Here is a 56157-nt window from a genome sequence, read left to right as displayed (position 1 = left end):
AGTACCTGGACTGGGACTGACCCGACCGGGGAGCGGCCGCGACGGCGCTCGGAACAGGCGTCGCGCCTGAGAGGATTGTCTGATGACCGCCACCCTCGTCGCTCAGCACCTGGCCGGAGGCCACGGTCACCGCATCCTCTTCGCCGACGTCGATGTGACCGTCGCACCGGGCGATGTCATCGGCGTCGTCGGTGCGAACGGGGCGGGGAAGTCGACGCTGCTGCGGATCCTCGCCGGAGTCGACGCGCCCGCGGCCGGTACGGTGGCCCTCGCTCCCTCCGACGCCTTCATCGGCTGGCTCCCGCAGGAGCACGAGCGCGTCGAGGGGGAGACGGTCGCGCAGTACATCGGCCGTCGGACCGGGTGCGCCGAGGCGACGAGGGAGATGGATGCCGCGGCAGCAGCCCTCGGGGACCCGTCGCTCGCGCCGGGCGGCACGGACCCCGCTGACACGTACTCCCGGGCGCTCGACCGCTGGCTCGCGAGCGGCGCGGCGGATCTCGAAGAGCGCATCCCCGCCGTGCTCGCCGACCTCGGTCTGCAGACGGACGGCGGCGTCTCGGCGGACTCGCTCATGACCGGGCTCTCCGGCGGGCAGGCGGCGCGTGTCGGCGTGGCAGCCCTTCTGCTCTCGCGCTTCGACATCGTGCTGCTCGACGAGCCGACCAATGATCTCGACCTGGACGGCCTCGATCGGCTGGAGTCGTTCGTGCGCGGGCTCCGCGGGGGCGTGGTGCTCGTCAGCCACGACCGGGAGTTCCTCGCCAGGACGGTCACGCGCGTGCTGGAGCTCGACCTCGCCCAGAACACCCACAGGCTGTACGGCGGCGGATACGACGCGTTCCTCGAGGAGCGGGCGGTCGTGAAGAGACACCTGCGCGAGAAGTACGACGAGTTCGCCGACAAGAAGGCCGACCTCGTCGCCCGGGCGCGCACCCAGCGCGAATGGTCGAGCCAGGGCGTGCGCAACGCCATGAAGAAGTCTCCGGACAACGACAAGATCAAGCGCAAGGCGTCGATGGAGTCGAGTGAGAAGCAGGCGCAGAAGGTGCGGCAGATGGAGAGCCGCATCGCGCGCCTCGAGGAGGTCGAGGAGCCGCGCAAGGAGTGGCGGCTCGAGTTCACGATCGGCTCGGCGCCTCGATCGAGCTCGGTCGTCGCGACGCTGAGCTCCGCGGTCGTGCGGCAGGGGGCGTTCACCCTCGGCCCCCTGTCGCTGCAGGTCGACGCCGGCGATCGCATCGGGATAACGGGGCCGAACGGTGCCGGCAAGTCGACGCTGCTGCGGGCGCTGCTCGGTCGACAGCAGGTCGAGGAGGGGACGGCGAGTCTCGGCAGCAGCGTGCAGATCGGCGAGATCGATCAGGCGCGGTCGCTGCTCACCGGCGACGCGGCGCTGGCGGACGCGTTCGAGGTGCTCGTGCCCGAGATGTCATCGGCGGAGGTGCGGACCCTGCTCGCGAAGTTCGGGCTGAGAGCGGACCACGTCACCCGGCCCGTCGGCGGCCTGTCGCCGGGGGAGCGCACGCGCGCGGCCCTGGCGCTGCTGCAGGCGCGAGGGGTCAACCTCCTCGTGCTCGACGAGCCGACCAACCACCTCGACCTCCCGGCGATCGAGCAGCTGGAACAGGCTCTCGCGTCCTACGACGGCACTCTGCTGCTGGTGACCCACGACCGTCGGATGCTCGACGCCGTGTCGATGAACCGCCGCTGGGAGGTCGTCGACGGGCGCGTCGCCGAGCGGTGACTCAGCGGCCCTGACGCTTCTTGTAGGGCTTCGGCTGCCCCTTGACGATGGGCGCGCGGCCCTTGCCCTTGGATGCCTTCGCCTTGCCGCCGGCGGGAGGCGCGGTCTTCGGCGCCGGAGGGGGAGCGGCGGCGACCGTGGCCCGCGCCTCGACGAGGAACAGCTCGCCGACGCTCGTGAGCCGCGGGGTGCCCTCGCGCTTGATGAGGATGTGCCCCACCTCGTCCTCGAGCTTGTCGAGCGACGTGTAGAGCGACGCCAGCGGGATCTCGAGCTGCTCGGCGGCGCGCGGGAAGTGCAGCGTGTCGGCGAGCACGATGAACCGGCGCAGCAGGGCGACCTTCATGAGCGGAGGTTCCTCTCTCGGCGCACGGCGATCATGCGTCCACCACCAGCCTACGCACGACGGCTGGACGCGCGGATGCCGCGGCTCCGACGAGCCGCGGCATCCGGTGGATCGTGAGTCAGACGGCCTGCGGGAGCACCGCGAACGACACGGCTCCCTCGTCGTCCACGCCGGCGTCGAGGATCTTGTCGTCGAGTGCGGCTGCCGCGGTCTCATCGAGGAACAGGCGCGTGCCCGACACCTCGACGACCTGGTCGGCGGGATCGGGGTCGGGCGTGACCAGCACGGCCAGGCGCGCGCCGCCGTCGGGGCCCGGAGCCGGAGTCGAATGGATGCGAAGGCCCGCGTCGGACGCGTCGGTCTGACGACTGACGAGAGTGTTCACGATGGCGGTTGCGTTATCGGTGAGGGTGAGCACGAGACTCTCCTTCCGGTTGCGGACACGAGGCGGTCGCGACGTGTCCGGGCCACGATTCCGCATCCGCGCTCGGGGTTTCAACCCGACGCGCCTATTCGGAGGGGTCTCCCACCTGACGCAGAGGCTTTCTCAGGAAGACCTGCTCCGTGCCGTCTCCCTCGGGGATCCTCTGGCTCTCGCGATAGCCGCAGGCCTCGTACAGTCGGATGTTCGCCTCGCTGAGGCTGCCGGTGAAGAGCTCGGCGACGTCAGCCGACGACTGCTTCTCCGCGGCGTCGAGCAGTGTGCGACCCAATCCCTCGCCCTGCATGTCGGGCGCGATCGCGATGCGTCCGATCAGGAGCACCCCGTCATCCTCCACGTAGCGGATCGCGCCGACCAGTCGTCCGGCGATCCGTGCGGTGAGGCCGCTGCCATTCCGCAGCTCGGCCTCCACCTCCGTCAGAGTCTGCGTCAGCGGCGGCATGTCGGCGCTGCCGTAGATCTGGGCCTCCGATACGAAAGCCGCCCGCTGCAGTGTCATCACCTCGCCGGCATCCGTCTCGCCGATCGGTGCGATGACGACCTCCGGCCCGTGCTCGTCCTGTGTCATCCGTGTTCCTCCCGGACGCCACCTTCGAGCCTCGGACTCAGCAGTGTCAACCCCCTCGATCCGTCGGCACGGCGTCGATACCGTCGCGGTCAGGAGGCACACCACATGGCTGAGAACAAGAAGACGACCGCTGAGAAGAAGACCAGCTCGGGGACCCCGACCAAGCGCGGCGCGAAGACCACACGGCGTCAGAACGCGGAGAAGGGCTTCACGGCCTCTCCGACGCTCGCCGCCAATCTGCAGGCGGTGCTCGTCGATCTCGTCGAGCTGTCGTTGCAGGGCAAGCAGGCCCACTGGAACGTCGTCGGACGGAACTTCCGCGACACCCACCGCCAGCTCGATGAGATCATCGACGCGGCTCGCACCTTCAGCGACACGGTCGCCGAGCGGATGCGCGCGCTGCACGCCGTCCCCGACGGACGCACCGACACGATCGCGGAGACCACGACGCTCCCGGCCTTCCCGTCCGGCGAGGTCTCGACCACCGACACGATCGATCTCATCACCGCGCGTCTGGATGCCGTCGTCGGCACGATGCGCAGCGTGCACGACGAGGTCGACGACGAGGACCCGACGTCCGCGGACATCCTGCACGCGGTGATCGAGAGCCTCGAGCAGTTCGCCTGGATGGTCAGCGCGGAGAACCGGAATCCCGCCGGCAGCTGATCCTTCCTCGCGCGGTGGCGGTCAGGTATCGCGGCGGCTGAGCGCTCGGCGGATCATCCGCGGGAGCAGGAGCCACAGCAGCCCGACCGCCACCACGGAGGCGATGAGAGCGATCACGCCGGCCGTGCGGCCGACGGTGAAGTCGATGATGAGGGTGGTCACCCCGATGGTGAGGGCGGCGATCACCACGAGATCGATCTTCACGATCCGAGTGGCGACCTTCACGAGCTCGGGCTTGCGACGTCGGCCGAACAGCGCCCGGTGCATCCCGACCGGCGCGAGAGCGAGAATGGTCGCAAGGGCCGCGAGGGCCACCAGAACCACGTACACATCCCGTTGGAACACGTCCATGTCCTCGAAACGAGGCTGGAAGGCCACGGCGAGGAGGAATCCCGTGAGGATCTGCGTTCCCGTCTGCATGACCCGCAGCTCCTGGAGGAGCTCGTCCCAGTTGCGGTCCGCGCGCTCGTTGGGCGTCTCGTCACGGCCGTCCTCGCGATCGTCGTGCGCGACCGGCAGGGGCGGAGGTTCTTCCGGAGTCATGACGCAAGTCTCCCGGGAGCGGTTCCTCGCTGTCCAGCCGGTTGCGCGTGAGCACATCGGCACGAAGCGCCGATCCGCGGTCCCCCATGGGGGAGGGAGGCGATGACTCTGCCGCCGATCCGCGAGTGGTGGCCGGAGCTGTCCGTCGCGGCGCGCGTGGACGTGCTCGAGCATGCTCCGCATGTGGGTGACCTGGCCCGAGAGGAGATCCGCTCGCTCACGGGCGCCGTCGTCGGGATGCAGGAGACGCTGTCGCAGACCGACCTCGACTACGCTCGCGCCGATGCCGAGGCGCAGGTGGACGAGGAGTCCGCGGAGGGCTGACCGCTCGACTCAGGTGGCCGAGGAGCCGTCGGTCTCCTCGCGCAGGCGCGGGACCGTTCGCCGTTCCGGGCGGAGACCCGCCTTGTCCGCATAGAACGCCCGGATCCGGTCCATATCGGCGCCGACGTCACCGCTGAGGTCGAGCGTCGGCCCGAGGCCGGTCGTCATGGTGGTGCGATCGACGAACCCCAGGGTCACGGGCATTCCCGTCTCCCTGGCGATGCGGTAGAAGCCGGACTTCCAGTGGGTGTTGCCGCCGCGCGTGCCGTCGGGTGTGATCACGAGTCCGAAGACGCGCCCCTCGTGCACGTGAGCGACCACGTCGCCCACGACCCGTGCCGGGTCGGAGCGGTCCACCGAGATGCCTCCGAGGCGGCGCATGACGGGGCCTCGCCAGCCTCGGAACAGGCTGCTCTTGCCGAGCCAGTGCACCTCGATCCCGAGCCGCCAGGCGATCGCGAGCATCAGGACGAAGTCCCAGTTCGAGGTGTGCGGAGCGCCGATCAGGATCGTGGGTCGGGTGGGGACGCCATCAGCCGTCAGCCGCCAGCGACTGAAGAGCCAGAACAGACGGGCCAGGAGTCTCTTGAGCACACGTCCACGGTAGGGGAGAGCGCCTATCGGTCCGCTGGCCGTTGTGCCTCCGCCCCGGTTCCGGTAATGCCGATCAGCGCGGTGCTGAGCGATCGATCGAGGCCGGGCAGAGTGTCGACGGGCACGGCGAGGGCGAGAAGCGCTCGGCTGAAGTGGTTGCGGGCGGCGGCGGCCAGAGCGATGTCGACGATCTGACGGTCGCTGAACCCGGCGTCCCTGAGCTCCTGCGCGTCCTCGTCCGTCATCAGGGCCGGTGTCGTCGACAGGCGCGTCGAGAAGCGGATCACCGCCTGCTCCGCCTCGCTGAACCCGGAGTCGTCGCCCTCGGCGAAGGCGCGCAGACCCGCCTCCGTCAGCACTCCCGCGCGCAGCGACTTCCTGCCGTGAGCCAGCAGGCAATGCGGCGACCCGATCGCGCGCGCCGCTCCGAGCGTCGCGGCCTCGTACACGCGCACCCCGAGGGAGGGGATGATCGCCCGGATCAGCGCCTCGAAGGCGGCGTGCGCCTCGGGGTTGACCGCCATCGCGCGCGTGTGGCCGAACACGAAGCCGTCCTCGGCGACATCCTCGGCGAACATCTCCGCGACGTGCCCGTCTGCGGTGGAGAGATCAGGGGTGCTGATGATCATGGCTGCTCCTTCGCATGCCCGCCGGTGCGGCCGCGCTCGGCGTGCGCCGCCGCGCATCAGGCGACCCTACGCCGCGGTCAGGGCGTGCGGAAGCCCCCGCCGACGCCACTGCCCGTCATCAGGCGTACCATCGAAGGATGTCCACGACACAGGTCCCCTCGGAGCACGTCGCACCCTCGGTGCTCGAGCCGCTCCCGGGTGCATCGAACCTGCTCGACGACAGCGCGGCCGGCTACTGCAGCGGCGGCGTGTGCCACATCCCGGCGCCCAAGACGCCGTAGTCGTCGGCACCGGGCCGCAGAGCGGCTCGCCCCGTGCCCCATCGCCCGTCGGCGGCCGCCGGTCAGTGACCGGCGGGCATGCCTCCCGCCACGTCGTCGGCCGGTTTGCTGACGAAGGCGCTCAGCGCGACGGCCGCGAGCGAGATGATCGCCGCGATCAAGAACGCCATCCGCGCGCCCGGCGCTCCGGCGACGGCCGTCGACAGCCCTTCGTCCTCACCCGCGTGCAGGATGGCGGAGTAGGTGACCGTCAGCACCGCGACGCCGGCCGCGCCGCCGACCTGCTGCAGCGTGTTCAGCACGGCCGAGCCGTGGGAGTAGAGCGAGCGCTGCAGCGAGCCGAGCGACGCCGAGAACAGCGGCGTGAAGGACATCGCGAGCCCGACGGACATGGCCGCCTGGACGATGATGAGGACCCACCAGACCGTGTGCTCGCCGACCGTCGAGTAGAAGAAGAGCGAGGCCGACACGAGGACGGTGCCGGGGATCAGCAGCGGGCGCGTGCCCCGAGCGTCGTACACGCGGCCCATGACCGGACCGAGCAGACCCATCAGCACCGAGCCGGGGAGCAGGATCAGACCCGACTCGAGCGCGTTGAGACCGGCGACGTTCTGCAGGTACTGCGGCAGCAGGGTGAGGGTTCCGAACATCGACAGCGCCAGGATCGTCATGATGATGACGGAGAGCGTGAAGTTCGTGGAGCGGAACACGCGGAGGTCGAGGAGCGCGTCGTCGACGCGCTGCAGCACGAGCTGGCGCCACACGAAAAGCGCCAGCGACGCGGCGCCGACGACCAGAGAGACGATGCCCGCCGTCTCGCCCGAGCCGCCGTGGCCGCCGAACTGGCTGAGTCCGAAGACGATGCCGCCGAACCCGAGGGCGGCGAGCGGGATCGAGAGCACGTCGAGGGGGACCCTGCGGGTCTCGCCCAGGTTCGTCATCCACTTCGCGCCCATGAGGAGCGAGACGATCGCGATGGGCAGGACGATCGCGAAGAGCGCTCGCCAGTTGAGCGTCTCGAGCACTGCGCCGGCCAGCGTGGGGCCGATCGCGGGGGCGAGGGAGATGACGAGACCGACGCGACCCATCATGCGCCCGCGGGACTGCGGCGGCACGACGTTCATGATCGTCGTCATCAGCAGCGGCATCATGATGCCGGTGCCGGCGGCCTGGATGACGCGTCCGACTAGGAGCACGGCGAAGCCGGGCGCCACGAGGGCGACGAGCGTCCCCAGGGAGAAGGAGATCATCGCCGCGATGAACACCTGGCGCGTCGTGAACCGCTGCAGGATGAAGCCGGTGGTCGGGATCACCACCGCCATCGTGAGCATGAAGGCGCTCGTCAGCCACTGACCGAGCTCCGGCGGGATGCCGAGGTCCTCGTTCAGGTGCGGGATCGCGATGCCCATCGTGGTCTCGTTGAGGATCGCGACGAAGGCGGCGACGAGGAGGAGCCAGATCACCCGCATGTCGCTGCGCGAGATCTCTCCGTTCGCGGCGGGCGGCGGCGTGGTGATCGATCCGGTGTCGACGGCGGACATGCGGCCTCCTGGGCACTGAGGGAAGGGAGAGGTGCGCACGTGCGCGGGAACCATTCAGCGTAACGGCGGGGTCGGACATTTCATTCCGGATCCCCAGGAATCCGCTCTCAGCGGACGCTCAGGCTCGTCGGATCCGGGCCGTCGTGTCGGCGGGGCTGACTACGCTGGCGGGATGAGCATGGGTGGCATGGGCGGCCGCGGCGGCTTCCGCGGGATGGACGAGGACGCACAGCGCCGCATGAACGCGGAGGCGCCCCGCATCAGCGGACTCGGCGGACGTGTGATCGCCCTGTTCAGCCAGTACCGCTGGCGCATCCTCTGGACCGGTGTCCTCGTCATCGTGGGCGCCGCCATCGCCGTCGTCCCACCGCTCCTGGTGCAGCGGATCTTCGACGACGCGCTGTTCCCGGTCGACGGGGGCGGGCCGCAGATCACGCTGCTGATCCAGCTCGTCGTGGCGATGGTGGGTCTGTTCCTCTTCTCGGCCGCGCTCGGAGTCGCGCAGACCTGGCTCACCTCGACCGTCGGGAACAGCGTGACCGGCGACCTGCGCGTGCGGCTCTTCGAGCACCTGCAGGCGATGGAGCTCGGGTTCTTCACCCGCACCAAGACCGGCGTGATCCAGTCGCGTCTCCAGAACGACGTCGGCGGCGTGTCCGGGGTGCTCACGAACACGGTCACCAGCATCCTCGGCAACGTCGTCACGGTGATCGCGTCGCTCGTGGCCATGATCCTCATCGACTGGCGGCTCACTCTCATCGCGGTCGTGCTCATGCCGTTCCTGATCGTCGTGCAGCGCCGTGTGGGGCAGGTGCGCGCCCGGATCGCGGGAGAGACGCAGGAGTCCCTGTCCGAGCTCACGTCGATCACGCAGGAGACCCTGAGCGTCTCGGGGATGCTGCTGTCGAAGGCGTTCAACCGACAGCGCACCGAGTCCGAGCGCTATCAGGCGGAGAACCGCAACCAGGTGAAGCTGCAGGTCCGCAGGGCGATGAGCGGACAGGGGTTCTTCGCCGTCGTGCAGGTCCTGATGGCCAGCGTCCCCGCCGTCATCTATCTCGTCTCGGGATATCTCATCGCCGGCGGAACCGGCGCGATCACGGCGGGCACCGTGGTGGCCTTCACGACGGTGCAGGCGCGACTGCTGCAGCCGCTCATGGGGCTCATGCGCGTCTCGCTCGACCTGCAGACATCGTCCGCGCTCTTCGCGCGGATCTTCGAGTACCTCGACCTGGTGCCCGAGATCCGCGACTCCGCGACGGCGATCACCGTCGCGGAGGCCCCGGGACCGCGCGGCAGGATCGAGTTCCGCGACGTCGTCTTCCGCTATCCCGATGCCGCGCCGGACGCCCGTCCGACGCTGCAGGGCGTGTCGTTCGTCGCCGAGCCCGGACGGCACGTCGCGTTCGTCGGGCCCTCGGGCGCCGGCAAGACGACCGTGCTCTATCTCGCACCGCGTCTGTACGAGGCGCACGGGGGAGCGGTGCTGTTCGCGGGGGCGGACGTGCGCACGCTCACGCAGGAGTCGATCATCGATCAGGTGGGCATCGTGTCGCAGGAGACCTACCTGTTCCACGCCACGATCCGCGACAACCTCCTCTACGCCAAGCCCGAGGCGACCGAGGCCGAGATGTTCGCGGCGTGCACCGCCGCGAACATCCACCACATCATCGCGGGGTTCGAGGACGGCTACGACACGATCGTCGGCGAGCGGGGCTACCGTCTCTCGGGAGGGGAGAAGCAGCGCATCGCCATCGCGCGCGTGCTGCTCAAGGACCCGCCCGTGCTGCTGCTCGACGAGGCGACCTCGGCCCTCGACACGGTGTCGGAGCGCGTCGTGCAGGAGGCGCTGGACGAGGCGGCGAAGGGGCGCACGACGCTCACGATCGCGCACCGGCTGTCGACGGTGATGGGGGCCGACGTCATCCACGTCCTCGAGGCCGGGCAGATCGTGGAATCGGGCACGCACGCCGAGCTGCTCGCGCTCGACGGTCTGTATGCCGAGCTCGCCGCTCAGCAGGTCGCCGCATCGCGCGTGCTGGACACGGAGGCGGTCATCGAAGAGGCCGTCACCGGAGGTGTCGGCGCGGCGCTCGCGGATCGCCGTGCCGATCGCGCGCCGCGGGACTCCGCCGGCGAGGACGCCGTGGCCGCGCTGACCGCGGCTGTCCCTCTGCTCGGCGAGCAGCGTGCGGACGACCGGGTGTACCCCGCCGGCAGCTGAGACGACAGGACGCCGCCTCGGCATCCGTACTCCTCAGTGCACCGACAGACCGCCGTCGACGAAGAGCGACTGCCCGGTCACGTACGCCGAGCCCGGCGCGGCGAGGAACACCGCGGCGGCCGCGAAGTCGGCCGGAAGCCCGTTGCGCCCCATCATGGTGCGCGCGGCGAGGGCGGCGATCCGACCGGGGTCCTCCTGGAGCCTCGCGTTCAGCGGGGTCAGCACGAAACCAGGCACGAGGGCATTGCTCGTGATGCCTGTGCCGCCCCAGGCCTCGGCCTCGGATCGCATGAGCGATTCGACGGCGCCCTTGGAGGCGCCGTAGATCCCGCTGCCCACGAATGCCCGGTGCGCCTGCTGCGAGCTGATGTGGATCAGCCGTCCGTACCCGCGCTCCGCCATGCCCGTCGCGTAGCGCTGGCCGAGCAGGAAGGGCGCGAGGGCATTGACGGTCATCGTCGCGTCCCAGTCCTCCTCCGTGATCTCGGCGAAGGGAGGGCGGATGTTGATCCCCGCGGAGTTCACCAGGATGTCCGGCTCGCCGAACGGCTCGGTCGCCGCCTCGCCGACGGCCCGGATCCCCGAGCGGGTGCCGAGGTCTCCCGCCACCCCCGCTGCCGTGCAGCCGAGGTCCTGGAGCTCCGCGACCGTGTCGGCGATGCGCTCGGCTCCTCGGGCGACGATGACGGTCGCGGCGCCCGCGCGCGCCAGGGCGGTCGCGATGCCGCGGCCGATCCCCGAGCTCCCGCCCGTGACGACCGCCGTGCGGCCGCTGAGCGAGAAGAGATCGTCGAGGTAGCCGGTCATGGGTCTCCTGTCGGTGACGTCACCAGCCCAGTGCGGCGGTGAGGGAGGGGTCGGGCCGCGCATCGGCGTACTCGGGGAGCGCACGCAGCTCGTCCACGAAGAGCGACACCTCGGCCGCGTAGTCGGGGTCGGGGTGCGTCAGCCCGATCTCGACGAGCGGGGGGACGTCCATCGTGATGATGAGTTCGAGACGGGCGGTCACGGCCGCGTGCGCCCCGGCTTCGCGCAGCACGCGGATGCCGCCGCGCAACGCGGCGAGGTACTCGCGAAGCACGGGCAGGCGACCGCGGCCCTGGGTGATCGACGTGCCGTCCGCACGGAGCCGCCACTCCACGACCGTGTCGGGGATGACGTCGAAGGCCCGTGCCCGGGTGTACATCGTCTGCGCGACGATCTGGTCCTCGTAGGCGACGCCCTCGGGGAAGCGGAGATCCGCCCAGAGCTCGGTGCGGCTGACCTTCGACCAGGCGACGATGTTGGCGCTCGCGCGCGGGTGATCGAGGATGGTGGTCGCTCGCCGTTCGGGCGAGGTGGCGGCGGCGACCCAGGGCTGCACGCGTCCGGCGACGTACCGGGTGCCGTCGAAGCGCGAGCGCACGTACGCTCCCGCGACGAAATCGCTGCCCGTCTCGCGGAGAGTGCGGGTCAGGCGCTCGAGCGCGGTCGGGGTGAGCTCGTCGTCTCCGTCCAGGAAGCCCACGAGCGGGGTGTCCACGAGGTCGAGCGCCGCATTGCGGGCGGCGCCGAGGCCCCGGGACGCCTCGTGATCCACCACTCGGAATCGCGTGTCCGCGGCGGCGGCGTCGGCGAAGATCGCGCCGGTGTCGTCGGTGGACCCGTCGTCCACGAGGATGGCCGCCCATCGCCCCTCGGTCTGTGCGCGCAGCGAGTCGAGGGCCGCGGGGGCGAAGGCGCCGATGTCCCGGCCGGGGACGATCATGGTCACGATCGGGGCGGGAGCGGTCACCAGGCGAGTCTAGAGGCGGCGGCCCGCGCGGGTGCGGAGCTCACGCCCGGGATGGTCACGGGCCCGCGACCGCGCGCACAGACGCGGCGACGAGTGCGGCCAGCGTCGCCGCAGCACTGTCGGGCAGCGGCACGCGTCCGAACGAGAAGCGCACCGAGGTCTGGGCCACGACCGGCGCCACGCCGCAGGCGAGCAGCACGTGCGAGGGCTCGTCGCTGCCGGCGGCGCAGGCCGAGCCGCTGGACGAGATCACTCCGCGCCGCTCGAGCTCGAGCAGCACGGCCTCGCCGCTCACCCCGGCGAACGTGAAGCTCACTGTGCCGGGGAGGCGTGACAAGGGATCTCCGGTGAGAGCAGCTTCGGGCACGCTGTCGAGGACGGCCGCGATGAAACGGGACGAGAGGGCGGCGACCGCGGCGCCGTTCGCGTCCCGCTCGGCCTCGGCGAGCTCGAGCGCCGTGGCCAGGGCGACGGCCCCCGCGACGTTCTCGGTGCCGGACCGCCGACCGCGCTCCTGGCCGCCGCCGTGCAGCAGCGGCTCGAGGGGGACGCGACCGCGCACGGCGAGCGCGCCGATCCCCTTGGGCGTGCCGAGCTTGTGACCGGCGATCGCGATCGCATCCGCTCCCAGGCCGGTCAGCGCCAGCCAGCCCGCCGACTGCACCGCGTCGACGTGGAGCAGCGCCCCCGCGTCGTGGGTCGCCGCCGCCAGCGACGGGATGTCCTGGATCGTGCCGATCTCGTTGTTGGCGTGACCGAGTGCGACGAGGGCCGTGTCCTCGCGGAGCGCGGCCTGCAGCGCGGCGGGCGTGATCCGCCCGGCGCCGTCGACCTCGACAGCGGTCACCGTCACGCCGTGGAACCGTTCGAGGTACCCGGCCGACCCGAGTATCGACTCGTGTTCGATAGGCGACACCACGAGGTGGCGGCGTCCCTCGTGCAGCCGCGCGAGGACGATCCCCTTGACGGCGAGGTTGTTGGCCTCGGTCCCGCCGCCCGTGAACACGACATCGCCGGTGCGCATCCCCAGGACGGCGGCGACCCGGGCGCGCGCGTCCTCGAGTGCGCTCGCCGCGGTCTCCCCGACTCCGTGGTGGCTCGAGGGGTTGCCGAAGACGTCAGCGATGTACGGTCGCATCGCCTCCCACACCTCGGCCCGCACCGGACCGGTCGCCGCATGATCGAGGTACAGCACCCGTCAGCCGATCCGGACGTCCAGGCCGAGGTCGAGCGCAGGCGCGGAATGGGTGAGCGCGCCGACCGAGATCACGTCGACCCCTGTCGCGGCGATCCCGCCCACGGTCTCGAGGGTCACGCCTCCCGACGCCTCCACCTGCGCTCGGCCGGCGACCATCGCGACACCCGCGCGGAGGTCGTCGAGCGTGAAGTTGTCGAGGAGCACCGTGTGCGCTCCGCCGTCGAGCACCGCGGGGATCTGGTCGAGACGATCCACCTCCACGACGACATGCGTCGTGTGCGGCAGCCGGGCCAGGGCATCGCGGAGCGCGGAGGCGAGATCGGACCCCGAGCCCTGCAGCACGGCGAGGTGATTGTCCTTCGCCATGACCGCATCGGAGAGGGAGAAGCGATGGTTGTGGCCGCCTCCGGATCGCACCGCATGCCTCTCGAACGCCCGGAGGCCCGGCGTCGTCTTCCGGGTGTCGACGATGCGGGCCCTCGACCCCCGGGTCGCGCGGACGTACGCCGCGGTCAGGGTCGCGATCCCGCTCATGCGCTGCGTGAAGTTCAGCGCCACCCGCTCGGCGGTCAGGACGCCTCGCGCCGCGCCTGCGACCGAGGCGAGGACGTCGCCGGGGCCGAACTCGTCGCCGTCGCCGACGTGGAGGTCCACGACGATGGCGGGATCGGTGAGCCGGAAGGCGGTGGAGAACACGTCTCCGCCGCTGAAGACGCCGGACTCCCGGGCGACGAGGTCGGCGGTCGCACGCACGTCCTCGGGCAGCAGCGCGGTGCTGGTGAGGTCGCCCCAGGGCGCGTCCTCCTCGAGAGCCGCTCCGACGACGCGGGTGATGTGGGCGGGGGTGAGCATCAGGCGGTCTCCAGGACGGGGGCGGCGACGGTGTCGCGCTGGTGTGATCCGACGGAGTCGGTGCGGGCGAGTGCGGCGGATGCGGTCGCTCGGGCGAGCAGCAGCAGGTTGGCGTCCTCATGCTCGGCGACGGACCGCGGCGGACGGGATGCGGCGCTCCAGGCGCGGAGGGTCTCGACGGCATGCCGGAGCCCGGCGTCTGATCGCAGCAGGCCGACGTGCTCCCACATCAGCCGCTGCACGTCGCCGCGATCGAAGGGCACGGACGCGCGAGGCTCCGGAACCGACATGCCGACGGGACCGGCGCTGACGCCGCTCGGCGTGGACGCGCGGAGGAGAGTCGCGTCGGGCCCGGACGGCCAGGGAGCGCCGAGCGCCGCAGCCGCACGGACGCCGAACACCGCGCCCTCGAGCAGTGAGTTCGAGGCGAGCCGGTTCGCGCCGTGCGTGCCGGTGCAGGCGACCTCGCCCACCGCGAAGAGACCGGGCACCGAGGTGCGCCCGTCGAGATCGGTCGCCACGCCGCCCATCAGGTAGTGCGCGGCGGGGGTCACCGGGATCGGATCCGCCGACCAGTCGAAGCCGCGCTCGCGCGTCATCCGATCGATCGTCGGAAAGCGCCGCGCGAGCGCCTCGGCGCCGATCGCGGTCGCATCCAGCCGGACGGGGGAGGACTGCGCCGCCGCCTGCCGGGCGATCGCGCGGGCCACGACGTCTCGCGGCGCGAGCTCGCCGTCGGGATGAGTGTCGAACGCGAATCGACGGCCGTCGGCATCGATCAGGACCGCCCCTTCTCCTCGTACGGCCTCCGAGACGAGGAAGCCCGATCCGTCGTCGAGGACGGTGGGATGGAACTGCACGAACTCGAGATCCGCCGCCGCCGCTCCGGCGCGGAGGGCGGCCGCGATGCCGTCGCCCGTCGCGCCGCGCGGATTCGTCGTCCGCGCGTACAGCTGCCCCGCGCCACCGGTGGCCAGCACGACGGCGTCGGCGGCGATGTCCGTGACCGCGCGGTCGACGAGAAGACGGATGCCGCGCACGGCGTGGTCATCCACCACCAGGTCGACGAGGAACGCGCCCTCGACCACCACGATGTCGGCGGCGCGCACCGCCGCGGTGAGGCTCCGGGCGATGGCCGCGCCGGTCGCATCGCCGCCGGCGTGCGCGATGCGCGCACGCGAATGCGCGGCTTCGCGGCCTCGCAGGAGCGCGCCGTCCGGAGTGCGGTCGAAAGCGACGCCCCGCGCGACGAGCTCCGCGATCCGGGCTGACGCGTCGCCCACGAGCACCGCGACCGCGGTCGGGTCCGAGAGCCCGCCGCCGGCGGCGAGCGTGTCCGCCGCATGGAGATCCGCGGAGTCGTCGGCGCCGTACGCCCCCGCGACGCCGCCCTGGGCGAGCCGCGTGCAGCCGTCGCCGAGCGCACCCTTCGTGACGAGCGTGACGGCGTGGCCGGCCGCCCTCGCGTGCAGCGCGGCGGTCAGACCCGCGATCCCGGAGCCCACCACCACCACGTTCATCGCGCGCTCGCCGCCAGGGGAGGCCTCGCCGCCAGCATCCGCTCGAGCGCGATCCGAGCGGGATCCGCGACATCGGCCGACACCGTGATCCGATTCGGAGTGCGTCCGGCGACCAGCTCCTCCAGGACCCACGCGAGGTATCCGGGATGGATGCGGTACATGGTCGAGCAGGGGCACACCACGGGGTCGAGGCAGAAGATGCGGTGTTGCGGGAACTGAGCGGCGAGCCGCCGTACCAGGTTGATCTCGGTGCCGATCGCGAAGGTCGTGGGCTCGGTCGCTGCGGCGATCGCACGGCGGATGTAGTCGGTGGAGCCGGCCTCGTCCGCGGCGTCCACCACCTCCATAGGGCACTCCGGGTGCACGATGACCCGGACGCCGGGGTGCTCGGCACGCGCCTGATCGATCTGGGCGACGGAGAAACGGCGATGCACCGAGCAGAAGCCGTGCCAGAGGATCACTCGGGAATCCAGGAGCTCGGATGCCGTCGAGCCGCCGAGCGGTCGGCGCGGGTTCCACATCGGCATCTGCGAGAGCGGCACGCCCATCGCCTTGGCGGTGTTGCGTCCCAGGTGCTGGTCGGGGAAGAACAGCACGCGCCGTCCGCGCTCGAACGCCCACTCGAGGACCGTCATCGCGTTCGACGATGTGCAGACGATCCCGCCGTGCCGTCCGACGAACCCCTTGATGGCGGCGGAGGAGTTCATGTAGGTGACCGGCACGACGGGCACCCGACCGGACTCGTCCGGGGTGTCGAGGTCCCCGAGGACATCCGCGAGCTGCTCCCAGCAGTCCTCGACCTGGTCGATGTCGGCCATGTCCGCCATCGAGCAGCCGGCGGCGAGATTCGGGAGGATGACGGCCTGGTCCGGCCCGGAGAGCAGATCGGCCGTCTCCGCCATGAAGTGCACGCCGCAGAAGACGATCGCCTCGGCATCCGGGCGCCCCTTCGCCGCGGTGGCGAGCTGGAAGGAGTCGCCCACGTAGTCGGCGTGCCGCACGACCTCCTCGCGCTGGTAGAAGTGTCCGAGGATCACGGCCCGATCGCCCAGCGTCCGCTTGGCCGCGCGGATGCGCTCGTCCAGCTCCTCCTCGCTCGCCTCGCGGTACGCCAAGGGAAGCTCGCCCTGTCGGGGTGCGCCGGTCGGGATCACGTCTCCCATCGACGATCCGGGCCCGTATCCCGGTCGGATGTCGAAGTCCCACGGGCCGGCGGCGAGGTCCGTCGTGCAGGTCGCGTCGGTCGACGCACCGGAGACGATGGATCGGATGGCGTGGTCGACGGAGGCGTCGATCGACGTCGGCACGGTCGGTGTCGGTACGACGGTGATGCTCATCGGGTGCTCGTTTCTTCGGATCCCAGCGGGCCGTGATCGGCCAGCTCCACAGCGGTGTCGAGACGGTACAGGCGGGCGGGGCGGTGGCTCCCGGTGCGGAATCCCTCTGTCGCGACGAGCGTGCCGGTCGCCTCCACCTGGCGACGGAAGTTCGCGGGATCCAGATGGCGGTCGAGGATCGCCTCGTACGCCTCCCGGAGATCGGACAGGGTGAACTCCGCGGGCAGGAAACCGTGCGCGACGCGGCTGTAGCCGACCTTGTTGCGCAGGCGCCAGAGGGCGTAGTCGACGATCTTCGTGTGATCGAAGGCGAGAGGCGGAAGGTCGGCCACGTCGAACCAGCGCACGTTCTCAGGGGCGTGTCCGGATGCTCGATGCGCCGCGCTCTGGGCGTCGACGTCGTCCTGCCTCAGAAGCGCCCAGTAGACGATCGAGACGACGCGGGTGGGGGAGCGGTCCACGGCTCCGAAGGCGTAGAGCTGCTCGAGGTAGCTCGGCGAGAGGCCGGTCGTCTCGCCCAGGGTCCGGGCAGCGGCGTCCACCGGGGACTCCGTCGCGGTCAGCCATCCGCCGGGCAGCGCCCACTGACCGGCGAAGGGCTCGCGAGTGCGGAGGACGAGCGGGAGCGACAGCACGGCGGCGCCCTCGTCGCCACGCCGGAGCGTGAGGATGACGGTGGAGACGGCCACGTCGATGCTGGTTTGAGTCATATGAACCTTAACCTCCGCACACGATCTTAGTGTCATTGTGACCATTAGTGCACGTGGATGACGTCGACGACTCTGAGTCCGAAACGTTATATGCCGATGTTCTGAACTCTTGTCGCCCTGGTGGCTATTTGTTAGGTTACTGTCCTAACAAATCCCTTCGCGGGATCTGCCCGAGCTCCCGTCCGGAGCCCGCTCCATCCGGAGAAATCCCTCCTGCAGTGCAGCACCGAGAGGAAATACAGAAATGATCCGTAACGGAAGGCGCACGATCGCGCTCACCGCTGTGGCGGGGGCCTCTGTCCTCGCCCTGGGCCTGACGGCATGTGGCGCCGGCGGCGGAGACGAGGGGAGCGGCGACGGAGACCGCGCCCTCCGCGTCTGGGCCGGCAGCCAGACCCCGATCACGGCCAACTACAACCCCTTCGCGCCGACCGTGCTCCACGGCGCGCTCGGCCCGATCTACGAGCCGCTGTTCTTCTTCAACAAGACGGCGGACTCCGAACCGGTCGGGCTGATCGGCGATTCGTACGAGTACAACGAGGACGGCACGGCGATCACGGTCACGATCAAGCCCGACCTGAAGTGGAGCGACGGGGAGCCGCTCACGGCCGCCGACGTCGCCTTCTCCTTCTCCTACGAGGCCAACAACCCCGAGGGCAACGGACTCGTCTCGGCCGAGGCGACCGACGACACCACGGTCGTCCTCACCTATGCCAGCGCGCAATACACCACCGAGTTCCAGCGTCTCGGCTCGACGTACATCCTTCCCGAGCACATCTGGTCGGAGGTCTCCGATTTCGCGAACTTCGCCAACGAGGAGCCGGTCGGCTCCGGTCCGTACGTCGTCGACAAGACCACGAGCGAGTCCTACACGCTCGTCGCGAACGAGAACTTCCGCGACGCGGACGAACTCGGGGTGAAGAAGGTCCAGTACATCGCCGTCGACAACAATCAGACCGCGCAGGACCTGCTGGCCGCCGGCGAGCTCGACTGGACCGGCATGTTCATCCCGAACCCGGACGACGTCACCGGCAACGGCAAGATCGACTGGATCAACACGCCGCAGGACCCCACGGTGCTCTACACCTGCGCGAACGTCGATCTCGGCTGCACCGGGCCGCAGACGGACGTCGCCGTCCGGCAGGCGCTCAACGTCGCGATCGACCGCACCGCGATCAAGGACAAGGCGTTCGTGGGGCTGACCGGCGACATCTCGCCGACGTTCGCGCTGCTTCCGCGCGACGAGAAGTGGGTCGCCGACTCCGCGAACGAGGTCAGCCCGCAGAAGGCGGATGCCGCCGAGGCGTCGTCCATCCTCGAGGCCGCCGGCTACGTCAAGGGCGGCGACGGCTTCTACGCCAAGGACGGCGCGACGCTCGAGCTGAGCCTCATCTCCGTCGACGGCTGGACCGACTACAACGACGCGGCCAAGCTGATCGCCGAGCAGGCCGAGGCCGCCGGCATCAAGATCACGGCGTCGACCGTGCAGTGGCAGGAGTTCTCGGACGCCCGCCAGGGAGGCGACTTCCAGCTCATCGTCGGCGGCGTCGTCGGCACGTCGGTCGCCGACCCGTTCCAGATCTACCGTGACTGGTTCGGCGGCACGGCCGTCGAGTCGACCAGCCCGGTGGGCTCCGAGGTCCCGGCCGGCCGCTGGAACTTCAGCCGATACAGCAACCCGGTCGTCGACCAGGCCATCCAGTCGGCGATCAGCACCGATGACGAGGCGGAGAAGCAGGCGCTCTACGGCACGATCCAGACCGAGATCGTCCGCGACCTGCCGTATATCCCGCTCGTGATCAACGCCACCCAGACGTTCTACAACACGCAGGACTTCACGGGGTGGCCGACGGAGGACGACCTCTACGCCTTCCCGCCGTCCTGGGGTGCGATCGCGGCGGGCTACGTCCTGACGCAGCTGCAGCCGGCGAAGTAGTCGAAGAGGAGTCGGGGGAGCAGGAAGCACGGTCAGTGACATGAAATTCTATGCACGGAGAATCGGGTTCTACGCGTTCACGCTGTGGGCCGCGATCTCACTCAACTTCCTGCTTCCCCGGCTCATGCCGGGGAACCCGGCGGACATCATGATCGCCAAGATGCAGCGAGCGGGCGGCGAGGTCTCCGAGACCACGATCCGCAACATCAAGCTGCTTCTCGGCGGCGATGACTCGTCCCTCTGGGAGCAGTACATCGCCTACTGGGGTCGCATGCTCCAGGGCGACCTCGGCGTCTCGGTGACCAAGTTCCCGACCCCGGTCAGCGAGCTGATAGCCGGAGCGCTGCCCTGGACGCTCGTCCTCGTCGGGACGGTGACCGTGCTCTCGTTCATCCTCGGCGTCGTGCTCGGCGCCTGGGCAGGATGGAAGCGGGGGACCTGGGTCGATCACCTCATCCCTGCCACGACGGTCCTCCAGTCCATCCCGTACTTCTGGATGGCTCTGCTGCTCGTCTCCGTCTTCGCCGTGGGGCTCGGCTGGTTCCCGATCTTCGGCGGCTACGACGTGTTCGACTTCCCCGACGGACCGGAACCGACCTGGGCGTTCTTCTCGAACGCGCTGTCGCATGCCGTGCTCCCCGCGCTCACGATCGTCATCTCGTCGGTCGGCGGCTGGATGTTCGGCATGCGGAACATGATGGTGCAGACGATGGCAGAGGACTACGTCCTCACCGCCGAGGCGAAGGGACTGCGTCCCCGGCGCATCATGACGACGTACGCGGCACGCAACGCGGCGATCCCCTCGATCGCGGGGTTCTCGATCACGCTCGGCTTCGTCGTGGCCGGATCGATCGTGATGGAGCAGGTCTTCACGTATCCGGGCATCGGCAAGCTGATGTTCCAGGCCGTCACGAACAACGACTACGCGCTGATGCAGGGACTCTTCCTCGTCATCACGATCACGGTGCTCGCCGCCAACTTCTTCATGGACCTCGTCTATGGCTTCATCGACCCGAGGGCTCGCCAGAATGTCTGACACCGACAACACGCTGCTGATCACCAGAGATCAGCCCATGACCCAGCCCGCGAGCACGGTCTCGCTCGCGACGCAGCGGGGACGCCGCCGCCGCATCCTCCCGACCTCGTCGTCGAAGTTCATCATCGGCGCGACGCTCGTCCTCGCGATCGTCCTGTTCGCGATCATCGCGCCGATCTTCTCGCAGAACCCGCGGAGCACCGACAACGCCGCGCTGCAGCCGCCGTCCGCCGAGCACTGGCTCGGCACCACCAAGCTCGGCAACGACATGTTCGCCCAGTTGGCGATCGGCGCGCAGGGCTCCCTCCTCGTCGGCGTCGTCGCCGGCGGGATCGCCATCGTGCTGTCCCTGCTGTTCGGAGTGCTGGCCGGCTATCTCGGCGGGTGGCGCGAGGACGTGCTCGCGCTGCTCACGAACGTGATGATCGTGATCCCCGGACTGCCGCTCGTGATGGTCATCGCGTCGTTCGTGCCGCAGCGCAGCTGGCAGCTGGTCGCGTTCGTGCTCGGCATCACCTCGTGGGCGGGTGCCGCGTACGTCCTGCGCCTGCAGACCCGATCGCTCCGCACGCGCGACTACGTCTACGCATCCAAGGTGGCCGGGGAGCGCTCGTTCCGCGTCATCCTCGTCGAGATCATGCCCAACCTGCTGCCTCTCCTCACCGCGCAGTTCCTCTTCGCCATCATCTTCGCGATCCTGGGCGAGGCAGGGCTGTCGTATCTCGGCCTCGGTCCGAACTCGTCGATCACGTGGGGGACGATCCTCAACGACGCGCAGTCGGGGCAGGCGCTCGGCCGCGGCGCCTGGTGGTGGTTCGTGCCGCCGGGAGTCATGATCGCGGTGCTCGGCGCCGGGCTCGCTCTCATCAACTTCGCGATCGACGAGGTCATCAATCCCAAGCTGCGCAACGCGCCAGACGCGGCTCGGCGCGTGCGCAAGGCGGCGAAGACGAAGGGGGTCGCGGCGTGAGCGCTCCGGAGGCCGTGCTGACCGCGCGGAACGTGTCCATCGAGTACGAGGTCGACCCGCCCGTGAAGGCGGTCCGAGACGTGTCGCTGACCCTTCACCGCGGCGAGATCCTCGGGCTCGCCGGAGAGTCCGGATGCGGCAAGACCACGCTCGCATACGGGATGAACAGGCTCCTGAAGGCGCCGGCTCTGATGACCGCCGGAGAGATCGTGTTCCACGATCGCTCGGGCGTGGACATCGACGTCGTCTCGCTCGACGGCGAGGGACTGCGGGCGTTCCGCTGGGACAAGATCTCCATGGTCTTCCAGGGTGCGATGAACTCGCTGAACCCGGTGATCAGCGTGAAGGCGCAGATCTTCGACATCTTCGACACCCATCGTCCGGGCATGTCGAAGCGTGACAAGCAGGCCCGCGCGGAAGAGCTGCTCACCCTCGTCGGCGTCGACCCGTCGCGACTGAGCAGCTTCCCGCACGAGCTGTCGGGCGGCATGCGTCAGCGCATGATGATCGCGATGGCCCTCGCCCTCGACCCGCAGGTCATGATCATGGACGAGCCCACGACGGCGCTCGACGTCGTCGTGCAGCGCGGCATCATCCGGGAGATCATGCGGCTCCGGGAGAGGCTCGGCTTCGCGGTGATCTTCATCACGCACGACCTCCCGATGCTCATCGAGATCAGCGATCGGATCGCCGTGATGCTGCAGGGACAGATCGTCGAGCAGGGCACGGCGGAGCAGATCTACCGGACGCCTCAGCACGAGTACACCAAGAAGCTGCTCTCCAGCTTCCCGAGCCTCACGGGCGAGCGGGGCGACTTCGTCCGCACCGGCGCCACGGCAGGACAGCAGGAGGTCCGATGAACGCCCCGACTCTCGAAGCGCGCAACCTGGTGAAGGACTTCACGCTGCGCTCCGGCCTCAAGACCTCCGTCCTCCACGCGGTGAAGGACGTCTCCTTCACTCTGGAGGCCGGCCGGACGATCGCGCTCGTGGGCGAGTCGGGGTCCGGCAAGTCCACCATCGCGCGGATGCTGATGAAGCTGGAGACCCCGACGAGCGGAGGGATCCTGCTCGACGGCCAGATCACCGGCTCGCGCTCCCGAGCGGTGGAACGCTATCGCTCGCAGGTGCAGATGGTCTTCCAGGACCCGTTCGCCTCCCTGAATCCCTTCCACACGATCCTCCACCACCTCGAGAGGCCGATCCGGCTGCACCATCCGCAGCTCTCGGGCGCGGAGGTGCGGGCCCGCGCGCTCGAGCTCCTCGAGCGCGTGCGCCTGTCGCCCGCTGAGAGCTTCGCCGAGCGTCGACCGCACGAGCTCTCGGGCGGTCAGCGCCAGCGCGTCGCGATCGCGCGCGCGCTCGCGCCCGGCGCCCGCTTCATCGTCGCCGACGAGCCGGTGTCGATGCTCGACGTCAGCATCCGGCTCGGCGTGCTGAACCTCCTCGCCGACCTGCAGCGCGAAGACGATCTCGGGGTCCTCTACATCACGCACGATCTCGCGACCGCACGCCACTTCAGCGACGAGATCATGGTCCTCTACAAGGGCGACGTGGTCGAGCGCGGCCCTGCGGACGCGGTCATCCTCGATCCGCAGCACGAGTACACGAAGACGCTGCTGGGCGCCGCTCCCGAGCCCGAGAACCTCGGTCGTCTGCGCGACGAGGTGCGCGCCGAACTCGCGGGCGGGTGACGTCGGAATGCCGACCGGGTGGCGCGCGCGGCACACGCTAGACTGAGCGCACAACTGAAGACAGGCCGAATGACCCACGCGGGAGAGCCCCGGCGAATGCAGCCGGGCACCGAAGGAGCAAGCCTCCCCGCCAATCTCTCAGGTACGCGTACCGCGCGGTTCCGGCCACTCTGAAAAGCGATCTCCAGCGACGCGCGAGATCCGCCGACGGTGAAAGCCCAGTCTCCGGGCGAAGCTCTCAGGCCCATGACAGAGGGGGAGTTCCGAGGGGCAGTCCGCACTGCTCCGCCCGTCCACGACCGGGGAGAACTCCATGTCCGACCCTCGCTTCACCTCGCTGCGCGACCGCCATGAGGCGCTCGGCGCGTCCTTCACCGATTTCGGCGGCTGGCAGATGCCCGTCCGCTACACCTCCGACCTGGCCGAGCACCATGCCGTGCGTCAGGCGGCCGGCATCTTCGACATCTCGCACATGGCCGAGTTCACGGTGAAGGGCTCCGACGCCGGGGGGTACCTCGACGTGGCTCTCGCCGGGCGACTGTCGGCCCTCCCCGTGGGAAAGGCCAAGTACTCCCTCCTCCTCGCCGAGAGCGGCGGCATCATCGACGACGTCATCGTCTATCGCCTGCAGGAGGACGACTACCTCATCATCTCCAACGCGGGCAATCGCGACGATGTGCGCGAAGCCCTGACGGTTCGCGCCGCGTCCTTCGCGGTCGAGGTCGCCGACGTCTCCGACGACCACGCGCTGATCGCCGTGCAGGGTCCCCGCGCCGAGGAGATCCTCGCCGCGACGCCGGGAATCGCCGACGTCAGCATCCCGTGGGCCGAGCAGAGGTACTACGCGTGGGCATCGGCGACGTTCGACGGCGAGCCCCTGCTGCTCGCCCGCACCGGCTACACCGGAGAGGACGGCTTCGAGCTGCTCGTCCCGACGTCCGCCGCCCCGGCGCTGTGGGACCGGCTGCTCGAGGCCGGCGCGCCGCTCGGCCTCGTCCCCGCCGGGCTCGCCGCCCGCGACACCCTGCGACTCGAGGCGGGCATGCCGCTGTACGGACACGAGCTCGGGCTGGAGACCAAGCCGTCCCAGGCGGGGCTCGGTCGGGTCGTCGTGACCGCGAAGGAGCGCTTCGTGGGCAAGGACGCGGTGGACGCCCCCGAGGGCGCGCCCGTGCTCGTCGGGCTCGTCGCCGAGGGCAGGCGCGCGGGTCGCGCCGGCTACTCGGTCGTGACGGAGGACGGGGCCGTGCTCGGAGAGATCACGAGCGGTGCGCTCAGCCCCACGCTCGGCCACCCCATCGCGATGGCCTATCTGACCCCGTCTTCCGCTGCGGAGGGAACCGCAGTATTCCTTGATGTGCGGGGGACCAGGATCCCCGCGACCGTGACCGCCCTGCCTTTCTACCGGAGGACCAAATGACCGACCTCAACACGCTCAGCTACACCGAGGAGCACGAGTGGATCGCCGCGGACGGCACCACGGTGACCGTCGGCATCACCGACTACGCGGCAGAGAAGCTGGGTGACGTGGTTTTCGTCGAGCTCCCGGCGGTCGGCACCGAGATCGCCGCCGGCTCCGTCGTGGGCGAGATCGAGTCGACGAAGTCGGTCGGCGAGCTCTACGCGCCCGTCGCCGGCACGGTCGTCGCGATCAACGACGCCGTGGTGGACGATCCCTCCCTGGTCAACGCGGAGCCCTTCGACGGCGGGTGGCTGATCAAGGTGTCGGTCGCCGACGGCGCACTCGACGGCCTGCTCGACCGCGACGCCTACGTCGCGCTCACGGAGGGCTGATCGCCTCGTGGTCTCCTTCGCCGATCGTCATATCGGAACCACCGCCTCCGCCCGGCGGCAGATGCTCGACGCGCTCGGGGTGTCCTCCGTCACCGACGAGCGCACCGCCGACGAGCGCGCTGCCGTCGACGCTCTGATGCGGCAGGCGGTGCCGTCCTCCATCTTCACCGAGGCCGCCACGGAGTCGGTCATCCCGCGCGCCGCGAGTGAGACCGAGGCGCTCGCGGAGCTGCGCTCGCTCGCCGCGCGCAACACCGTGAATCGACCGATGATCGGCCTCGGCTACTACGGGACGATCACGCCCAGCGTCATTCAGCGGAACGTCCTCGAGAACCCGTCCTGGTACACCGCGTACACGCCGTATCAGCCGGAGATCTCGCAGGGGCGTCTCGAGGCGCTCATCAACTTCCAGACGATGGTCGCCGACCTCACCGGACTCAGCACCGCGAACGCGTCGATGCTCGACGAGTCGACCGCGGTGGTCGAGGGGATGCTGCTCGCGCGTCGCGCCTCGAAGACCGCCTCCGCCGTCTTCGCGGTCGACGCGGACGCCTTCCCGCAGACCAGGGCTCTGCTCGAGGCGCGGGCGGCTGCCGTGGGCATCGAGCTCGTGACGGTCGACTTCGCCGCGGGGGAGGAGCTGCCCTCCGAGCTGTTCGGCGTCTTCGTCCAGTATCCGGCGGCGTCCGGCCGGGTCTGGGACCCGACGGGTGTGATCGACGCCGCTCATCTCGCCGGCGGACTGGCCGTCGTCGCGGCCGACCTGCTCGCCCTGACCCTGATCGCGTCGCCCGGGTCGCTGGGAGCGGATGTGGCCGTCGGCACGACCCAGCGCTTCGGCGTGCCCCTCGGCTTCGGCGGACCCCACGCCGGCTACATGGCCGTGCGCGCGGGTCTCGAGCGTCAGCTCCCCGGTCGGCTCGTCGGCGTGTCGGTCGATGCCGACGGACGGCCGGCCTACCGGCTCTCTCTGCAGACCCGCGAGCAGCACATCCGCCGCGAGAAGGCCACGAGCAACATCTGCACGGCGCAGGTGCTCCTCGCGGTCATGGCGGCGATGTACGCGGTCTACCACGGCCCCGAGGGCCTGCGGGCGATCGCCGCGGAGGCGGCTGCGAAGGCGGCGCTCCTGCGCGACTGGCTCGCGGACGCCGGTGCCGAGGTCGTGCACGACGCGTTCTTCGACACGCTCCTGGTGCGCGTGCCGGGGCGCGCGGCGGACCTCGTCGCGCAGGCGCACGACGAGGGCATCCTGCTGCGCCGCGCGGACGACGACACCGTCGGCATCTCGGTCGACGAGACCACCACGGTCGCCGAGCTGCACCGGCTCGCGCAGGTGTTCGGCGGTCGCGCCGAGCGGGCCTTCGGCTTCTACGGGATCGGCGCGGCGGGGGCACTGCCCGAGGAGCTGCACCGGCAGGACGACTACCTCACGCACCCGGTCTTCCACGCCCACCGCAGCGAGACCGCCATGATGCGCTACCTCAAGAGCCTCGCGGATCGGGACTACGCGCTCGATCGCGGCATGATCCCCCTCGGCTCGTGCACCATGAAGCTCAACGCCGCGACCGAGATGGCCGCGATCACCTGGCCGGAGTTCGCCGGCATCCACCCGTTCGCTCCGGCATCCGACGTCGGGGGATACCTCGACCTCATCGACCAGCTGGAGTCCTGGCTGGCGGAGGTCACCGGGTACGACGCCGTCTCCCTGCAGCCGAACGCGGGTTCGCAGGGCGAGCTCGCCGGCCTGCTCGCGATCCGGGGATACCACCTCGCGAACGGCGATGATCAGCGCACGGTATGCCTCATCCCGTCGTCGGCGCACGGCACCAACGCGGCCTCCGCAGTGCTCGCCGGCATGAAGGTCGTCGTCGTGGCCTGCGACGAGCTCGGCAACGTCGACCTCGCCGATCTGCGGGCCAAGATCGCGGCGCACGCCGACGCGCTCTCCGCGCTCATGATCACGTACCCGTCGACGCACGGCGTCTACGAGCAGGACGTGGTGGAGATCACGGCGGCCGTGCACGACGCCGGCGGGCAGGTGTACGTGGACGGGGCGAACCTGAACGCGCTGCTCGGCTTCGCGCGCTTCGGCGACCTCGGCGGCGACGTCTCGCACCTCAACCTGCACAAGACGTTCGCCATCCCGCATGGCGGCGGCGGTCCGGGCGTCGGCCCGGTCGCGGCGAAGGCGCACCTGGCGCCTCACCTCCCGTCGCACCCGCTCGCGCAGCGGGCGGAGCACGCGGGCGGCTTCGTGTTCGAGGGCGGACCGGTGTCGGCCGCGCCCTACGGATCGGCCGGGATCCTGCCCATCTCGTGGGCGTACGTGCGCATGATGGGGGCCGACGGCCTGCGCGACGCGACGGCCGCCGCGGTGCTCTCGGCGAACTACATCGCCGAGCGTCTCCGCGATCACTACCCGGTGCTCTACGCGGGAGAGAACGGGCGGGTCGCGCACGAGTGCATCCTCGACCTGCGTCCCCTCAAGGAGGCGACGGGCATCACGGTCGACGACGTCGCGAAGCGGCTCATCGACTACGGGTTCCACGCGCCCACCATGTCATTCCCGGTGGCGGGCACCCTCATGGTCGAGCCGACCGAGTCGGAGGACCTCGGCGAGATCGAGCGGTTCATCGAGGCCATGGTCATGATCAAGGCCGAGGCGGATGCCGTCGCCGCCGGCCGCTGGCCCGCCGACGACAACCCTCTCGTGAACGCCCCGCACACCGCGGTGGCGCTCATCGCGGGGGAGTGGAGCCACGCCTACACCCGCGAAGACGCCGCGTATCCGGTGCACAGCCTCGTCGCGGGCAAGTACTGGCCGCCGGTCCGGCGGATCGACCAGGCGTACGGCGACCGCAACCTCGTGTGCGCCTGCCCGCCGATCGAGGCCTTCGCCTGATCGCGGACTCGAGGAGGGCCCGGATGCGCTTCGGCATCCGGGCCCTCCTCGTCTTCCGCCTCAGCGCGGCGAGGGGCGACGCGTCGCGTGTTTCGGCGATATTACGTATGGTCACCACTCAGTAACGGTTCATTAGCCGAGAGCGGCGTCCGGTGAACGCCGGGTTACAGTCGACTATCCCTACGCGTTCGACGATGAGCGCGCAGTCTGATGAATACCCGTCCACAGGAGGACACAAAGTGAAGCGCAACAAGATCGCCCTTGCGGGCACTGCGCTGTTCGCGATCGGCGCCCTGGCGCTCGCGGGCTGCGCGGCCGGTGGCAACGGCAGCAACGACGGCGGCAGCGCCGGCGGCGATGTCGACCCTGATGCCATCATCACCGCCAACGGCTCCGAGCCCGAGAACCCGCTCATCCCGACCAACACCAACGAGGTCGGCGGCGGAAAGATCCTCGACGAGATCTTCGCCGGACTCATCTACTACGACGCCGACGGCAAGCCGACGAACGACATGGCCGAGGAGATCATCACCGAGGATCCCCAGAACATCACGGTCAAGCTGAAGCAGGGCCAGACCTTCACCGACGGCGAAGAGGTCACGGCGGACAACTTCATCAAGGCGTGGAACTACGGCGCCCAGGCGGAGAACGCCCACCTCTCGAGCTACTTCTTCGAGGACATCGAGGGCTTCATCAACGACCCGGGCGACCCGGCGAACCCCGACGACGACATCTTCGGCGCTCAGGGCGACATGTCCGGCCTCAAGCAGGTCGACGACTACACGTTCACCATCACGCTGAACAAGCCGGCCTCCGACTTCGCGCTGCGCCTCGGCTACTCGGCCTTCTACCCGCTGCCCGACGTCGCGTTCGAGGACATCGAGGCGTTCGGCGAGAACCCGATCGGCAACGGCCCGTACAAGCTCGACGGCGACGGAGCATGGCAGCACGAGGTCCAGATCGACCTCGTCCGCAACGACGACTACCAGGGTGACCGCAAGCCCGCCAACGGCGGACTCTCGATCATCTTCTACGCGACGCAGGACGCGGCCTACGCCGACCTGCAGGGCAACAAGGTCGACGTCATCGACGCCATCCCGGCCGTCTCGCTGCCGACCTTCCAGGACGACCTCGGCGACCGCGCGGTGAACCAGCCGTCGGCCGTGTTCCAGTCGTTCACGATCGGTCAGTTCCTCCCGCACTTCTCGGGCGAAGAGGGCATCCTGCGCCGCCAGGCGATCTCGATGTCGTTCGACCGCGCGCAGATCACGGAGAAGATCTTCTTCGACACCCGCACCGCGGCGTCCGACTTCACCTCGCCGGTCATCGACGGCTGGTCCGACTCGATCCCGGGCAGCGAGGTCCTCGCGTACGACCCCGAGAAGGCCAAGGAGCTGTGGGCCGAGGCTGACGAGATCTCCCCGTGGGAGGGCTCGTTCCAGATCGCGTACAACGCTGACGGCGGCCACCAGGAGTGGGTCGACGCGGTGACCAACCAGATCTCCAACACGCTCGGAATCGAGGCGTCCGGCGTCTCCTACCCGACCTTCTCGGTCGTCCGCGAGGAGATCAACAACCGCACGATCAAGACCGCGGCACGTTCGGGCTGGCAGGCGGACTACCCGGGTCTGTACAACTTCCTGGGCCCGCTCTACGCCACCAACGCCGGTTCCAACGACGGTGACTACTCGAACCCCGAGTTCGACGAGCTCCTCTCCGCAGGCATCAGCAACCCCGACGCCGACGCGCAGCTCGAGGACTTCACGAAGGCTCAGGAGATCCTGTTCACGGACCTCCCCGCCATCCCGCTCTGGTACTCCAACGTGACCGGTGGCTTCAGCGAGAACGTCGACAACGTCACGTTCGGCTGGAACTCCGTCCCGCTGTACTACCAGATCACGAAGGCCGCCGAGTAGGCTCGACGAAGATCGCACCCGCGAGGCGGTGACGGAAACGTCACCGCCTCGCAGGCTGTTCTCGTCCATACCCTGCTCGCGCTCCCCAGAAGGGACAGCGGATGCTCAGCTACATCCTCAGACGTCTCCTGCAGGTGATCCCGGTCTTCTTCGGGGCCACCCTGCTCATCTACTTCCTCGTCTTCGCCATGCCGGGCGACCCGATCCTGGCACTGTTCGGAGACCGGACCCCCAGCCCCGCGGTCGTCACCGCGCTCCGAGAGCAGTACCACCTGAACGATCCGTTCATCGTGCAGTACTGGTACTACATCACCGGCGTCTTCCAGGGCGACCTCGGCACCACGTTCTCCGGACGCCCCGTGTCGGTCGTGCTCGGCGAGACTCTTCCCGTGACCGGTCGACTCGCCATCATGGCCATCGCGATCGAGTTCACGCTGGCGATCATCATCGGGACGATCTCCGCCCTCCGCAAGGGCAAGATCTTCGACAACGTCGCCCTGCTCGTCGCGCTCGTCGCGATCGCGATCCCGATCTTCGTGCTCTGCTTCCTCGCGCAGTACTTCCTCGCGATCCAGTGGGGCTGGTTCTCGCCGACGGTCGGATCCGACAACGACTGGGGCGGTCTGTGGCTGCCCGCGCTCGTGCTCGGCTTCAGCCTGTTCGCGGTGAGCATGCGTCTGATGCGCAGCTCGGTGATCGACACGCTCAACCAGGACTGGGTCCGCACCGCGTACAGCAAGGGGCTCTCGCGGGGTCGCGTGATCCCGGTGCACGTCCTGCGCAACTCCCTCATCCCGGTCATCACGAACTCGGCCACCAACTTCGGTGTCCTGCTCGTCGGTGCGACCGTGACCGAGGGGATCTTCAACGTTCCCGGCGTCGGCAACACGCTGTACCAGGCCGCGATCCGCGGCGAGGGGCCCACAGTGGTCTCCTTCGTCACGGTGTTCGTCATCCTGTACGTGCTGGTGAACCTGCTCATCGACCTGCTCTACGGTCTGCTCGACCCGAGGATCCGCTATGTCTGACCCCAGGACCCCCACGCACTTCGTCGCGCCGGTGGAGACGGAATCCATCGCCGTCGACGCCGTGCGCATCTCCGACAAGCCCAGCAACCTGTGGCGCGACGCGTGGGCGGACCTCCGCCGACGTCCGCTGTTCTGGTTCTCGGTCGTGCTCGCCACGCTCTTCATCGTGATGGCGCTCTTCCCGACGCTGTTCACGCAGACGTCGCCCAGCAGGGGCTGCGATCTGATGTTCAGCAATGAGGGTCCGACAGAGGGACACCCGTTCGGATTCACCTTCCAGGGCTGCGACATCTACGCCCGCGTGATCTGGGGCGCGCAGACGTCCCTGGCGGTCGGACTGATCGCCACGGGGCTCTCCGCGATCCTCGGACTCATCATGGGTGCGCTGGCCGGCTTCTACGGCGGATGGCTCGACGCGGTGCTCTCGCGCGTCGGCGACATCTTCTTCGCCATCCCGTACATCCTGGCCGCCGTGGTCGTCATGACCGTCCTCCACGACTACCGCTCGGTGTGGACGCTGGCTCTCGCGATCGGAGGCTTCTCCTGGGCCTCGACCGCTCGTGTCGTGCGTGCCGAGGTCCTGCGCGTCCGACAGGCGGACTTCATCATGGCCTCCCGTTCGCTCGGGCAGTCGAAGTTCCGCACGCTGCTGAGCCACGTCATCCCGAACGCGATCGCACCGCTCCTGGTGGTGTCGACCCTCGGCCTGGCCGCCGCCATCGTCGCGGAGGCGACGCTGACCTTCCTCGGTGTGGGTCTCGGTGGCGACGTCATGTCGTGGGGCAACGACATCAGCAAGGCTCAGGCCTCGCTGCGCGTCGCTCCGATGGCGCTCATCTATCCGTCGATCGCCCTGACCCTCGCGGTCCTGTCGTTCGTGACCCTGGGCGAGCTCATCCGAGACGCCCTCGACCCGAAGGCGAGGGCACGCCGATGAGCGATCGCACTGCCGCACAGGTGCCGCTGTTGAGCGTGCGCGACCTCACGGTCGCGTTCCGCACGCAGGACGGCCTCCGGGAGGTGCTCCACGGAGCGACCTTCGACATCTTCCCCGGCGAGACCGTGGCGATCGTGGGGGAGTCCGGCTCGGGCAAGTCCACGACAGCGACCGCGATCGTGAACCTGCTCCCCGGCACGGGTGTCGTCACCGGAGGATCCATCACGCTCGAGGGGCGCGAGCTCACCACGCTCAGTCGCCGCGAGATCGAGAGCGTCCGAGGCCGGGACATCGGCTTCGTGCCGCAGGACCCGATGTCGAACCTCAACCCGGTGTGGAGCATCGGCTTCCAGGTCAAGGAGGCGATCCGTGCGAACGGCATCGCCCAGGGCCGGGACGCGGCGAAGGCCCGCACCGTCGAGGTGCTGCAGCAGGCCGGGCTGTCCGACGCCGAGAAGCGCCTGCACCAGTTCCCGCATCAGTTCTCGGGCGGCATGCGTCAGCGCGCGCTGATCGGCATGGGCCTCGCGGCCGACCCGAAGCTGCTCATCGCCGACGAGCCGACCTCCGCGCTCGACGTCACGGTGCAGCGCGTCATCCTCGACCACATGGCCTCGCTCACGCGTGACAAGGGCACCTCGGTGCTCCTCATCACGCACGACCTCGGCCTGGCGGCCGAGCGCGCCGAGAAGATCATCGTGATGAACGGCGGCAACATCGTCGAGGCGGGCCCCAGTCGGCAGATCCTCGAGGACCCGCAGCACCCGTACACGAAGCGCCTCGTCGCCGCGGCGCCGAGCGTCGCGTCGCAGCGGATCCAGGCGGTCGTGGAGGACCGGGGGATCGAGACGCTCGACGACCTGGCCGCCATCCCGCCGACGGTGCGCGTGGCAGGTCTCACAAAGGACTACAAGATCCGGCAGGGGAACTTCCGCAGCGAGGCCTTCCGTGCCGTCGACGACGTCACCTTCGAGATCCCGCGCGGCAAGACGCTGGCTCTCGTCGGCGAGTCGGGATCCGGCAAGTCCACGGTGGCGAAGATGGTCCTCAAGCTCGAGGAGCCCACCAGCGGCACGATCGAGATCGACGGCCAGGACGTGTCGAGGCTCTCGAACGCGCAGGCGTTCGGTCTGCGCCGTCGCATGCAGCCGGTGTTCCAGGATCCGTACGGTTCGCTCGACCCGCTGCGCAACATCGGGAACACGATCGCCGAACCGCTGCAGATCCACGGCGTCGGCGACCGCGAGTCGCACCGCGAGCGGGTCGAGGAGCTCCTCGACCAGGTGTCGCTGCCGCGCGTGCTCGCCACGAGGTACCCGAACGAGCTCTCCGGCGGTCAGCGCCAGCGCGTCGCCATCGCGCGTGCGCTCGCTCTCAAGCCCGACATCGTCGTGCTCGACGAGGCGGTCTCGGCGCTCGACGTGCTCGTGCAGGATCAGATCCTCAAGCTGCTCGCGGACTTGCAGTCGGAGCTCGACCTGACGTACCTGTTCATCACGCACGACCTCGCGGTCGTGCGGGTGTCCAGCGACCTCGTCGCCGTCATGGAGCGCGGCAAGGTCGTCGAGCAGGGCACGGTCGATGAGATCTTCGCGAACCCGCAGCAGGAGTACACCGATCGGCTGCTCAAGGCGATCCCCGGAGCGGCGATCACCCTCGGCGGCCACGGAGCGTGACCACGGATCCGCGACCGGAGGCCGTGCGGACATTCCGCGCGGCCTCCGGTCCCGTCTCGTTCGTGCTGTGCACGCTCCTCGCTCTCTTCCTGCTCGGCGACGCCGTCGTGCGCGGCGGATGGGCCCAGACGCTGCTGCTCGCGCCGTGGGTGCTGCTCGGGCTCTGGGTCGTCTACGAGATCGCCTTCGTCTCGAAGGTGACCATCGACGACCGCGGGGCGACGGTGCAGAACCTCCTGCGGAGAACGACGTTCGGCTGGAGTCGAGTGCGCGACGTCGACCTGCGCTGGCAGCTCGTGTTCACGCTCGACGACGGCGCGGATGTGACGTGCTTCGGCGGGCCCGCGAGGGCGAGGCCGGTGCGTCGGCCGGTGCGCGAGGACGAGGAGGCCAAGGCTCCCGCCGGTCTCCGGGATCTGACCGAGATCCGCGACCGCTGGGAGTCCGGCCGTGACGGAGAGGGCGCTCCGGTCCGGCGGACCTGGGATGCGCCGGCACTGATCGTCCTCGCGGGGCTCCTCGCGTGGGCGGTCGCATCGGTGCTGATCGCCGGCGCCTGACCCGACTCGAGGTCCCGCCGCCGTCGCCGTGCGGCGTGCTGTCAGCCCGGCAGGCCGAACAGATCCGGCCAGGTCGCAGCGGCCCAGGGGTATCCGACGAACACCGTCGCGTCGATGAGGAAGTGCGCCACCAGGAACGGCAGCAGGCGTCCGCTGCGGTGGAACAGCCACCCGAACAGCAGCCCCATCGCGAGGTTGCCCACGAACGCGCCCGGTCCCTGATACAGGTGGTAGCTCGCACGGAGGACCGAGGTGGCGAGGATGATGGCCCACGGCCGCCACCCGAGGTCCCGCAGTCGCGCGAAGAGGTATCCGAGCACGACGAACTCCTCCTGCAGCGACGCGCGAGCGGCGGCGAGCAGCAGCACCGGCACCGTCCACCAGTGGGCATCGATGCCGGCGGGGTTCACCGCGACGAACCACCCCAGGGCGCGACCCGCGAGATAGAGGCCGAGACCGGGGACGCCGATCGCGATCACGAGGAGCGCTCCGCGACCCGCATCCGCCCAGGCGCGTTCGCCGTCGAGGCCCAGACGTCCGAGATGCGGCCGCGATCTCTGCCACAGGAGGAAGCACACGAGCAGCACCGGCACGAGCGAGAAGCCGATCGACAGCACCTGATAGACGAGGTCGAAGACCTCGCGGTCGCTGCGCGAGGGATTGAGCGTCGCCGTCTGGTCGGCGAGCGGCGTCTCGTCGGTCAGGCGGTAGGCGAGCTGCACGATCGCGTACACCGCGGACTGCCCGAGCCCCAGGGCCAGCACGATCGCGATCTCCCACCACAGGCGGTGACGCGAGGGAGCGGAGGAGGGGGCTGCGACGGTCACGCCCCGATCGTACTTCGCCTGCTCAGGAACACGATGCGCGGGTACGTTATCCTGGAACGTCGGCTTCCCGGCGAAAACCCACACTCTTAGGACACTTGCATGGCGCACGCCCTTCGCTCTGACCTCCGCAACGTCGCAATCGTCGCGCACGTCGACCACGGTAAGACCACTCTCGTCGACGCGATGCTCCGGCAGACGGGCTCGTTCGGCGAGCACGCCCACGTCGACGAGCGCGCCATGGACTCCAACGACCTGGAGCGTGAGAAGGGCATCACGATCCTCGCCAAGAACACGGCGATCACCTACAAGGGTGCGCACGCGAACGGCGAGGAGATCACGATCAACGTGATCGACACCCCCGGCCACGCCGACTTCGGCGGTGAGGTCGAGCGCGGCCTGTCGATGGTCGACGGCGTCGTGCTGCTCGTCGACGCGAGCGAGGGGCCGCTCCCGCAGACCCGCTTCGTGCTGCGCAAGGCGCTCGAGGCCAAACTGCCGGTCATCCTCCTGGTCAACAAGACCGACCGGCCCGACGCCCGCATCGCCGAGGTCGAGGAGGAGGCGCACGACCTCCTGCTGGGTCTCGCCTCGGACCTCGTCGACGACGTGCCGGACCTCGACGTCGACGCGCTCCTCGACGTGCCCGTCGTCTACGCCTCCGGCCGCGCCGGTGCCGCGTCGCTGACGCGGCCCGCCGACGGCTCGCTGCCCGACAACGACGACCTCGAGCCGCTGTTCGGCGCGATCCTCGAGCACGTCCCTGCCCCGTCCTACGACGACGAGGCGCCGCTGCAGGCGTGGGTCACGAACCTCGACTCCAGCCCGTTCCTGGGTCGCCTCGCGCTGCTGCGCGTCTTCAACGGCACGCTCAAGAAGGGCCAGACGGTCGCCTGGGTCCGCTCGGACGGCACCACCAGCAACGCCCGCATCACGGAGCTCCTCAAGACCCGCGCCCTCGAGCGCTACCCCGCGGAGTCGGCGGGCCCCGGTGACATCGTCGCGATCGCGGGCTTCGAGAACATCACGATCGGCGAGACGATCGCGGACCCGGAGGACGTGCGTCCGCTGCCCGCGATCACGGTCGACGACCCCGCCATCTCGATGACGATCGGCACCAACACCTCGCCGCTCATGGGCAAGGTCAAGGGCCACAAGCTCACCGCTCGCATGGTCAAGGACCGTCTCGACAAGGAGCTCATCGGCAACGTCTCGCTGAAGGTCGTCGACATCGGACGCCCCGACGCGTGGGAGGTGCAGGGTCGCGGAGAGCTCGCCCTCGCCATCCTCGTCGAGAACATGCGCCGCGAGGGCTTCGAGCTCACGGTCGGCAAGCCGCAGGTCGTCACGAAGAAGATCGACGGCAAGACCTACGAGCCGTTCGAGCACCTCACGATCGACACGCCGGAGGAGCACCTCGGCGCGATCACGCAGCTGCTGGCGAACCGCAAGGGCCGCATGGAGAACATGACCAACCACGGCACCGGCTGGGTGCGCATGGAGTTCATCGTCCCCTCGCGCGGTCTCATCGGCTTCCGCAGCGAGTTCCTCACGACCACGCGAGGAACCGGCATCGCGAACGCCATCTCGCACGGCTACGAGCCGTGGGCGGGCTCGATCACGACCCGTCAGAACGGCTCGATCGTGGCCGACCGCCAGGGCGTCGTCACCCCGTTCGCCATGATCGCCCTGCAGGAGCGCATGTCGTTCTTCGTGCAGCCGACCGCCGAGGTCTATGAGGGCATGGTCATCGGCGAGAACTCGCGCGCCGACGACATGGACGTGAACATCACCAAGGAGAAGAAGCTCACCAACATGCGTGCGGCGAGCTCCGACAGCTTCGAGTCGATGACGCCGCCGCGCGTGCTGACCCTCGAGGAGAGCCTCGAGTTCGCCCGCGACGACGAATGCGTCGAGGTCACCCCTGAGGCCGTCCGCATCCGCAAGGTCAACCTCGACGCCAACACGCGTGCGCGCGAGACCGCACGACTGAAGCGTCAGGACGCGAACGCCTGAGAATCCTCTCCGAAAGGGGCTCTGCACCGCCGAAAAGGCTGGTGCAGAGCCCTTTTCTCATGAAGCGCACAGGTGGCCCGTTGCAGAATCGTTACCTTGCGCCTGGGGCGATCTCCCGATGAGTGTCCCGATACGGGCGTACGACGACCCGAAAGTCGAACCCATGCTTCATGATTCCCGCGCGCTTCGGCGCGCCTCCGCGGCGGCATCCGCACGCGAGACCGTCCGTGGCCGCCGTCCTCGCTGGATCTTCGGATCCGTCGCCGCCGGCGTGGTCGGACTCGCGATCACCGCGGGTCTCGTCGCCGCACCCGCCGCGGGCGCCGAGCTGCCCGACGCCGTCGCCGACGTGGCCACGCTCGTCACCGGGGCGGACCCGCTCGAGAAGACGACCGACGACTCGGCCATCACCATCGCCCTCGCCGAGGACGCGATCACGACGGCGGAGGCCGTCAACACGGAGGTCGCGGCCTCGGGGCTCGACCTCGGCGGCGCTCCGACCGCGGTCGACACGGCCGACCTCACGACCTGGATCGGTCAGCTCGGCGACCGGGCGTCCCTCTCGCAGCGCGAGCTCACGAGCCTCGAGGCGTACGCCGTCACCGAGACCGAGGGCGTCGCGGCGGACACCGCAGCTCTCCAGAGCGCGTACGCCGCCGCTCAGGAGGCGAAGGCCGCTGCACAGCGGGCCGCCGAGGAGGCCGCGGCCGCCGCCGCCGCTCTCGCCGCCGCGAACACCGTCGACGGTGCGAAGGCCACCGCCCGCGAGATGGCCGCCGGACAGTACGGCTGGGGCGACGACCAGTTCTCGTGCCTGAACTCCCTGTGGACCAAGGAGTCCGGCTGGAACTACAAGGCGTACAACGCCTCGGGCGGAGCCACCGGCATCCCGCAGGCGCTGCCCGGCAGCAAGATGGCATCCGCCGGCAGCGACTGGCAGACCAACGCCGCGACGCAGATCGCGTGGGGTCTCGGATACATCTCCTCCGTCTACGGGACGCCGTGCAGCGCCTGGGGCCACTCGCAGGCCTCCAACTGGTACTGACGCGCATCCCGCATCCCGCATCCCGCATTCCGCATTCCGGAAAGACGGCCCCATGCCTCTAGGCATGGGGCCGTTCTTTCACTACCGTGAGCGATGACGGCTGGGGCGTCGTCGATTCCGAGGAGAGCGGATGGAGCCCGTCGAGCTGACCGATGTCGAGCAGAGCGTGTCCACCGGGTCGCTTCCCGGGTGGGAGCGCGTGGACGAGCTGGTGCGCGACGCCCATCGTCTCTACGCCCCGGAGCAGCGCGGCCTGGTCGCGGACTACATCCCCGTCCTCGCCGAGGTGGATCCCGACCTGTTCGGCCTCGCGCTGATCGAGTCGAACGGCGGCCTGCACGATGCGGGGGATGCGCTGCATCCGTTCTCGATCCAGTCGATCTCGAAGATGTTCGTCTACGCACTCGCGATCCAGCACCACGGCCACCGCCGCGTCCGGGAGATCGTCGGAGTGAACAACACCGGACTGCCCTTCAACTCCGTCATGGCGCTCGAGCTCAACGGCGGTCACCCGATGAACCCCATGGTGAACGCCGGCGCGATCGCGACCACGGCGCTCATGCCGGGCACCACGTCCGTCGAGCGCTGGGAGCTCGTCCGGGAGGGACTCTCGGCGTTCGCCGGGCGACCGCTGCGCCTCGACGGGGTCGTCTACGCATCGGAGGCGGAGACGAACGAGCGCAATCGAGCCATCGGACGGCTGCTCCGCAGCTACGGGCGCCTGGAGGGCGACCCCGAGGAGGCGGTCGACGTCTACACGCGCCAGTGCGCGCTGAGCGTGACCGCGCACGACCTCGCCGTGATGGGGGCGACGCTCGCAGACGGCGGCGTCAACCCGGTGACGGGGGAGCGCGTGGTCTCGGCCGACGTCTGCCGCGACACCCTGGCAGTGGTGGCGGCGACCGGCCTGTACGAGCGCTCGGGGGAGTGGCTCTTCGAGATCGGCCTCCCCGCGAAGTCCGGCGTCACCGGCGGGATCGTCGCGGTGTCCCCGGGCAAGGGCGCGGTCGCCGGATTCTCGCCGAGGCTCGATTCCGCGGGGAACTCGGTGCGCTCGCAGCTCGCCATCGGTCACCTGTCCCGGTCTCTGGGACTCAACCTCTTCGCCTCCGCTCCCGCGACGGCGACCTCCGCGTCGGAGTGAATCGTCACCCCGCCTTCTCGGACAGAGGACAACCCATGACACACGCAGAGTCCGTGGCCACGAAGACATCGTGGATGCCTCTCATCAGCCTCTTCCTCGCGCAGGTGCTGATGTCGTTCAACGTCGCGGCACTGCCGATCTCGCTCGGCGGCATCGTGAGCGACTTCGGAGTGCCGCCGACCGTGGCCAGCACGACGATCGTGATGTACGGCCTCGCCGTCGCCGCCCTCGTGATGACGGGCGCCAAACTCGGACAGCGCGTCGGCTGGGTGCTCATCTTCCGCATCGTCGTCGTGCTGTTCGCGGGGTCGGCCGTGCTGATGATCGTGTCGCCCACCGTGGGGTGGGCGATCGCCGGTCAGGCCGTCGCCGGCGCAGCTGCTGCGATCATCGTGCCGTCCATTGTCGCGCTCATCGCCGAGAACTACCGGGGTCCGCAGCAGGCGACCGCGATCGGTGCCATCGGCTCCGCGCGGGCGATCTCGGGCGTGACGGCGTTCCTCATCGGAGGGACGCTGGGCACGCTCGTGGGATGGCGTCCGATGTTCTTCATCGTTCTCGGCATCGCGGTCGTCGTCTTCGCCTTCAGCTTCACGCTGCGGGGCGACCGCGGCGACGCATCCATCCGCATCGACCTCGTCGCCTCGCTGCTGATCGGCGCGGCGATCGTGCTGCTCACACTCGGGTTCAACAACCTCAACGCCTGGGGCGCAGTCGCGGCCACCGAGTCGGCCCCGTTCAGCATCCTCGGTCTGTCGCCCGCTCCGGTCTTCATCGTGATCGGCCTCGTGCTCGGGCAGGCCTTCTTCCTCTGGACGCGCAAGCGGATGGCCGACGGCAGGGTGCCGCTGATCGATCTCAGGGTCCTCGAATCGTCGAAGGAGCGCGCCGCGGTGTACGCGATGTTCATCGTCGTGGCCCTCGAGGCCTGCGTGAACTTCACGATCCCGCTGTACATCCAGATCGTGCAGGGGCGGACGCCGTTCGACACGTCGCTCGCGATGATGCCGTTCAACCTGACGGTCTTCATCACCGCGACCCTGGTCGTGCGCTTCTACAAGCGCTATCCGCCGCGGGTCATCGGCGTCTTCGGCTTCGTGCTCACGACCGTCGCGCTCGTCTGGCTCTCGTTCGTCGTCAACAACAACTGGGAGACCGTGCCCACCATCCTCGGTCTCATCGTTTTCGGGATCGGGCAGGGAGCGCTCGTCACGCTCGTCTTCAACGTGCTGGTGACCTCGGCTCCCGCGGCGCTCGCCGGCGACGTCGGGTCCCTTCGCGGGACGACGCAGAACCTCGCGTCCGCCGTCGGCACCGCGCTCGCCGGAGCGCTGCTCGTGTCGCTCCTCGGGGTGAGCGTGGGGCGCGCGGTCATGGAGAGCCCCGACCTGCCGGCCGAGCTCGTGGCGCAGGTCGATCTCGACGCGGTCAACTTCGTCAGCAACGACGACCTGCGCGCGGTGCTCGCCGAGACCGACGCGACGCAGGAGCAGATCGACGCGGCGGTCGCCGTCAACGAGGAGGCGAGGCTCGGGACGCTGAAGCTCGGCCTGCTGATCCTCGCCGGGATCAGCGCGGTGGCGATCCTGCCGGCGTCGCGACTTCCGCGGTACAAGCCCGACGAGATCCCGGATCCGTCGCCCACCGAGGACTGATCAGCGCAGCTCCGAGATCAGCACGGCGGTCGTGCCCGCCTCCGTCGCCTCGAACACATGAGGGACGTCGCCGGCATAGGAGAGGTAGTCGCCGGGCTCCAGGGCGATCGCCTCCCCGGCGGGTCCGATGAGAGCACGCCCGGAGATCAGGACCACGTGCTCGGTCGTGCCCGCGTGATGGGGATCCGAGAGGCGGGGATCGCCCGGCTCTGCCTGGATGAGATAGACGTCGCGCCGCGCACCCGGAGGGCTCGCGGAGAGCAGGGTGGCGCTGTACGCGGAGGCTGCGGACAGGACGCCGCTGAGCTCGCCGGCGCGGATCAGCGTCGGGGCATGGGAGTGCTGATCGACGAGAACGGCGAAGGGCACGCCCAGGGCGACGCCGAGCGCCCAGAGCGTCTCCACGCTGGGGTTCCCCGAGCCGGATTCCAGCTGCGAGACGGTCGCCTTGGAGATCCCTGCGCGGCGGGCGAGCTCCGAGACGGAGAGGCCGACGGACTCGCGCTCGCGACGCAGGGTCCGGGCGATGCGGCTGCGGAGGTCGTCCATCTGTTCATCATGGCAAACGTTCGTTCGCTTGACTACCCGCCGCGCACTGTTCACAATGGTGATCATGTGTTCAGTTCGTCGAACGGCTGCGCCGTGAGCGCCGAGCGCGAGGTCTGGCGGGAAGCGTTGGGCGTCGTCCTCGCGACGAGCGCCTACGGTGTGTCCTTCGGTGCGCTCGCGGTGGCATCCGGACTCGACGTATGGCAGGCCTGCGTGCTCAGCGCCCTCATGTTCACCGGTGGATCGCAGTTCGCCTTCGTCGGCGTCTTCGCGGCCGGAGGCGTGACCGCGCTCCCGTCGGCCGTCGCATCCGCCGTGCTGCTGGGCGTGCGCAACGTGGCGTACGGGATGCGGATGTCGCCGATCGTCGGCACCACCCGCACCCGACGCATCGCGGCGGCGCACTTCACGATCGACGAGTCGACGGCGGTCGCCATCTCGCAGGGCGATCCGCGGCTGCGCCGGGTGGGCTTCTGGGTGACCGGGATCGGGATCTTCGTGGGATGGAACCTCACGACCCTGGTCGGAGCGCTCGTGGGCGACATCCTCGGCGACCCGAGGACGTGGGGCCTCGACGCCGCGGCCGCGGCGGCGTTCCTCGCGCTCCTCGGGCCGCGTCTCGCGCGCCGACAGGCCGTCGCGGTCGGCGCCGCGGCCGCCGTCGTCGCAGCGTCGCTGACTCCCTTCCTGATGCCGGGACTCCCCGTCCTCGTCGCCGCGGTCGTGGCGATCGTCGTCGGGTGGTTCAACTGGATGGGTCGCGAGGCGCAGGTCGGCGAGGCATCGACCGGCGAGGCTCCGACCGGGGGAGCGGCGTCGTGAGCGTGTGGAGCGCGATCCTCCTCGCCGCCCTCATCTGCCTCGGTCTGAAGGCAGTGGGGTACCTCGTGCCTCCGAAGGTGCTCGAGGCGCCACGCCCTGCACGGATCTCGGACCTCCTGACGGTGGCGCTGCTGGCAGCCCTGGTGGCCGTGCAGACGCTGGGCGCGGGGCAGTCGATCGTCGTCGACGCACGGGTGCCTGCGTTGCTGGTCGCCGCGGGGCTCCTGTGGCTGCGTCAGTCGTTCCTCGTCGTCGTCGTGGCCGCGGCGGCCGTCGCCGCCCTGCTGCGGCTCTTCGGCCTCGCCACCTGACGAGCCCGGCGCGCCGCCGCGCGTAGGATCGTCGTGTGCGTATCGGATGGATCTCCCGGGTGCTGTCGTGGATCGCGGCGGCGCTCGTCGGCGGCGTGTTCGGCGTGGCCGGCACCATCGGCCACAGCCTGATGTGGGGACCCGTTCCCGTGGGGCTCATCGTGGGCGCGATCGCCTGCGGAGCGATCCTCGTGGCGATCCGCGCGCTCACCCACGATCGCGGAGCCACACTGGCCTCGGGCCTGGGAATGCTCGGCATGCTCGTGCTCATCTCGGGCGTCGGTCCCGGCGGATCGGTGGTCGTGCAGGACTCGCTGAGCGGACGGGTGTGGACCTATCTGGTCGCCGGGCTGGTGCTGCTGACGGTCGCATGGCCGTCGCTGCGACGGCTGCCGACGCGCACGGACGCCTCCGCACGGCCGGTCGCGACGTCCGGGGCTCCGTCGCCTGTCGGCGGTGATGCTCCGACCCTGGGCGATCGGACCGGCAGCGAGCCGTAGACTGAGGGGGTGACGTATGTGATCGCCCTCCCGTGCGTCGATGTCAAGGACCGCGCCTGCATCGACGAGTGCCCCGTTGACTGCATCTACGAGGGCGAACGCTCGCTGTACATCCATCCGGACGAGTGCGTCGACTGCGGTGCGTGCGAGCCGGTGTGCCCCGTCGAGGCGATCTACTACGAGGACGATCTGCCCGAGGAGTGGCAGGACTACTACAAGGCGAACGTGGAGTTCTTCGACGAGATCGGCTCGCCCGGCGGCGCCGCGAAGGTCGGCGTGATCGAGCACGACCACCCGATCATCGCCGCACTCCCGCCGCAGGGCGAGTAGTCGGTGAGCGTCCACGACCTGGCGGACTACCCGTGGGACGCCGTGGTCCCTTTCCGCGAGCGCGCCGCCCGGCATCCCGACGGTCTCGTCGATCTCTCGGTCGGGTCGCCCGTGGATCCCACGCCGGAGCTGATCCGCGCGGCTCTCCGTGACGCCACCGACGCGCACGCGTATCCGCAGACCGTCGGCACCCCGGCGCTCCGCGAGGCGATCGTCGACTGGTATGCGCGACGCAGAGGAGTCGACGACCTCACTGTCGACAACGTCCTTCCCACGATCGGCTCGAAGGAGCTGGTGGCGCTGCTGCCGACGCTCCTGGGGCTCGGGGACGGCGACACCGTCGTGCACCCGCGAGTCGCGTACCCGACGTACGAGGTGGGTGCGCGCGTGGCCGGAGCGACACCGCTCGCCGTGGACGAGCCCGAGGCGTGGCCGGAGGGCACCAAGCTCATCTGGATCAACTCGCCCGGCAATCCGGACGGCCGTACCTGGACCGTCGAGGAGCTCGCCGCGGCCGTGCGCCGAGCTCGCGAGCTCGGCGCCGTGCTCGCGAGCGACGAGTGCTACGCGGAGCTGGGCTGGGACGGGCAGTGGGCGACGGAGCCGATCCCCTCGATCCTCGACCCCCGCGTCACGGGCGGAAGCCGAGCGAACCTGCTCAGCGTGTACTCGCTGAGCAAGCAGTCCAACCTCGCCGGCTACCGGGCGGCGTTCCTCGCCGGGTGCGCCGTGGTGGTCGCCGAGCTGCTGACGGCTCGGAAGCACCTCGGACTCATGCCTCCGGCCCCGGTGCAGCACGCCATGGCGGTCGCGCTCGGCGATGACGAGCACGTCGCGACGCAGAAGGAGCTGTATCGGGTGCGCCGAGAGGTGCTGCGGCCCGCTGTCGAGGCGGCCGGATTCCGCATCGACGGCTCGGAGGCGGGCCTCTACCTCTGGGCCACCGAGGGACGAGACGCCTGGGTCAGCATCGACCGACTGGCCGACCTCGGCATCCTGGCCGGTCCTGGGCCCTTCTACGGCGACCACTCGAGCGAGCACATCCGCTTCTCGCTCACCGCGCCGACGGAGCGCATCGATGAGGCCGCGCGGCGACTGCGCGACGCTGCTCTGTAGATTCCCTCCCTCGGCGCCCGCTTCTTTTGTCCGATGTCACAGTAGGCCTATGCGCCTACTAGGCTGTAGAGGCGATTCGGTCGCGTATCGACGATCTCGTTCCGACCTGGCGCACAGCGCCGTGACATCGCCACATCCGGCTTGATGAAGATCCACGAGGAGGCCCGCGTGAGCGCAGCGGCAGAGCAGCAGGCGACCGCGAAGCTGACGGTCGGCGAGACCACGGCAGAATTCCCCCTGGTGCGCGGCACCGCAGGGCACGACAGCATCGACTTCTCGACGCTCACCCGTCAGACCGGCTACACCGGCCTCGACTACGGTTTCGTGAACACGGCGTCGACGAAGTCCGAGATCACCTTCATCGACGGTGACAAGGGCATCCTGCGCTACCGGGGCTATCCGATCGAGCAGCTCGCCGGCAACACCAGCTACCTCGAGGTCGCGTGGCTGCTCATCTACGGCGAGCTGCCGTCGGCCGCCGAGCTCGCCGAGTTCGACGAGAAGATCCGTCGCCACACCCTCCTGCACGAGGACCTGAAGCGCTTCTTCTCCGCTCTGCCCCACACCGCGCACCCGATGTCGGTGCTGTCGTCCGCCGTCGCCGCGCTCTCGACCTACTACGAGGGCCAGACCGACCCGCACAACCCCGAGCACGTCGAGCTCAACATGGTCCGCATGCTCGCGAAGCTGCCCGTCATCGCGGCCTACGCGCACAAGAAGAGCGTCGGACAGGCGTTCCTGTACCCCGACAACTCGCTCGGCTTCGTCGAGAACTTCCTCAAGCTCAACTTCGGAGTCCACTCCGAGCAGTACGAGGTCAACCCCGTGATGGCCAAGGCCCTCGAGCTGCTGCTGATCCTCCATGAGGACCACGAACAGAACGCCTCGACCTCCACGGTCCGACTCGTCGGCTCGACCGGCGCGAACCAGTTCGCGTCGATCTCGGCCGGCATCCAGGCGCTCTCCGGCCCTCTGCACGGCGGAGCCAACGAGGCCGTGCTGACGATGCTCGGTCAGATCCGCGACTCGGGCCAGAGCGTCTCGCGCTTCGTCGAGCGGGTGAAGAACAAGGAAGAGGGCGTGAAGCTGATGGGCTTCGGGCACCGGGTCTACAAGAACTACGACCCGCGTGCGAAGCTCGTCAAGGAGGCCGCGGGCGAGGTCCTCGCCGAGCTCGGCGTCACCGACCCCCTTCTCGACCTCGCGCAGGAGCTCGAGGAGATCGCCCTCGCGGACGACTACTTCAAGGAGCGTCGCCTGTACCCCAACGTCGACTTCTATACCGGCGTGATCTACAAGGCGATGGGCTTCCCGACCCGTATGTTCACCGTGCTGTTCGCGATCGGCCGTCTGCCCGGCTGGCTCGCTCAGTGGCGCGAGCTGCAGCTCGACCCGCAGACGAAGATCGGCCGCCCGCAGCAGCTGTACACGGGATCTCCGGAGCGCACCTTCCAGACGCGCTGAGGCACGGCGCACGAGACGACGAAGGGCGATGCCGACGGCATCCGCCCTTTCGCGCCCGTCCTGGTCCTGACCACTTTCGGTGCCCGCGCAGACGAGAAGAGCGGATGCCATCGGCATCCGCTCTTCTCGTACGTGAGGAGGTCCGGGTCAGCGTCCCTGGCCACCGCGGCCGCGGCCGCCCTGGCCGCCGGAGCGCTGCTGACCGCCCTGACGGGAGCCGCCGGCGGGCTGGCCGCCCTGCCCGCTGCCCTGGCCGGAACGCGGACGACGACGGCGACGCGACGGGGGAGTCGACGCGGAGGCCTTCTCGCCGCCGGCCGGACGCTGCTTCGGGGCCTGACGCTGCTGCTGCACCGGGGGAGCGGGGCGCACGTGCGGTGCCCGCTCGGGCACGAGCTCGGTCACCGCGGCGGTCGTGACGTCCTCGAGGGGTGCGGAGATCGCCGCCTTGCGCAGCAGATCCTTCACGTCCCGGCGCTGCTCGGGCAGCACGACCGTGACGACGGTGCCTGCGGCCCCCGCACGCGCGGTGCGGCCGGAGCGGTGCAGGTACGCCTTGTGCTCCATCGGCGGGTCGACGTGCACGACCAGATCGACGTTGTCGACGTGCACGCCGCGAGCTGCGACGTCGGTGGCGACCAGTACGCGGACGCCGCCGTCGGCGGGATCGGACGAGAAGGCGCCGAGGTTGCGCTCGCGGGCGTTCTGCGACAGGTTGCCGTGCAGGTCGACCGCGGGGATGCCGGCGGCGGTCAGCTGCTTGGCCAGCTTCTTGGCCTGATGCTTCGTGCGGGTGAAGAGGATGCGGCGACCGGTGCCGGAGGCCAGGTCACGGACCAGCGTGGTCTTGTTCTCGGTCGAGTCGACGACGAGCACGCGGTGGGTCATCTCGCCCACCGGGACGCTGGCCTCGTCGACCTCGTGGCTCACCGGGTTCACGAGGAACCGGCGGGCCAGCGTGTCGATGCCACGGTCGAGCGTGGCGCTGAAGAGCAGGCGCTGGCCGCCGGCGGGGGTGGCGTTCAGGATGCGGGTCACACCGGGCAGGAACCCGAGGTCGGCCATGTGGTCGGCCTCGTCGAGCACGGTGACCTCGATCGCGCTGAGACGCACGACCTGCTGCTTCATGAGGTCCTCGAGGCGACCGGGGCAGGCGACGACGATGTCGACGCCGCCGCGCAGGGCCTGCTCCTGCGGACGCTGGCTGACGCCGCCGAAGACCGTGGTGACCTTGAGCCCCGCGGCGGCCGCGAGCGGCGCGACGGTCGCGGCGATCTGGGTCGCGAGCTCGCGGGTCGGTGCGAGGACCAGGCCGCGGGGGAGCCCGGAGCGCCGCGATCCGCCCGAGGCGGCGAGGCGCGCGACCAGGGGAAGGGCGAAGGCGATGGTCTTGCCGCTGCCGGTGCGGCCGCGTCCGAGCAGATCGCGGCCGGCGAGCGAATCGGGAAGGGTGTCGCGCTGGATGGCGAACGCCTCGGTCTTGCCGGATTCGGCGAGGACGGCGGCGAGGTCGGCGGGCACGCCGAGTTCGAGGAAGGAAGACACAGGAAGACTCCATCAGCACATGTCATCGATCGCATGCGCTGGTTCTGGGTGCGAGGTGGGCGACGGCGCAGAGAGCGCATCGGTTCGCCGTGCGAAAGGCCAGCGATCGGCTGGTTGGGGGAGCAGCGGGTGCGTGCTCTCTTCGGTCCTCAGAGACCCCGTGACGACGACGACGACGTCACCCGACGGGAAGAGGGGTGACGTCGTTCAGTGTATCAGCGCCCGGTCGACCGGGCTGGGAACGACCCGCGAGCCGCGGTGGCTCAGGCGTGCAGCGCCTCGTTCAGCGTGACGCCGACGCCCGCGCGCCGGACCGCCTCGACGGCTCCGCTCAGCGAGTTCCGGCGGAACAGCACTCCGTTCTCGCCGGACAGCTCGGCGCCCTTGACGGTCTTCCGGCTGCCGTCGGGCGTGACCGGCCCGTCGACGAGGACGACCTTGGTCCCCGCCGTGACGTACAGCCCGGCCTCGACGACGCAGTCGTCGCCGAGCGAGATGCCGATGCCGGCGTTCGCTCCGAGCAGTGTGCGCGCCCCGATGGAGACCCGGTGCGACCCTCCGCCCGACAGCGTGCCCATGATCGAGGCGCCGCCGCCGATGTCGCTGCCGTCGCCGACGACGACACCCTGGGAGATGCGCCCCTCGACCATCGAGGCGCCGAGGGTCCCGGCGTTGAAGTTCACGAATCCCTCGTGCATGACCGTCGTCCCGGGCGAGAGGTGGGCGCCGAGGCGCACGCGCGACGCATCGGCGATGCGGACGCCCGCCGGCTGCACGTAGTCCGTCAGGCGCGGGAACTTGTCGAGACCCTGCACCTGGATGCCGGCACGCTGCAGCAGCGGGCGCAGACGCGCCGCATCCGCCGGGAGCACGGGACCCGCGGTGGTCCAGGCGACGTTGGGCAGATGCGCGAAGATGCCGTCGAGATTCAGCTCGTTCGGGCGCACGACGAGGTGGGACAGCGCGTGCAGCCGGAGGTAGGCGTCGGCTGTCGACGCCGGTGCGGCATCGAGGTCGATGTGCAGCTGCACGGTCTCGACGGTGACGTTGCGGCGCTCGTCGGGGCCCGCGAACGAGTCGAGCGAGGACAGCGCCGCAGAGACGGCCTCCGACGAGGGTGCGACGGAGGTCACCTCGGGGAACCAGGCGTCGAGGACGGTGCCGTCGCCCGCGATGGTCGTCAATCCGGTACCCCACACGATGCGCGCCTCAGTCATGACTCCACGGTATCGCGCTCGAGCGGCGACTCCTGCCCGCATGTCGCGGGAAGTACGCTGGGGACATGGTGCTCGATCTGACCGCGTCCTCTCTCGACCTGACCCGTGCGATCTGCGACATCCCGAGTGTGTCCGGTGAGGAGAAGACGCTGGCGGATGCCATCGAGAGCGCTGTCTCCGCGTACGACCACCTCGAGGTCATCAGGCACGGCAACACCGTCGTCGCGAGGACGGATCTCGGCCGCGCCCAGCGCGTCGCGATCGCGGGACACATCGACACCGTGCCCATCAACGACAACGTGCCCACGCGCGACATCGAGATCGACGGTGCGCCCTACCTCTGGGGTCGCGGGACGGTCGACATGAAGAGCGGCACGGCGGTGCAGCTGAAGCTCGCCGCCGAGCTCTCCGCACCCTCCGTCGACATCACCTGGATGTGGTACGACAACGAAGAGGTCGAGGCGTCGAAGAACGGCCTCGCGCTGCTCGCCGCCGTCCGACCCGACCTGTTCCAGGCCGACTTCGCGATCCTCGGTGAGCCCTCGAACGGCGAGGTCGAGGGCGGCTGCAACGGCACCATGCGCGCGATCGTGCGCACCTCCGGCGTCCGGGCGCACGCCGCGCGCGCCTGGATCGGCGAGAACGCGATCCACCGCGCCGCTCCGATCCTCGCGCGTCTCGCGGAGTACCGCCCCAGGGAGGTGGCGGTGGAGGGTCTGCTCTACCGCGAGAGCATGAGCGCCGTCCGGATCTCGGGCGGCGTCGCCGGCAACGTGATCCCGGACGCGTGCGAGGTGGAGGTGAACTACCGGTTCGCGCCGAGCAAGACGGCCGCCGACGCGGAGGCGCACATCCGCAACCTGCTCGCCGGCTTCGACGTGGAGATCACCGACTCGGCCGAGGGCGCCCGCCCGGGACTCGATGCGCCGATCGCGCAGGAGTTCGTCGCGGCGGTCGGCGCGGAGCCGCGTCCCAAGTACGGGTGGACGGACGTGGCGCGCTTCTCTGCCCTCGGCATCCCCGCCGTGAACTACGGTCCCGGCGACCCGCATCTCGCTCACCACGACGAAGAGCGGGTCCCCGTCGCGCAGATCGACGCCGTCGAGCGCGGGCTGCGGGCATGGCTCAGCTCGCGCTGACGATCGCGGGCCGATGGGCGCGCATCCCTCTGCCGCTGCAGGTGGCGCTCGTGTACGTGCTCGCGAGAGCTCTGACCACCACGATGATGGTGCTGGCCGCGCTGCAGTCCACATCGCTCTCGCGCTTCGGCGCCGATCCGGGACTCGCCGACTTCGTCGTGGGGTGGGATGCGCAGTGGTACTGGCTCGTGGCCGAGGAGGGATATCCGTCCCCGCTCCCGCTCACCGCCTCGGGGGACGTCGCCGAGAACGCGTGGGCGTTCATGCCGGTCTTCGCATACGTCGCGAAGATCGTGGGTCTTCCCTTCGGCTCGTGGGGCGCAGGAGCCTTCGTCGTCTCGTTCGCCGCGGGATACGGAGCCTGTCTCGCGCTGCATCGGCTGCTCCGCGACCGGATCGGCCGACGTGCGGCCCTGTGGTCGGTGGTGCTGTTCGCCTCCGGTCCGCTCGCGGCGATGTTCCAGGTGGGCTACGCCGAGTCGCTCTTCCTGCTCCTGCTCTTCCTCGCCCTCGATCTCACGACGAGGCATCGCTACGTCTGGCTCTATGCGCTGATCCCCGTCATGGCGTTCACCCGTCCCGGCATCCTGGCCTTCGCGCTGTATCTCGGGCTGCACGGCATCCTCCGTCTCGTGCATCGGCGTCGCGATCCGCTGGCCCGACGCGAGGTCGTGCACATCCTCGCGCTCGGGGCTCTTGCCACGGTCTGCGGCTTCGCCTGGCAGGTGATCGCGGGCGTCGTCACGGGAGACGCCGGCGCCTACCTGGCGACCGAGCTGGCGTGGCGACGGAACTGGATCCTCGGCGGTGCCGAGGGGTTCATCCCGTTCGAAGGATGGATCCAGGCGTCACAGTTCTGGTTCGCGCAGTGGGGCCTCCCGCAGACGGGCGGGCCGATCCTGCTGGCTCTTCTCGTGCTCGGCGCAGCGGCCGCCCTCCTCTACGCGGCCCCCGTGCGGACGCTCGGCGCGGACCTGCGGCTGTGGAGCGCGAGCTATCTGCTGTATCTCCTCGCCGTGTTCTTCCCGCAGTCGAGCACCTTCCGGCTGCTGCTTCCGCTCAGTCCGCTGTGGGGAGCGGTGGCCGTGCCGCGCTCGCGCGTGTGGCGCATCGGCGCCCTCGTGGCCGTCCTCATCGCCCAATGGGCATGGATCTTCGCCATGTATGCACGCGGCAACACGTTCTGGCAGGTGCCGTGAATGTTAATGCTTGATGCATTTTCTTCACGGGCGACATCCAGGTTCCGGTGACACCCGATAAACTGGCTTCATACCACCGGAGGAAAAGGAGCCCACGATGGCAGCGATGAAGCCGAGGACCGGAGACGGACCGATGGAAGCCGTGAAAGAAGGGCGACTCATCATCGTGCGTGTCCCGCTTGAAGGCGGCGGCCGCCTGGTCGTCTCGGTCAACGACGCTGAGGCGAAGGAGCTTCACGACGTGCTCGCCGCCGTCGTGACGCCCGCCTGATCGACCACGGCCCGCTCTGCGGGTGCCGAAAGGGCGACGGATCACCGATCCGTCGCCCTTTTCGCACCTCTGTGCGTCAGGCGTCCGCGACGCTGATCAGCTGCAGCAGGCCTTCGCCGGACGTCGACACCGTCGCGAGCACGGCGGGCGACTCCTGGGTCTCCTGGATGAGCGAGCGGAACGCCGAGGTCACCTCGTCGCGCTGCACGGGGTCGGCGACGCGCCCTCCGGCGAGGACGCGGGGAACGATGACCATGCCGCCGGTGCGCACGAGGCGGAGGCCGTGCTCGACGTAGTCGATCACGTTCTCCGGATCCGCGTCGACCAGGACGATGTCGTAGGACGCCTCGTTCATGCGCGGAAGGACATCCGCGGCGCGACCGGTGATGAAGCGGGCCTTCGTCGCCGGGACGCGGGCGTCGGCGAACGCCTGGCGCGCTGCGGCCAGGTGCTCCGGCTCGTTGTCGATCGAGGTGAGCACCGCCTGCGGCGCTCCGCGCAGGAGCCAGAGGCCGGAGACACCGGCGCCGGTGCCGATCTCGACGATCGACCGGGCCGCCGTCGCCGCCGCGAGGACCGCGATCTGCGAGCCGAGGGCGGCGCTGACCGGCGCGGCGCCGAGCTCGACGGCGTGGGCCCGAGCTCGCGCGATCGCGGCAGGCTCGACGATGGACTCGCGGATGAAACGTGCGTTCGCATCGTTCTCGCTCATTGCCCTGGATCTCCTGCCTGAGGTATGTGTTCTCCCAGCGTATGCGCTGCGTGCGCGGCGACGGGGCAGGCGCGGCGGTAGCCTGGGGAGATGGAACTCGGGATCTCATTCGAGAAGATTCTGCTGATCGGTCTGATCGCGGTCCTCCTCGTCGGACCCGAGCGGCTGCCGCGCTATGCCGAGAGCGTCGCCAAGCTCGCTCGGCGTGCGGGCGAGTTCCTCCGCGACACCAAGAGCCGTGTGCGCGACGAGATGGGCCCGGAGATCGACGACGTCGACTGGCGCAAGCTGGATCCCCGTCAGTACGACCCTCGGCGGATCATCCGCGACGCGCTCTTCGAGGACGACAGTGCGCCGACCCCCGCCGCCGCGGCGACCGTCGTCGCGGAGCCCTCGCCCACGCCGCCGTCGGTCCCGATGCGCATCCCACGGACGCGGCCGGAGTTCTCCCGCACGAGCCCGCCGCCGTTCGACGCCGAGGCGACCTGACCGCTCACCCGATGCGGGTGCGCAGCTCCGCGATGTCGGCATCCGACAGCAGGGCGCGCGGCACGGCCGTGATCACCGAGGCGCCCCTGATCGTGAACAGCACGGCATGTCGGCCGGCCCGCAGGTTCTGGAAGGTGCTGTAGCGCACGGTCGAGGTGCGGTCGCCGGCGCCGATCTGCAGGGCATCCGCGCCGACCCTCACCCAGACCGTCGTGCCGGGCGGCATCGCGGCGCGGAGGGCCTGACGAGCCCCGGACACGGTCATCAGCACGGCGAAGGCCATGAGCCCGAGCGCCGCGACGGGCAGGAACGCACGGAAGCCGCCGGGGTCGTCGGTCGCGCGGTCGCCCAGGGCGCTGACGACGAGCACCGCGGCGAGGACCACCCACATGACGATCGCGCGCGGTCGGGTGAGCGAGAAGATCGCGGCGTCGCGGGCCATGCGGCGCAGCAGCCCCTCGTCGATCTGCAGTGTCATGGAGCCCGCCTAACGCAGGGACAGGGGCAGTGAGCGACCGGCGAGACCGCGCCCGCGACCGGCGAGACGGCGCGCCAGGCCGTGGATCGCCTCGGCCGCGGCGTCCGTCCGGTCGTCGAGGACGATCGGGGTCCCGGCGTCGCCGCCGACGCGGAGAGCAGGACTGAGCGGGATGCGGGCGAGCAGCGGCACCGTCTCGGCCTCCGACAGGGCCTCGGCGACCGCCGCCCCGCCGCCCGACCCGAAGAGATCGACGACGGTGCCGTCGGGGAGCGTGAACGGTCCCATGTTCTCGATGACGCCGATCACGCGCTGCCCCGTCTGCCTGGCCACGAGTCCGCTGCGGATGGCCACGTCCGACGCCGCGGCCTGCGGCGTGGTCACGACGAGGACCTCGGCGTGCGGGAGCAGCTGTCCGATCGAGATCGCGATGTCCCCGGTGCCGGGGGGCATGTCGATGAGGAGGATGTCGAGGTCGCCGAAGAACACATCGGTGAGGAACTGCTGCACCGTGCGGTGCAGCATGGGTCCGCGCCAGGCGACGACGGCCTCGCCGTCGCGGAGGAACATGCCGATGGAGATCGTCTTGACGCCGTGTGCCACGGGCGGGAGCATCAGGTCGTCGATCCGCGTGGGCTGCGTGCCGGCGGGGATGCCGAGGAGTCCGGGGATCGAGAATCCGTGGACGTCGGCGTCGACCAGGCCGACCGCCAGCCCTTGGTCGGCGAGTGCGACGGCGAGGTTGGCGGTCACCGTCGACTTGCCGACGCCGCCCTTGCCACTCGAGACGAGGATCACACGGGTCAGCGAATCGGGGCCGAAGGGCATCTGACGCGGCGCGCGCCCGTCGCGCAGCTTCTCGGTCAGAGCCCTGCGCTCGTCGGGCGTCATGACGCCGACCTCGACGGCCACGTCGGTCACACCGGGCACGGATGCCGCGGCGGCACGGACGTCGGACTCGATCTTCGCGGCAGCGGGACACCCGACGATCGTGAGCACGATCCCCACCGAGGCCGAGCCGTCCGAGACCGCGATCTCGCGCACCATGTCGAGATCGCCGATCGGACGCCGCAGCTCGGGGTCGGGGACGGCGGCGACCGCGGCGCGGACGGCGTCGGCGGCGTTCACGATCTCGTGCGGCCGTCCGGACGCGCGGCGTCCGGCTCGTCGTCGTGCCCGTCGAGCTCGGCCAGGAGGGCCTTGAGCTCCTGACGCAGCACATCGCGCGTCACGACCTGCGAGTTGCGCTCATCGAGCGACAGCCGCAGCGCGACGATCTCGCGAGCGAGGTATTCCGTATCCGCGAGGTTGCGCTCCGCGCGCTGGCGGTCCTGCTCGATCTGCACGCGGTCGCGGTCGTCCTGACGGTTCTGCGCGAGCAGGATCAGCGGCGCGGCGTACGAGGCCTGCAGCGACAGCATGAGGGTCAGCGCCGTGAAGCCGAGGGCGGCGTCGTCGAAGCGGAGGTGATCGGGGAGCAGCGTGTTCCAGCAGATCCAGAGCACGCAGAACAGCGTCAGGATCAGGAGGAACGCCGGCGTCCCCATCGCCCTCGCGACCCACTCCGTGAAGCGTCCGAACCGATCGCGCGACGTGGCCCTCGGGCGAGAGGTGCCCCGGCCGAGGGGCGCGTCGAGGCGAGGGGAGCGTGCCATCAGCGCACCTCCTTCGACGGGGCGGGCGCCTCGTCGATGTCGTGCGTGCGCCAGTCGTCCGGCAGCAGATAATCGAGCACGTCGTCGACGCTGATCGCGCCGACCAGCCGACGAGCGGCATCGATGACGGGCAGCGAGACGAGGTCGTAGCTCGCGAGCATGCGGGCGACCTCCGCGGCGGATGCCGTGACGGGCACGGGCTCGAGGCTGTCGTCCATGATCGCGCCGAGACGCTCGTGCGGGGGATAGCGCAGCATCCTCTGGAAGTGCACCATGCCGAGCAGGCGCCCGGTGGGCGTTTCGAACGGGGGGAGCGTCACGAACACCGCCGCCGCGAGGGCGGGGTGGAGCTCATGCCGGCGGATGAGCGCCAGCGCCTCGGCCACGGTGGCGTCGGCCGACAGGATGATCGGCTCGGGGGTCATGAGGCCGCCGGCGGTGTCGGGGCCGTAGCGCAGCAGCATGCGGACGTCCTCGGCCTCCTCCGGCTCCATCAGCTCGAGCAGCTGCTCGAGCCGGTTCGGCGGGAGCTGGGCGAGGAGGTCGGCCGCGTCGTCCGGCTCCATCTGATCGAGGATGTCGGCCGCGCGCTCGTCCCCGAGACGGTCGAGGATGTGCACCTGCTCGTCCTCCGGCATCTCCTCGAGGGCATCGGCGAGACGATCGTCGGAGAGCTCCTCCGCCACCTCGATCATGCGCTGCTGCGGCAGGTCGAGGAGGGTGTTGGCCAGGTCGGCCGCGTGGAGCTCGGAGTACGAGGCGACGAGCTGCTCCGCGGACTGGGATTCGCCGGGGGAGCGCTGCTCGGTCACCTCGTTCCAGGCCGCGAACGTCGTCGGCCCCTTCGCGAAGGGGGAGGCGCTCGTCTTGGGTCGGCGGAGGAACAGCTGACTGATCGCCCACTCGCCCAGACGGTTCGGCTCGATCGCGACGTCCTCGATGACGGCGGTGCCGCTGCCGTCGACCAGGCCGACGCGACGACCGAGGAGTTCGGCGAGCACGCGCACCTCGCCGGCGCGCGGCGAGAACCTGCGGACGTTGATGAGACCGGTGCTGATCACCTGTCCGGCTCGGATCGACGTCACGCGGCCGATCGAGAGGAACACCTGCCGTCGCCCGGGGATCTCGACGACGAGACCGATGACGCGAGGGGCCGCGGTACTTCGGTACACGATGACGACGTCCCGGACCTTGCCGAGCCGGTCGCCCACGGGGTCGAAGACGGCGCACCCTGCCAGGCGCGCGGCGAATACCCGTTGTGTGCTCACTCGTCCAGCGTAGTGCGCAGTGCCGGGGGCGTCCCTCTCGCCGCCACGGCGCGCGAACGCCGCGTCGGCTCCCGGCCTCGGCATCGACGGACGTGGAACAATGGCGGGATGAGCATGCTCAATCGTCCAGCCGACAGCCGCGATGAGGGCGAGATCGTCGCATCCACCAGGGATTACGAGAGCGCCCAGAAGACGGTCTCCAAACTGATCGCGCAGGAGGTGCCCGCCAGGGACATCGCGATCATCGGACAGAGCGTCCGAACGGTCGAGCGCATCACAGGGCGCCTCGGCTACGCGGCGGCCGCGCGATCCGGCGCGATCAACGGCGTGCTCATCGGTCTCTTCCTGTCGGCGATCCTCGTGATCGGCAACCCCGAGGTTCCCATCCAGCTGTTCGTCGGCTTCGTCTTCATCGGCGTCGCTCTCGGCATGCTGCTGAGCCTCGTGACCTATGCGATCGTGAGACGTCGTCGCGACTTCGCGAGCGTGACCCAGTTCGCCGCCGACCACTACGAGGTCCGGGTGCAGGCCGTCTCGCTCGCGAAGGCCCGCCAGGCGCTCGGAGCGGTCAAGCCCGTGGCCACGAGGGCGCCGGTCGATCTGACGGAGCCGCCCCGGTACGGCGAGCGCATCACCCCGGGAGGTCAGCCGGCGCCCACCC

Annotated in this window: 57 protein-coding genes and 2 riboswitches (1 of these 59 only partly in view); of the genes, 34 read left to right on the top strand and 23 right to left on the bottom strand. The window is 69.8% G+C overall.

All coding sequences use genetic code 11. From position 1 onward, the window contains the following. A protein-coding gene (locus A4X16_RS15850; RefSeq protein WP_067122469.1) for an alpha/beta fold hydrolase crosses the window boundary here: on the top strand, nt 1-20 show its final stretch. Its footprint begins 541 nt before the window's first position; 20 of the gene's 561 nt are visible here — the last part of the coding sequence; its start codon lies off the left edge, out of view; the stop codon is at nt 18-20. 62 nt (nt 21-82) lie between these two features. Further along, nucleotides 83-1747 (top strand): ABC-F family ATP-binding cassette domain-containing protein, encoded by a 1665-nt coding sequence (locus A4X16_RS15845; RefSeq protein ID WP_067122466.1) that lies wholly within the window; start codon nt 83-85, stop codon nt 1745-1747. A 1-nt stretch (nt 1748) separates the two neighbouring features. Here A4X16_RS15845 and A4X16_RS15840 read toward each other — a convergent pair whose 3' ends face one another. The 3 genes from A4X16_RS15840 to A4X16_RS15830 form a co-directional block, all read right to left on the bottom strand. Then, nucleotides 1749-2093 carry a LysR family transcriptional regulator gene (locus tag A4X16_RS15840; protein WP_067122463.1) on the bottom strand — a complete coding sequence of 115 codons (345 nt, stop codon included), beginning with the start codon at nt 2091-2093 and terminating at the stop codon, nt 1749-1751. A 118-nt stretch (nt 2094-2211) separates the two neighbouring features. Next, a complete protein-coding gene (locus A4X16_RS15835) occupies nt 2212-2511 on the bottom strand; it encodes a Fe-S cluster assembly protein HesB (RefSeq protein ID WP_067122460.1) in 300 nt (99 codons plus the stop codon). A gap of 91 nt (nt 2512-2602) precedes the next feature. Beyond that, nucleotides 2603-3103 carry a GNAT family N-acetyltransferase gene (locus tag A4X16_RS15830; RefSeq protein ID WP_067122457.1) on the bottom strand — a complete coding sequence of 167 codons (501 nt, stop codon included), beginning with the start codon at nt 3101-3103 and terminating at the stop codon, nt 2603-2605. Between the two features lie 105 nt (nt 3104-3208). Here A4X16_RS15830 and A4X16_RS15825 point away from each other — a divergent pair, with 105 nt between their 5' ends. Continuing rightward, on the top strand, nt 3209-3769 hold the full coding sequence (locus A4X16_RS15825) for a Dps family protein (RefSeq protein WP_067122454.1): 561 nt from the start codon (nt 3209-3211) through the stop codon (nt 3767-3769). Between the two features lie 21 nt (nt 3770-3790). Here A4X16_RS15825 and A4X16_RS15820 read toward each other — a convergent pair whose 3' ends face one another. Continuing rightward, nucleotides 3791-4312, bottom strand: coding sequence for a DUF6328 family protein (locus A4X16_RS15820; protein WP_067122451.1), 522 nt, complete (start codon nt 4310-4312; stop codon nt 3791-3793). 102 nt (nt 4313-4414) lie between these two features. On the opposite strand from A4X16_RS15820, the gene A4X16_RS15815 reads away from it, so the two are divergent. After that, complete coding sequence (locus A4X16_RS15815) at nt 4415-4636, top strand: hypothetical protein (RefSeq protein ID WP_067122448.1); 222 nt, start codon at nt 4415-4417, stop codon at nt 4634-4636. A 9-nt stretch (nt 4637-4645) separates the two neighbouring features. Here A4X16_RS15815 and A4X16_RS15810 read toward each other — a convergent pair whose 3' ends face one another. Further along, nucleotides 4646-5230, bottom strand: a complete 585-nt coding sequence (locus tag A4X16_RS15810; RefSeq protein ID WP_067122445.1) for a 1-acyl-sn-glycerol-3-phosphate acyltransferase — start codon at nt 5228-5230, stop codon at nt 4646-4648. Between the two features lie 23 nt (nt 5231-5253). After that, nucleotides 5254-5859: a carboxymuconolactone decarboxylase family protein gene (locus A4X16_RS15805; protein WP_067122442.1), complete on the bottom strand. Its 606-nt coding sequence runs from the start codon at nt 5857-5859 to the stop codon at nt 5254-5256. Between the two features lie 137 nt (nt 5860-5996). Between A4X16_RS15805 and A4X16_RS18170 the strand changes: the two genes are divergently transcribed. Further along, complete coding sequence (locus tag A4X16_RS18170; RefSeq protein ID WP_197491859.1) at nt 5997-6140, top strand: hypothetical protein; 144 nt, start codon at nt 5997-5999, stop codon at nt 6138-6140. A gap of 62 nt (nt 6141-6202) precedes the next feature. Here A4X16_RS18170 and A4X16_RS15800 read toward each other — a convergent pair whose 3' ends face one another. Further along, nucleotides 6203-7681: an MDR family MFS transporter gene (locus A4X16_RS15800; protein WP_067122439.1), complete on the bottom strand. Its 1479-nt coding sequence runs from the start codon at nt 7679-7681 to the stop codon at nt 6203-6205. 178 nt (nt 7682-7859) lie between these two features. Between A4X16_RS15800 and A4X16_RS15795 the strand changes: the two genes are divergently transcribed. Continuing rightward, complete coding sequence (locus A4X16_RS15795) at nt 7860-9905, top strand: ABC transporter ATP-binding protein (protein ID WP_067122436.1); 2046 nt, start codon at nt 7860-7862, stop codon at nt 9903-9905. Between the two features lie 33 nt (nt 9906-9938). Here A4X16_RS15795 and A4X16_RS15790 read toward each other — a convergent pair whose 3' ends face one another. Genes A4X16_RS15790 through A4X16_RS15760 form a run of 7 tightly spaced genes read right to left on the bottom strand, consistent with a single transcriptional unit; the run spans nt 9939 to nt 17296 of the window. Then, nucleotides 9939-10712 carry an SDR family NAD(P)-dependent oxidoreductase gene (locus A4X16_RS15790; RefSeq protein WP_067122434.1) on the bottom strand — a complete coding sequence of 258 codons (774 nt, stop codon included), beginning with the start codon at nt 10710-10712 and terminating at the stop codon, nt 9939-9941. A gap of 19 nt (nt 10713-10731) precedes the next feature. Further along, nucleotides 10732-11679, bottom strand: coding sequence for a glycosyltransferase family 2 protein (locus tag A4X16_RS15785; RefSeq protein ID WP_442922919.1), 948 nt, complete (start codon nt 11677-11679; stop codon nt 10732-10734). A gap of 55 nt (nt 11680-11734) precedes the next feature. Continuing rightward, complete coding sequence (locus A4X16_RS15780; protein ID WP_067122431.1) at nt 11735-12874, bottom strand: cysteine desulfurase family protein; 1140 nt, start codon at nt 12872-12874, stop codon at nt 11735-11737. Nucleotides 12875-12877: 3 nt separating this feature from the next. Continuing rightward, a complete protein-coding gene (nadC, locus tag A4X16_RS15775; RefSeq protein ID WP_067122428.1) occupies nt 12878-13729 on the bottom strand; it encodes a carboxylating nicotinate-nucleotide diphosphorylase in 852 nt (283 codons plus the stop codon). After that, entirely contained in the window at nt 13729-15249 is a 1521-nt protein-coding gene (nadB, locus tag A4X16_RS15770; protein WP_067122425.1) for an L-aspartate oxidase, read from the bottom strand. Before nadB ends, nadC begins: the two co-directional genes overlap by 1 nt. Next, entirely contained in the window at nt 15246-16586 is a 1341-nt protein-coding gene (gene nadA / locus A4X16_RS15765) for a quinolinate synthase NadA (RefSeq protein WP_067122422.1), read from the bottom strand. Before nadA ends, nadB begins: the two co-directional genes overlap by 4 nt. Then, nucleotides 16583-17296: an NUDIX hydrolase gene (locus tag A4X16_RS15760; RefSeq protein WP_067122419.1), complete on the bottom strand. Its 714-nt coding sequence runs from the start codon at nt 17294-17296 to the stop codon at nt 16583-16585. Before A4X16_RS15760 ends, nadA begins: the two co-directional genes overlap by 4 nt. A gap of 244 nt (nt 17297-17540) precedes the next feature. Between A4X16_RS15760 and A4X16_RS15755 the strand changes: the two genes are divergently transcribed. From A4X16_RS15755 to A4X16_RS15695, 13 genes are all read left to right on the top strand, one after another. After that, the gene (locus tag A4X16_RS15755) at nt 17541-19232 is read left to right on the top strand and encodes an ABC transporter substrate-binding protein (RefSeq protein ID WP_067122416.1); all 1692 of its coding nucleotides are present in this window, start codon (nt 17541-17543) and stop codon (nt 19230-19232) included. A 40-nt stretch (nt 19233-19272) separates the two neighbouring features. Further along, a complete protein-coding gene (locus A4X16_RS15750) occupies nt 19273-20268 on the top strand; it encodes an ABC transporter permease (RefSeq protein WP_067122414.1) in 996 nt (331 codons plus the stop codon). After that, complete coding sequence (locus A4X16_RS15745; protein ID WP_067122411.1) at nt 20261-21238, top strand: ABC transporter permease; 978 nt, start codon at nt 20261-20263, stop codon at nt 21236-21238. Before A4X16_RS15750 ends, A4X16_RS15745 begins: the two co-directional genes overlap by 8 nt. Next, nucleotides 21235-22098 carry an ABC transporter ATP-binding protein gene (locus tag A4X16_RS15740; protein ID WP_231880400.1) on the top strand — a complete coding sequence of 288 codons (864 nt, stop codon included), beginning with the start codon at nt 21235-21237 and terminating at the stop codon, nt 22096-22098. The genes A4X16_RS15745 and A4X16_RS15740 overlap by 4 nt, the downstream gene beginning before the upstream one ends. Further along, a complete protein-coding gene (locus A4X16_RS15735; RefSeq protein WP_067122407.1) occupies nt 22095-22931 on the top strand; it encodes an ATP-binding cassette domain-containing protein in 837 nt (278 codons plus the stop codon). The genes A4X16_RS15740 and A4X16_RS15735 overlap by 4 nt, the downstream gene beginning before the upstream one ends. A 69-nt stretch (nt 22932-23000) precedes the next feature. Then, a riboswitch (glycine riboswitch) is annotated at nt 23001-23095 on the top strand. Nucleotide 23096: 1 nt separating this feature from the next. After that, nucleotides 23097-23191, top strand: a riboswitch (glycine riboswitch). Nucleotides 23192-23244: 53 nt separating this feature from the next. After that, nucleotides 23245-24351: a glycine cleavage system aminomethyltransferase GcvT gene (gcvT, locus tag A4X16_RS15730; RefSeq protein WP_067122404.1), complete on the top strand. Its 1107-nt coding sequence runs from the start codon at nt 23245-23247 to the stop codon at nt 24349-24351. Then, entirely contained in the window at nt 24348-24725 is a 378-nt protein-coding gene (gene gcvH, locus A4X16_RS15725; RefSeq protein ID WP_067122401.1) for a glycine cleavage system protein GcvH, read from the top strand. The genes gcvT and gcvH overlap by 4 nt, the downstream gene beginning before the upstream one ends. A 61-nt stretch (nt 24726-24786) precedes the next feature. Then, nucleotides 24787-27630: an aminomethyl-transferring glycine dehydrogenase gene (gene gcvP, locus A4X16_RS15720; RefSeq protein WP_067122640.1), complete on the top strand. Its 2844-nt coding sequence runs from the start codon at nt 24787-24789 to the stop codon at nt 27628-27630. 239 nt (nt 27631-27869) lie between these two features. Next, nucleotides 27870-29546 (top strand): peptide ABC transporter substrate-binding protein, encoded by a 1677-nt coding sequence (locus A4X16_RS15715; protein ID WP_197491858.1) that lies wholly within the window; start codon nt 27870-27872, stop codon nt 29544-29546. 101 nt (nt 29547-29647) lie between these two features. Further along, nucleotides 29648-30574 carry an ABC transporter permease gene (locus A4X16_RS15710; protein ID WP_067122395.1) on the top strand — a complete coding sequence of 309 codons (927 nt, stop codon included), beginning with the start codon at nt 29648-29650 and terminating at the stop codon, nt 30572-30574. Then, a complete protein-coding gene (locus tag A4X16_RS15705; protein WP_067122392.1) occupies nt 30567-31511 on the top strand; it encodes an ABC transporter permease in 945 nt (314 codons plus the stop codon). The genes A4X16_RS15710 and A4X16_RS15705 overlap by 8 nt, the downstream gene beginning before the upstream one ends. Beyond that, the gene (locus tag A4X16_RS15700; protein WP_067122389.1) at nt 31508-33187 is read left to right on the top strand and encodes a dipeptide ABC transporter ATP-binding protein; all 1680 of its coding nucleotides are present in this window, start codon (nt 31508-31510) and stop codon (nt 33185-33187) included. The genes A4X16_RS15705 and A4X16_RS15700 overlap by 4 nt, the downstream gene beginning before the upstream one ends. Further along, nucleotides 33184-33747 carry a PH domain-containing protein gene (locus A4X16_RS15695; RefSeq protein ID WP_067122386.1) on the top strand — a complete coding sequence of 188 codons (564 nt, stop codon included), beginning with the start codon at nt 33184-33186 and terminating at the stop codon, nt 33745-33747. Before A4X16_RS15700 ends, A4X16_RS15695 begins: the two co-directional genes overlap by 4 nt. A 41-nt stretch (nt 33748-33788) precedes the next feature. Here the strand turns inward: A4X16_RS15695 and A4X16_RS15690 are convergent, their stop codons facing one another. After that, complete coding sequence (locus A4X16_RS15690; RefSeq protein WP_067122384.1) at nt 33789-34574, bottom strand: CPBP family intramembrane glutamic endopeptidase; 786 nt, start codon at nt 34572-34574, stop codon at nt 33789-33791. A 99-nt stretch (nt 34575-34673) separates the two neighbouring features. Between A4X16_RS15690 and typA the strand changes: the two genes are divergently transcribed. The 4 genes from typA to A4X16_RS15670 all read left to right on the top strand — a co-directional run bounded on the left by typA (nt 34674) and on the right by A4X16_RS15670 (nt 40431). Then, nucleotides 34674-36587: a translational GTPase TypA gene (gene typA / locus A4X16_RS15685; protein ID WP_067122381.1), complete on the top strand. Its 1914-nt coding sequence runs from the start codon at nt 34674-34676 to the stop codon at nt 36585-36587. Nucleotides 36588-36750: 163 nt separating this feature from the next. Then, nucleotides 36751-37632, top strand: coding sequence for a phospholipase (locus tag A4X16_RS15680; protein WP_067122378.1), 882 nt, complete (start codon nt 36751-36753; stop codon nt 37630-37632). Nucleotides 37633-37762: 130 nt separating this feature from the next. Further along, a complete protein-coding gene (glsA, locus tag A4X16_RS15675) occupies nt 37763-38776 on the top strand; it encodes a glutaminase A (RefSeq protein ID WP_067122374.1) in 1014 nt (337 codons plus the stop codon). Nucleotides 38777-38811: 35 nt separating this feature from the next. Continuing rightward, on the top strand, nt 38812-40431 hold the full coding sequence (locus tag A4X16_RS15670; RefSeq protein ID WP_067122371.1) for an MFS transporter: 1620 nt from the start codon (nt 38812-38814) through the stop codon (nt 40429-40431). Here the strand turns inward: A4X16_RS15670 and A4X16_RS15665 are convergent, their stop codons facing one another. Beyond that, complete coding sequence (locus A4X16_RS15665) at nt 40432-40980, bottom strand: helix-turn-helix domain-containing protein (protein WP_067122369.1); 549 nt, start codon at nt 40978-40980, stop codon at nt 40432-40434. 93 nt (nt 40981-41073) lie between these two features. On the opposite strand from A4X16_RS15665, the gene A4X16_RS15660 reads away from it, so the two are divergent. From A4X16_RS15660 to A4X16_RS15635, 6 genes are all read left to right on the top strand, one after another. Then, complete coding sequence (locus A4X16_RS15660) at nt 41074-41802, top strand: AzlC family ABC transporter permease (RefSeq protein ID WP_067122637.1); 729 nt, start codon at nt 41074-41076, stop codon at nt 41800-41802. Further along, a complete protein-coding gene (locus tag A4X16_RS15655) occupies nt 41799-42113 on the top strand; it encodes an AzlD domain-containing protein (RefSeq protein WP_067122367.1) in 315 nt (104 codons plus the stop codon). Before A4X16_RS15660 ends, A4X16_RS15655 begins: the two co-directional genes overlap by 4 nt. Nucleotides 42114-42148: 35 nt before the next feature. Beyond that, nucleotides 42149-42613 (top strand): histidinol dehydrogenase, encoded by a 465-nt coding sequence (locus A4X16_RS15650; RefSeq protein ID WP_231880399.1) that lies wholly within the window; start codon nt 42149-42151, stop codon nt 42611-42613. Nucleotides 42614-42622: 9 nt separating this feature from the next. Then, nucleotides 42623-42943 (top strand): ferredoxin, encoded by a 321-nt coding sequence (fdxA, locus tag A4X16_RS15645; RefSeq protein WP_067122365.1) that lies wholly within the window; start codon nt 42623-42625, stop codon nt 42941-42943. Between the two features lie 3 nt (nt 42944-42946). Further along, nucleotides 42947-44059 carry a succinyldiaminopimelate transaminase gene (gene dapC, locus A4X16_RS15640; protein ID WP_067122363.1) on the top strand — a complete coding sequence of 371 codons (1113 nt, stop codon included), beginning with the start codon at nt 42947-42949 and terminating at the stop codon, nt 44057-44059. Between the two features lie 144 nt (nt 44060-44203). Beyond that, the gene (locus A4X16_RS15635) at nt 44204-45523 is read left to right on the top strand and encodes a citrate synthase (protein WP_157560253.1); all 1320 of its coding nucleotides are present in this window, start codon (nt 44204-44206) and stop codon (nt 45521-45523) included. 147 nt (nt 45524-45670) lie between these two features. On the opposite strand, the gene A4X16_RS15630 is transcribed toward A4X16_RS15635, so the two are convergent. Both A4X16_RS15630 and dapD read right to left on the bottom strand, forming a co-directional pair. Next, nucleotides 45671-47068: a DEAD/DEAH box helicase gene (locus A4X16_RS15630; protein WP_067122361.1), complete on the bottom strand. Its 1398-nt coding sequence runs from the start codon at nt 47066-47068 to the stop codon at nt 45671-45673. A 263-nt stretch (nt 47069-47331) separates the two neighbouring features. After that, nucleotides 47332-48285, bottom strand: a complete 954-nt coding sequence (gene dapD / locus A4X16_RS15625; protein ID WP_067122358.1) for a 2,3,4,5-tetrahydropyridine-2,6-dicarboxylate N-succinyltransferase — start codon at nt 48283-48285, stop codon at nt 47332-47334. 65 nt (nt 48286-48350) lie between these two features. Between dapD and dapE the strand changes: the two genes are divergently transcribed. The 3 genes from dapE to A4X16_RS15610 all read left to right on the top strand — a co-directional run bounded on the left by dapE (nt 48351) and on the right by A4X16_RS15610 (nt 50894). Further along, on the top strand, nt 48351-49424 hold the full coding sequence (dapE, locus tag A4X16_RS15620) for a succinyl-diaminopimelate desuccinylase (protein WP_067122355.1): 1074 nt from the start codon (nt 48351-48353) through the stop codon (nt 49422-49424). Further along, nucleotides 49406-50623 carry a hypothetical protein gene (locus tag A4X16_RS15615; protein WP_067122352.1) on the top strand — a complete coding sequence of 406 codons (1218 nt, stop codon included), beginning with the start codon at nt 49406-49408 and terminating at the stop codon, nt 50621-50623. Before dapE ends, A4X16_RS15615 begins: the two co-directional genes overlap by 19 nt. A 97-nt stretch (nt 50624-50720) precedes the next feature. Then, the gene (locus A4X16_RS15610) at nt 50721-50894 is read left to right on the top strand and encodes a DUF3117 domain-containing protein (protein ID WP_067122349.1); all 174 of its coding nucleotides are present in this window, start codon (nt 50721-50723) and stop codon (nt 50892-50894) included. A gap of 76 nt (nt 50895-50970) precedes the next feature. On the opposite strand, the gene A4X16_RS15605 is transcribed toward A4X16_RS15610, so the two are convergent. Then, entirely contained in the window at nt 50971-51606 is a 636-nt protein-coding gene (locus A4X16_RS15605; RefSeq protein WP_067122347.1) for an O-methyltransferase, read from the bottom strand. 90 nt (nt 51607-51696) lie between these two features. Between A4X16_RS15605 and A4X16_RS15600 the strand changes: the two genes are divergently transcribed. After that, nucleotides 51697-52095, top strand: a complete 399-nt coding sequence (locus A4X16_RS15600) for a twin-arginine translocase TatA/TatE family subunit (RefSeq protein WP_067122344.1) — start codon at nt 51697-51699, stop codon at nt 52093-52095. Between the two features lie 4 nt (nt 52096-52099). Here A4X16_RS15600 and A4X16_RS15595 read toward each other — a convergent pair whose 3' ends face one another. From A4X16_RS15595 to A4X16_RS15580, 4 genes are read right to left on the bottom strand one after another with little or no spacing between them, the layout of a single operon-like run. Beyond that, nucleotides 52100-52573, bottom strand: coding sequence for a hypothetical protein (locus tag A4X16_RS15595; protein ID WP_067122341.1), 474 nt, complete (start codon nt 52571-52573; stop codon nt 52100-52102). Between the two features lie 9 nt (nt 52574-52582). Further along, the gene (locus tag A4X16_RS15590) at nt 52583-53701 is read right to left on the bottom strand and encodes an Mrp/NBP35 family ATP-binding protein (protein WP_067122338.1); all 1119 of its coding nucleotides are present in this window, start codon (nt 53699-53701) and stop codon (nt 52583-52585) included. Beyond that, nucleotides 53698-54228, bottom strand: coding sequence for a DUF1003 domain-containing protein (locus A4X16_RS15585; RefSeq protein ID WP_067122335.1), 531 nt, complete (start codon nt 54226-54228; stop codon nt 53698-53700). The genes A4X16_RS15590 and A4X16_RS15585 overlap by 4 nt, the downstream gene beginning before the upstream one ends. Continuing rightward, on the bottom strand, nt 54228-55496 hold the full coding sequence (locus A4X16_RS15580) for a magnesium transporter MgtE N-terminal domain-containing protein (protein ID WP_067122332.1): 1269 nt from the start codon (nt 55494-55496) through the stop codon (nt 54228-54230). The genes A4X16_RS15585 and A4X16_RS15580 overlap by 1 nt, the downstream gene beginning before the upstream one ends. A gap of 108 nt (nt 55497-55604) precedes the next feature. On the opposite strand from A4X16_RS15580, the gene A4X16_RS15575 reads away from it, so the two are divergent. Further along, nucleotides 55605-56157 (top strand): general stress protein (locus tag A4X16_RS15575; protein WP_067122330.1); only part of this gene is annotated, 553 nt, incomplete at its 3' end.

This window comes from Microbacterium sp. H83, from assembly GCF_001650405.1.
Taxonomy (GTDB): Bacteria; Actinomycetota; Actinomycetes; order Actinomycetales; family Microbacteriaceae; genus Microbacterium.
The sequence above is the reverse complement of the archived record's forward strand: the minus strand, read 5'-3'. Positions and strand labels throughout refer to the sequence as shown.

Excerpts from the sequence above, each read along its gene's own strand:
- A4X16_RS15845 (WP_067122466.1), top strand. The coding sequence starts at position 83 with ATGACCGCCACCCTCGTCGCTCAGCACCTGGCCGGAGGCCACGGTCAC.
- A4X16_RS15840 (WP_067122463.1), bottom strand. The coding sequence starts at position 2,093 with ATGAAGGTCGCCCTGCTGCGCCGGTTCATCGTGCTCGCCGACACGCTG.
- A4X16_RS15830 (WP_067122457.1), bottom strand. The coding sequence starts at position 3,103 with ATGACACAGGACGAGCACGGGCCGGAGGTCGTCATCGCACCGATCGGC.
- A4X16_RS15825 (WP_067122454.1), top strand. The coding sequence starts at position 3,209 with ATGGCTGAGAACAAGAAGACGACCGCTGAGAAGAAGACCAGCTCGGGG.
- A4X16_RS15820 (WP_067122451.1), bottom strand. The coding sequence starts at position 4,312 with ATGACTCCGGAAGAACCTCCGCCCCTGCCGGTCGCGCACGACGATCGC.
- A4X16_RS15815 (WP_067122448.1), top strand. The coding sequence starts at position 4,415 with ATGACTCTGCCGCCGATCCGCGAGTGGTGGCCGGAGCTGTCCGTCGCG.
- A4X16_RS15805 (WP_067122442.1), bottom strand. The coding sequence starts at position 5,859 with ATGATCATCAGCACCCCTGATCTCTCCACCGCAGACGGGCACGTCGCG.
- A4X16_RS18170 (WP_197491859.1), top strand. The coding sequence starts at position 5,997 with ATGTCCACGACACAGGTCCCCTCGGAGCACGTCGCACCCTCGGTGCTC.
- A4X16_RS15800 (WP_067122439.1), bottom strand. The coding sequence starts at position 7,681 with ATGTCCGCCGTCGACACCGGATCGATCACCACGCCGCCGCCCGCCGCG.
- A4X16_RS15795 (WP_067122436.1), top strand. The coding sequence starts at position 7,860 with ATGGGTGGCATGGGCGGCCGCGGCGGCTTCCGCGGGATGGACGAGGAC.
- A4X16_RS15790 (WP_067122434.1), bottom strand. The coding sequence starts at position 10,712 with ATGACCGGCTACCTCGACGATCTCTTCTCGCTCAGCGGCCGCACGGCG.
- nadC (WP_067122428.1), bottom strand. The coding sequence starts at position 13,729 with ATGCTCACCCCCGCCCACATCACCCGCGTCGTCGGAGCGGCTCTCGAG.
- nadB (WP_067122425.1), bottom strand. The coding sequence starts at position 15,249 with ATGAACGTGGTGGTGGTGGGCTCCGGGATCGCGGGTCTGACCGCCGCG.
- nadA (WP_067122422.1), bottom strand. The coding sequence starts at position 16,586 with ATGAGCATCACCGTCGTACCGACACCGACCGTGCCGACGTCGATCGAC.
- A4X16_RS15760 (WP_067122419.1), bottom strand. The coding sequence starts at position 17,296 with ATGACTCAAACCAGCATCGACGTGGCCGTCTCCACCGTCATCCTCACG.
- A4X16_RS15755 (WP_067122416.1), top strand. The coding sequence starts at position 17,541 with ATGATCCGTAACGGAAGGCGCACGATCGCGCTCACCGCTGTGGCGGGG.
- A4X16_RS15750 (WP_067122414.1), top strand. The coding sequence starts at position 19,273 with ATGAAATTCTATGCACGGAGAATCGGGTTCTACGCGTTCACGCTGTGG.
- A4X16_RS15745 (WP_067122411.1), top strand. The coding sequence starts at position 20,261 with ATGTCTGACACCGACAACACGCTGCTGATCACCAGAGATCAGCCCATG.
- A4X16_RS15735 (WP_067122407.1), top strand. The coding sequence starts at position 22,095 with ATGAACGCCCCGACTCTCGAAGCGCGCAACCTGGTGAAGGACTTCACG.
- gcvT (WP_067122404.1), top strand. The coding sequence starts at position 23,245 with ATGTCCGACCCTCGCTTCACCTCGCTGCGCGACCGCCATGAGGCGCTC.
- gcvH (WP_067122401.1), top strand. The coding sequence starts at position 24,348 with ATGACCGACCTCAACACGCTCAGCTACACCGAGGAGCACGAGTGGATC.
- gcvP (WP_067122640.1), top strand. The coding sequence starts at position 24,787 with ATGCTCGACGCGCTCGGGGTGTCCTCCGTCACCGACGAGCGCACCGCC.
- A4X16_RS15710 (WP_067122395.1), top strand. The coding sequence starts at position 29,648 with ATGCTCAGCTACATCCTCAGACGTCTCCTGCAGGTGATCCCGGTCTTC.
- A4X16_RS15705 (WP_067122392.1), top strand. The coding sequence starts at position 30,567 with ATGTCTGACCCCAGGACCCCCACGCACTTCGTCGCGCCGGTGGAGACG.
- A4X16_RS15700 (WP_067122389.1), top strand. The coding sequence starts at position 31,508 with ATGAGCGATCGCACTGCCGCACAGGTGCCGCTGTTGAGCGTGCGCGAC.
- typA (WP_067122381.1), top strand. The coding sequence starts at position 34,674 with ATGGCGCACGCCCTTCGCTCTGACCTCCGCAACGTCGCAATCGTCGCG.
- A4X16_RS15680 (WP_067122378.1), top strand. The coding sequence starts at position 36,751 with ATGCTTCATGATTCCCGCGCGCTTCGGCGCGCCTCCGCGGCGGCATCC.
- glsA (WP_067122374.1), top strand. The coding sequence starts at position 37,763 with ATGGAGCCCGTCGAGCTGACCGATGTCGAGCAGAGCGTGTCCACCGGG.
- A4X16_RS15670 (WP_067122371.1), top strand. The coding sequence starts at position 38,812 with ATGACACACGCAGAGTCCGTGGCCACGAAGACATCGTGGATGCCTCTC.
- A4X16_RS15665 (WP_067122369.1), bottom strand. The coding sequence starts at position 40,980 with ATGGACGACCTCCGCAGCCGCATCGCCCGGACCCTGCGTCGCGAGCGC.
- A4X16_RS15635 (WP_157560253.1), top strand. The coding sequence starts at position 44,204 with ATGAAGATCCACGAGGAGGCCCGCGTGAGCGCAGCGGCAGAGCAGCAG.
- dapD (WP_067122358.1), bottom strand. The coding sequence starts at position 48,285 with ATGACTGAGGCGCGCATCGTGTGGGGTACCGGATTGACGACCATCGCG.
- dapE (WP_067122355.1), top strand. The coding sequence starts at position 48,351 with ATGGTGCTCGATCTGACCGCGTCCTCTCTCGACCTGACCCGTGCGATC.
- A4X16_RS15615 (WP_067122352.1), top strand. The coding sequence starts at position 49,406 with ATGGCTCAGCTCGCGCTGACGATCGCGGGCCGATGGGCGCGCATCCCT.
- A4X16_RS15610 (WP_067122349.1), top strand. The coding sequence starts at position 50,721 with ATGGCAGCGATGAAGCCGAGGACCGGAGACGGACCGATGGAAGCCGTG.
- A4X16_RS15605 (WP_067122347.1), bottom strand. The coding sequence starts at position 51,606 with ATGAGCGAGAACGATGCGAACGCACGTTTCATCCGCGAGTCCATCGTC.
- A4X16_RS15600 (WP_067122344.1), top strand. The coding sequence starts at position 51,697 with ATGGAACTCGGGATCTCATTCGAGAAGATTCTGCTGATCGGTCTGATC.
- A4X16_RS15595 (WP_067122341.1), bottom strand. The coding sequence starts at position 52,573 with ATGACACTGCAGATCGACGAGGGGCTGCTGCGCCGCATGGCCCGCGAC.
- A4X16_RS15585 (WP_067122335.1), bottom strand. The coding sequence starts at position 54,228 with ATGGCACGCTCCCCTCGCCTCGACGCGCCCCTCGGCCGGGGCACCTCT.